This is a genomic window from Alphaproteobacteria bacterium (assembly GCA_018063245.1).
Classification (GTDB): Bacteria; Pseudomonadota; Alphaproteobacteria; order JAGPBS01; family JAGPBS01; genus JAGPBS01.
Window position 1 is genome coordinate 1 of the sequence record JAGPBS010000007.1, and the last position, 50275, is coordinate 50275.

The window sequence follows — 50275 nt, forward strand, 5'->3', positions numbered from 1 at the left end:
GGATCAAAAGCAGAATGCAGAAACCATTATGGCGCATAGATGCCGAATATATGACAGCTTCAATTCTCCTTATACACATCGCTTTCGATTTTTTTCTTGTATTATCATCGGCGTCCATATATGACGAGAACTACTCCAGATTTCGTTTTTGTAGCAGTCCTATTGTACACGCGACGATGTTTTTCTTTTTCAGACGTATGTTGTGTCCTCGCCTCGAAATTCTCTTGAGTCGGTCAAGTTACAAGTTTAAAATAGAGGAATCTTTGTTAATGCGCATTCCAAAAGGAGCTCTTACAATGCCTAAATCCTCTCCATATCAAGTCTCATCAAAACAAATCATCATCGGCGTTGCCTTTATCATTGGGCTTATTGCAGTTTCCATCATTGTGACCAATTCGCCTCCTGCAAACACGCCTGAATCAGCGGCATCCGCTGAGCTCCAAACAATCTCAAATTCTATTCTTGAAAATCTCTCAAAAGAAACAAATCTCTCAATCAAAGACCTACAAAAGAACCTCTCACGTGATCAATTCAAATCAACGGAAGAATTTAACAAACATGTTCGTCGCTTCAACAAAGAAGTAAATCGTGTTAACCAAATCCTTGAAGACAGTAAAAAAATCACACTCAGTGACGCTTATAAAGCTTACGCAGCCGCACGTGAATTGATTTTGAAAGAAGATGCAACAACAGAATCATTTGAGCTCAAAGAAAATTTAATCATGCTCCCTCCTGAAATGGACCGTTTTACAAACATAAAAACACTGCGCCTCTCCGGAAACCACTTCATTGCTTTTCCAAAACCAATCACAAGCCTTAAAAGTCTAACTCATCTTGAAATCAATGCCAATCATCTGACAAGCCTTCCTGATGAAATAGGCGAGCTCTATGCTTTAGAATATCTAGATCTAACGGATAATCTGCTCACAACTTTACCTACAAGTTTTTGCCAGCTTTCAAGCTTAAACATCTTGATGCTCGCCAATAACCAATTAGCATCTCTACCAGATGAATTCGGAAACCTTAATGCACTCAGTGAATTAACTCTGTCAAACAATAGCCTGATAGCCCTTCCGGATAGTGTCTCTCAACTTAAAAACTTGACATCATTGAACGTAACTAAAAATCAGATTGATAATTTACCTTCAGGTATTGGCGATTTGACAAATTTGGCCCAATTGAACTTGTCATTGAATTCTTTTCGATCTTTACCTATGCAGATCAAAAACCTCACAAACCTCACTAGTCTTGAAATGTCTGATAACCCTTTCACAATGCTTGATACTGAACTAGAAGATCTTTTTCCACGTGTGAGATTGCTTCAAAGACTAGACTTGGCCAATACAAATTTGACGCTTGTTCCGGAGCAAATCACAATGCTGGAAAATATCGAATACTTAGATCTATCCCGCAATCAAAATCTGGAACTTTATCTGTCAACACTTCTGCCCCTCAAAAAGTTGCAATATGTCAATTTGACTGACACATCAGTCTATGCTGATGATGCTCTCCCGATTCTCAGACAGAATGGCACCGAGATTGATATCAATATGACTGCAACCGATATGATAGAGCAGCTCATCCCTGATGCAGAATTAGACACAGAGTAAGCCACTCAAGGCTCAATAAAGGAAATAAATAATGCCGCTATATGAACTCAATATCATTGCAGACAGTAACGATGCCATCCCTATTCACATCGTCAATACCGACAATTTTCAAACGGCACCATTAAGCAAAAAAGAAAGACAATGGTGTAAAACGCAGAATTTTGAAGCCAAACCGGGCCAGATGATTATAATCCCTGATGAAGATGGCTCTTTATCACAAGTACTCCTTGGAATTGAGACAGACCCAAAATTAGCTCAATCCTATGAGGCGATTTGGTCAATGGGAGATCTGCCCCTCCGTTTACCGGCTGGCACCTATAGGCTTGAATCTGACTTACCAACCGAATACCAAAAATTGCTCTGTCTCTCTTGGATCCTGGGCAGCTATCAGTTCACCAATTTCAAAACAAAAGAGCCTCTGAAAACTCAATTAACTTGCCCGAAAGCCGTCTCTATTGACTCTTTAAAAACAATGGCATCTGCTATTTATAAAGTCAGAGATCTCATCAACAGACCCGCTAATGACCTGACTCCTGAGAAAATTTGGATAGAAGCAGAAAAATTAGCAAAACACCATAAAGCCAAAGCAAAATCGATTAAAGGCAAAGATCTTCTTGCGAAAAATTTCCCAGCCATTTATGAAGTTGGCAAAGCTGCCGAGGCTGACCCTTATTTTATCGAATTAACATGGGGAGATAAATCGCACCCTCATCTCATTCTGGTTGGTAAGGGCGTCACCTTTGATTCAGGAGGCCTTGATATCAAGCCATCTTCAAACATGCGTCTTATGAAAAAAGATATGGGTGGCGCTGCCCATGTTTTAGGCCTTGCACATCTCATCATGGCAAACAAAATGCCTGTAAACCTAACCGTTTTGATTCCATCGGTTGAAAATGCGATTTCAGGCAATGCTTACCGCCCCTCGGACATCATTCCATCACGCAAGGGACTTTCCATTGAAATCGGCAATACGGATGCTGAAGGCAGAGTCATCCTTGCAGATGCCCTTTCTTATGCTGATGATATGAAACCGGATCTGATCATTGATTTTGCAACGCTCACTGGTGCTGCACGCGTGGCTCTAGGGACAGAAGTGCCGGTTCTCTTCTGCAACAAAGATGCCGATGCACAGGCTTTAGCAGAAGCCTCTTTTGCTGTCAAAGATCCTCTCTGGCGCCTTCCCCTCTGGACTGGATACAATAATGAGTTAGATACACCTTTTGCTGATATAACCAACAGCGGAAATGGGGGATATGGGGGCGCTATCACGGCAGCTCTCTTCTTAGAACGTTTTATTTCAACAGAAAGCGTTCCTTGGATCCATTTTGATCTCATGGCCTGGAATTTGAGAAAAAAACCTGGACGTCCAGAAGGCGGAGAAGCCATGGCGATCAGAGCCATCTATCACTTTTTAGAAAAACGATATCAAGCCTAAAAGAGATATTACCATTTTAAATCGTAGCTTTTTGATTTGAAATATGGTAATTTTTTGTAAATTTCTCTGGTGTAAAAGGATAAAACCAATGCTGAGCTACTTAGATTTTGAAAAACCAATTGCAGAACTAGAAGGCAAACTCCGTGAGCTACGCCACCTCTCTGGCTCTAATGGTGCACTTGATATTGTTGAAGAGCTTTCAACCCTTGAACAAAAGCTTGAAAAACTTCTAAAAGCAACTTACGAAAAGCTCACACCGGCTCAAAAAGTTCAAGTTGCAAGACATCCTCAGCGTCCACATGCAAAAGACTATATTCAAAATCTTATCACTGATTTTCAGCCTCTTGCTGGCGATCGTTATTATGGCGAAGATTATGCTCTTATTGCTGGCCTTGGTCGTTTCGAAGGTCAATCTGTTGCTATTCTTGCTCAAGAAAAAGGATCAGACACTGAATCCAGAATGCATCACAATTTTGGTATGGCTCGCCCAGAAGGCTATCGAAAAGCAAATCGCATCATGGATTTAGCTGAAAAATTCAATATTCCAGTTCTTAGCTTTGTGGATACATCTGGCGCCTATCCTGGTATTGATGCAGAAGAACGTGGCCAAGCTGAAGCGATTGCACGCGGCATTGAAAAATGCCTCACAATCCAAACACCATTTATCAGTGTTGTGATTGGCGAAGGTGGATCTGGCGGGGCAATCGCGATTGCGGCAGCTGATCGTGTTTATATGCTTGAACATGCAATTTACTCTGTCATTTCACCAGAAGGCTGTGCTTCTATTCTATGGCGTGACGGCACAAAATCAAAAGAAGCAGCTGCAGCTTTAAACATCACAGCGCAAGATCTTCTGAAACTCAGAATTATTGATTCTATCATTTCTGAACCTTTAGGCGGTGCTCATCGTGACCACGCAGCAACAATGAGTAGTACAGCTGACTGCATTCGCAAAGGATTTTCAGGTCTTTCTCAGATCGATTCCAAAACACTCACCAATCATCGATTTGAAAAATATGTCGCCATGGGACGTCAATTTTAAGGAAACGAAACGATCATACTAACGTAAGTTGCTTTTAGCACATATTTTTACTTCATATTTTGTTTACTGACTTTTTATTGAAAGGAAACAACCATGTCATTGGTTAAATTTTTACTACCCCCTCAATCAACAGAAAAACCTGAAGAAAAAAAGCCTCTTGATCTCAAGATGGAAAGACCTGAATCTAAATTGCATCTTGCTCTCCTCAGCCAATATGCAGCTGAATTTAGGGAAAAACCTCTTGCTGAAAGAACAGTATACCTCAAAGCTTTTGCAGATGCCTCCTCTCCTACTTTAATAGAAGCACTCTCCCGTGCACTCGATATGGAATTGAGATTAATGCAACATGAAGATACAGTTTTAGACATTTTTACTGAAATGAGCGCCCTCTGTTCAGCTGACAATACCGTTGCAATTGAAATCTTTAATTCAATTTTTAAGCCAATCATCCAAAGCGCAGCAGCTCTCAATAAAACAACGATATTTTTTCAATCCTTTCAACAAATAATAAATCTTTGTGCTGGAGACCCAGTACTCTGTGAAATGATAGGACTTTGGTATGAATGCAAAATACAAAATCCTGCAGTACTCGGAGCTACATTACAAATACCTTCTTACATCAAACATATAGATATTTGCACATTAAATGACGAGGAGTTCATGAACTTCATTGAAGCTCTTAAAAAGAACACAACCCTCAAAAGTTTAACTCTTCAAGGTATTGACACTGATAGAGTCATCGCTCTCGCTGAAATTCTTAAAGAAAATAAAACTCTCATAAGTCTTAATCTATCACATGTTAATGTGAGTGATTTTGGTATTGAATCACTCGGTGAATCACTTAAAATGAACAAGACGTTAAAGGAACTTCATCTTAATTCTACCACTATTGAATATGGAATAAGATGGATTGCTCAAGCCCTTATACTCAATCAAACACTCTCAAGCCTCGACCTTAAGTCTTGCAAGATACCTGATGTCGGCATCAAATGTATCGCATCTGCTCTTACCAAAAACACATCTCTTCAAAAACTGAACCTCTCCAGCACAAATCTGAACAATGAAGGATTAAATGCTCTCGCTGAAGCTCTCAAAGTAAATAATGTGCTCGAGAGTCTTGATCTTAGTCATAACAATATTGATTCCGCAAACGCAACATTCATCGCTGAATCTCTGAAAGTCAATAAATCGCTAAGGTCCCTCAATCTGTCTGGCAATAGGATCACTGATGCTGGGGCATTTGCACTTGCTGAAGCGATCACACTTAATCCATCTCTTACGCGTCTTGAGATAAGGGGCAACAGTATGAGTGACATCTCTAAAAGAGCGCTTGAAGAAGCCTTCGCCCAAAACCCATCAATCGCAAGTATAGATACTTAACTTATCAAAGCATTGTGAGACTGCTGCGAAAGTCAAACACCATCACTCAGAGGCTCCTATAGAAGTCCGCCTGTCAGGCAGAAGATCTCATCGTAGTTTCAGCGAAGACGGATGGGCGTAGGCTGATGGCTATCCCCTCTTCAAAAACAATAAGATTGCCGCGTCAGCCTTCGGCTTCCTCGCAATGACGTTTTTATTGCACTATTATAGGCACCCAGATATGGCGGAAAGAGACCCTTGTTCTGCTTTCATTATGACTTTTGTAGCAGTCTCAACACCTAAACATTCAGCAACACATCGCCTGCGTGAATGGTCATAATGTGCTTTGCTTCATTCAATGACCGAATCTGCAAAGCACCGCTCTCTGTAAGCGTTTCAAATGTGCCCACAATCTTTTTATCTGATTGAATGGTTATTTTTGAACCCAATTCGTGTGCTGAATGAGCAAGCCAATCTGCTCTCAACCTTTCAAAACCATTTTCTAACCACTGATTATATCGCGCTGTGAAATAAGATAGAAACTTAGATAAAAGAACATCCAGATCATGTTCCTTTTTTGTAATTTTGGCAATATAAGTTGCAGGATAAGGTAAGTTATCTGGTGCATGAAATACATTCAAACCAACACCTAACAGAATCCACTTCACATGAGCTGCTGAGTCAGCATCACTTTCCATCAAAATGCCTGATACTTTTTGGCCTTGAACCAACACGTCATTCGGCCATTTCAGCTTCGGCTTTAGATGATATTCTTCAAGCAAATCCACAAGGGCAAGCGAGGCTACAAAATTAATCTGTGTTGCTTGACTGAGCAAGCAGTTTGGCCTCAAGTAGATTGAAAAATATAAATTCCCTTCATCTGAAACCCAAACCTTACCACGACGGCCACGACCGTTCTGCTGTGTTTTCGCAAGAATAACTGTAAACTCAGGCGTCTCAGGCAATTTCACAATTAAGCGTTTCAACTCATCCATCGTACTATCTACAACGGCAAAACGATGAATATGATATTTTTCATTCATTGCAATATTGATATCAGATCCCATCTTTATGCCTTTCTTCGCAAATTGAATTTAACCTACCACAAAAAGTGCCTTTGCACCATGCATAGCAAAGTTTAACACAGGATTTGCAAACAAAAAGAAAAAAACCACAACAAAAATGCTAATCAGCAAAATTGGTCTTAATTCTGGGTCAGAATACAAGACTGAATCTTCTGGAGGCCTATCAAAATAAATCACCTTGATAATCCATAGATAATAGTAAGCCGCTACTACTGAAGCGAGAACACCCAAAATCGCAACCGTATATAACTCAGCATGAATAACTGACATAAAGACGTAAAATTTTGCAAAAAACCCAGCCAATGGCGGAATCCCTGCCATCGAGAACATCAATACAGTCATCACAAAAGCTAGCATCGGGTTTGTTTTTGAAAGCCCCGCGAGTTCGTCAATCCGCGTGATATATTTCCCATCACGACGCAATGAGAGAATCACACCAAAAACACCTGCATTCATAAAGAGATAGATGACTAAATATAAAAGTAAGTTTCTCACGCCTTCTTCTGTACCTGCAACCAAACCCAAAAGAGCAAAGCCCACGTGCCCAATTGAGCTATAGGCCAAAAAGCGTTTGATATTTTGCTGACGCAATGCGCCTAGTGAACCAACAAACATAGATAAAACAGATCCCCATATCAGCAAGACCTGCGTTTCAGAAAAAGCTTCAGCAAAAGGTTCCATAAAAACACGAACAAACATGCCCATCGCTGCAATCTTAGGCGCCATGGAAAACAAAGCTGTTACAGGCGTTGGCGCACCTTCATAAACATCAGGCGTCCACATATGGAAGGGAACCACAGAAATTTTAAACACCAAGCCAGCCAAGACAAAGACAACACCTAAATAAACACCCTGCCCCATTTCATTGGCAACAAAAAAATGGTTCAAATCTGTAAAGTTTGTTGTACCTGTAAAACCATAAATCAACGATGCACCGTACAGAAAGAGCCCTGAAGACAATGATCCCAAAATAAAGTACTTAAGACCCGCTTCACTTGATTGAACATCATCACGCATAAAAGCAGCAATCACATACAATGAAAGACTTTGCAGCTCTAGCCCTACGTAAAGAGACATCATATCATGGGCTGAGACCATCATCATCATTCCAATTGTTGCAAAAAGAAGCAATACCGGATATTCAAACCGATTCATCCCCGCATATTCATTGAAGTTCAAGGATAGATAAAGCGAAATTGAAACAGCAGCGACAATCAAGATCTTAAAAAAGTAAGAAAAGTGATCCATCACAAAATACTGCTTAAACAGAAAATGCTTATGACTCATATCAAGCCCAACCAATATCGCCATAAAAGCAACCAGAGCAATCACAGTAAGCCAACTGATCATCCGCACAGATTGATTCCCTCTAAAGACCCCAAGGATCAAAAAGAACATTCCCATAAAGGAGAGACCAATTTCTGGCAAAGCCGGTAATAATAACGCAAAAGACATATCCTAGTTCCTTACATTCATTTCATGACAGTATCTTGTTGTAAACAGTGACACCAATTTATTAACCCAAAACCGTACTTTTAATTTCCTTGAAGACCTGGGAATCTCACAATACAAGATTGATTGCATTTCAAAAGCACGCATCTGACGCTCAACCTCTAGCCTCAGATTCACTGCATTTTTAAAAACTGAACAATCAATATGTCTCATGACTATCTCCCCAAAAACCCAATCTGAATGCCGTGAGACGTATCCAAAGCAAATTCATACGATTGAATCAAATGACCAACTGATACATCCATAATGTGCAAAAAGGGCTTAGGGTAAAATCCCATCCAGAAAACCATGAGGATCAAAGGTGCAAAAATAGCCATCTCTCTCCATGATAAATCTTCAAAGGCTGCAACAGCTTTATTATGAATTGTTCCGAAGATCACACGGCGATAGAGCCAGAGCATATAGGCCGCACCCAAAATCAGCCCAGTTGCCGCAACAAAGGCCACCGTATTATTGACTCTAAAAGCACCCACCAGAACCAAGAACTCACCAATAAATCCACTCGTTCCAGGTAAGCCAACTGACCCAAGCATCATAACCATAAAGACAAAGGCATAGCGAGGCATGACTTTGACAACACCTCCATAATCACCAATCTCACGGCTATGAAGACGATCATAAACAACGCCCACACACAGGAATAAAGCTGCTGACACAATTCCATGTGACAACATTTGGAAAATGGCGCCTTGAATCCCCTGTTGAGTCATGGTGAAAATACCAATCGTCACAAAGCCCATATGGGCAATCGATGAATAGGCAATCAATTTTTTCATATCTGATTGAGCAAGTGCCACAAGCGACGTGTAAACAATCGCAATCATACTAAGTCCATAAATGATCGGTGCAAAAAATTCAGAAGCATCCGGGAAGAGCGGAATGGAAAATCTCAAAAATCCGTACCCACCCATCTTCAAGAGTACACCCGCCAAGATCACCGATCCAGCTGTAGGCGCTTCGACGTGCGCATCAGGCAACCATGTATGAACTGGCCACATTGGAACCTTCACCGCAAAAGACGCAAAGAAAGCCAAAAAGAGCCAAAATTGAACCGCAGGATCAATCTTGAAGTTCATCAGAACAGACATATCAGTTGTCTCGGCCATCACATAAAGGCTGATCACGGCAACCAACATCAAGACAGATCCCAAAAGCGTATAAAGGAAAAATTTAAAAGAAGCATAAACCCGTCTCGGCCCTCCCCATACACCAATGATCAAGAACATCGGCAGCAATACCCCCTCAAAGAAAATGTAGAATACCAAAAGATCCAAAGCACAGAACATTCCAACCATCATGGTTTCTAAAATCAAAAAGGCGATCATATATTCACGCACACGATCCTTAATGGATGCCCAGCTTGCCAAAATACACAATGGGGTCAAAAAGGTTGAAAGCAACACAAACAAAACCGAAATACCATCCACACCCATTACATAATTGATGTTGAATCCTTTGAGCCAAGTCACATTCTCAACCAACTGAAAATCTGTAAGACCTGCATCAAAAGAACGCATCATCACAAGAGACACAGCAAAAGTCACAAGCGATGTCCATAAAGCAATTTGCTTTGACAGTCTTGATGTTAACTCTTGTTTTCCTGGCAAAAGTAAGATTCCCAATGCACCAACAAGCGGGAGGAAAGTTATGATCGATAATATTGGCCAGTCACTCATGTCGTCTTCCTTTTTTTGTCACCAAATCAACAGGTTAGTATTGATAGAATTTAATTGTTACATAGATCATCAAAGCCAAAAGGCCTAGAATCATCGCAAAAGCATAATGATAGACATATCCAGTCTGCAAGCGGACCATATTTTTCGCAAAGTTACGCACGAATGATGAAGTCCCATCTGGCCCCACACCATCGATAATCGCCTTATCACCACCAAGCCAAAACATCTTACCCAAAAACTTTGATTGCTGAACAAAGACATAATCATAGAGCTCATCAAAATACCATTTGCGATAAAAGAGTCTGTACAAAGGCGAGAAAAGTTTCGATATCATTTGAGGGCCTGTTGCAAAAGGTCCATAGAACAAAATTGCCATTACAATACCCAAAAGCGAAATCCCCAAAGGTGCATATTTCACAAGCATAGAAACATGATGTGCAGCCTCAACTGTATCGTGACCTTGCGCTACAAAAATCGCACTTCCCCAGAAAGCAGCTCTGCCTTCACCAACAAAATATTCATATCCCCACATGCCCGCAAAGACAGATCCCAAACCTAACACAATCAATGGAATCATCATCACTAACGGAGACTCATGAACATGAGCCATCACTTTTTTATCCGCCCTCGGCTTGCCATGGAAGGTCAACATAATCAAACGCCATGAATAAAATGCCGTCATAAAAGCAGCAATCAGACCAAGACAATAGGCAAAAAATCCATAATCTGTGCCTGAGGCATAGCTCACCTCTAAAATCATATCCTTAGAGTAAAAGCCTGAAAAGATTGGAATCCCCGCAAGAGCCAATGAACCGATCCACATTAACGCATAGGTCGCTGGTATTTTTTTCCAGATTCCACCCATTTTACGCATATCTTGCTCGTGCGAGAGTGCATGAATCACAGATCCTGCACCTAAAAACAAAAGCGCCTTAAAGAAAGCATGTGTAAATAAATGGAAAATCGATGCACTATAGGCAGAAACACCTGCCGCAAAGAACATATATCCAAGCTGACTCATTGTTGAATAAGCAATCACACGTTTAATATCAAATTGAGTAAGACCAATACTCGCAGCCACAATTGCTGTTAAAGCCCCCACAATCGTTACAACCAACAGAGCCGCTGGTGCATATTCAAAAAGAGGAGAAAGACGCGCAACCATAAAAACACCCGCAGTCACCATTGTTGCCGCATGGATCAATGCAGACACAGGTGTTGGCCCTTCCATCGCATCAGGAAGCCAGGTATGTAGACCAAGCTGGGCTGATTTACCCATAGCGCCAATAAACAGAAGCATACAAGCAAAAGTCAATCCATGGAAACTATGGCCTAAAAACAAGATTTCAAAATCCTTCACATTCACAACTTGCGAAAAAACTGTTTTGAAGTCAACAGCGCCAAACAGATAGAAAATTGTACAGATACCAAGCGCAAATCCAAAATCCCCACACCGATTTACAAGGAAAGCTTTAATCGCTGCTGCATTCGCGCTATCTTTTTCATACCAGAAATTAATCAGCAAATAGGACGCAAGCCCAACCCCTTCCCAGCCAAAGAACATTTGGATGAAGTTATTCGCGGTTACCAGCATCAGCATCGCAAAAGTAAAAAGGCTCAAATAAGACATGAACCTTGGCTTATGCGGATCATCTGACATATAACCAACTGAATAAATATGAACAGCTGTTGACACATAGGTCACAACAACAAGCATCACCGCAGATAGCGTATCAATTTTAATCGCCCAATCAACATGGAAATGACCACTTTCAATCCAAGGGAGTAGAATATATTCAACAGGCTGACCACCCAGCGCGACTTCCTTAAACATAATTGTTGAAAGCACAGCAGAAACAATCAAGCCTAAGCAAGTCACAAATTGCGAGCCTCTGTCTTTTAAGATTGTACCACCAAAGCCTGCGAGCGATGCACCCAAAAGCGGGGCCAATAGGATCCATAAAGCCATCGTCATTGTATCACCTCATGCGCATGTACTATGTCAAATACTCCAATCATCCGTTACCCCTTCATCGCCTGCATATCATCCACAGCAATCGATCCCCTGTTTCTGAAATATGTCACCAAAATCGCAAGTCCAATCGACGCTTCTGCCGCCGCAACTGTTAAAATAAACATCGCAAAAGCTTGCCCCGTTAGATCATGTAAAAAGGCTGAAAATGTTACCAAATTGATATTCACTGACAAAAGAATCAACTCGAGTGACATCAATAGAACAATCACGTTTTTCCGATTCAAGAAAATGCCCAAAATACCTAAGCAAAATAAAATCGCCGCAACTGTGAGAAAATGATAGATTCCAATTTCCATCTTACATATCTCCTTTTAAAAGATTCATTCTGTAATCCCCGCACCAATTTCTACTTTTTTCACACTGAGAATGTCCTCAGCTCTTGCATTCACTTGAGCTGAAATATTCTGACGCTTTGCTTGTTTTTTATCACGGAGCGTCAAAACAATCGCCCCAATCATCGCAACCAACAAGATTAATCCTGAAACCCAGAACAAATAGATAAGATCTGTATAGAGAATCATACCAAGCGCTTCTGTATTGGTCACCTGCTCTAAAACTGGCATTTGGAACTGCGCCTTAACCATGGCAGGATCAATCTTCCAAGCTGAAAAGACCATGAAAAATTCAGCCAGAATAATACCTGATACCAAAAGCCCAAAAGGTAAATAGCGGATGACACCGCGCTTGACAGTACTCATATCAACATCAAGCATCATCACAACAAAAAGAAATAAAACCGCAACGGCTCCAACATAGACGACAACCAAAATCATCGCTAAAAATTCAGCACCTAAAAGCACAAAGAGACCTGCAGCATTAAAGAAAGCAAGGATCAAATAAAGAACGGAATAGACCTGATTTTTAGCCGTGATCACCATGAGTCCAGAGACAACCAAAAGCGTTGCAAATAAATAAAAAATAAGTGCTTGGATCACCATTGAATCACCTCATTTTGTCTTTTTCTTTTTTGAACAGTATACATTTTATTTGCGTCTTATCTTTCTTTTTGTTTCTCGAATATCAATTTAAGCCCAAGCTGTCAACCAATATTTTTTATTTTTATCTGTAAGGAGCATCCTTTACAAGATTTGCAGCAATCAGACCTTCCCAGCGATCACCATTGTCAATTAGTTTTGCTTTCGAATAAAACAATTCTTCACGCGTTTCGGTTGAAAATTCGAAATTTGGCCCCTCAACAATAGCATCCACAGGACAAGCCTCTTGGCATAGCCCACAATAAATGCACTTTGTCATATCGATATCATAACGCGTTGTACGCCGTGATCCATCATCTCTCGGCTCTGCTTCAATCGTAATCGCAAGGGCAGGACAAACAGCCTCACATAATTTACAAGCGATGCAACGCTCCTCGCCATTCATATAACGACGTAAAGCATGTTCACCGCGAAAACGAGCACTGAGCGGCCCCTTCTCATTCGGATAATTAAGTGTCACAGCTGGCCGAAACATATAAGAGAAAGTAAGCCTCATCCCTTTGAGAATCTCTATCAAGAAAAAAGATCTGAAAAAATCTGTAATGCTTCTCATATTACGCCCCCATATTCGGCAAAAGATCAAAGTAAAGCAACGCACCTGCTGTCAATACAACCCACAATAAAGAAAATGGTAAAAAAACTTTCCATCCAAGACGCATCAATTGATCATAACGATACCTTGGCACAGTCGCTCTCACCCATATAAATAAGAACAACATGAATGAAATCTTCATCCCAAACCAGACAATCCCGGGAATCCAATTGAATGGTGCAATATCTAAAGGAGGCAACCATCCGCCCAAAAATAAAACAGATGTCATGCCGCTCATTAAAATCATATTGGCATATTCACCCAAGAAAAAGAGCGCAAAGGTCATGGCAGAATATTCAACGTTATAACCACCAACCAACTCAGATTCACCCTCAGGCAGATCGAACGGTGTTCTGTTTGTTTCCGCCAAGGCAGAAATAAAGAAAATCACAAACATTGGAAAGAGTGGAATGCAAAACCAAATCTTTTTTTGCGCCAAAACAACATCGGTTAAATTCAAGGACCCCACACAAAGAAGCACAGACACAATCACAAATCCCATGGAGACTTCATATGAAATCATCTGAGCTGCCGACCGAAGACCACCCAGAAATGCGTATTTTGAATTGGAGGCCCAACCCGCCATGATAATGCCATAGACACCCATTGATGAAATGGCGAAAAGATACAAAACACCAACGTTAATATTGGCCAGAACCATTCCTTCACCGAAGGGAATCACAGCCCAAGCAACGAGTGAAAGCATAAAGGTCAACATTGGCGCCATTACAAAAACAAATGTATTAGCCCCTGTTGGAATAATTGTCTCTTTCGAAAATAGCTTTAAGCCATCCGCAAAAGGCTGTAACAAGCCGAAGGGCCCCACCAAATTAGGCCCTTGACGCAATTGCATCGCTGCCATCACTTTGCGTTCAGCGTAAGTCACATAAGCAACGGCTACCAATAAAGGAACGACAATCGCCAGAATCTTGATCAAAATAAAAAGAAAAGGCCATCCAAACTGATTCCAAAACTCAAGCATAGAAATCTCCTTTTTTCGTTACAAGATGAAGTAATTTACTGAAATCAATATCAAAATTTAAAGAGCCGTCACTCAGAGCCCTCCTTCTAGGAGGGCGTGGAGTCTCCTGAAAACAAGAAATCAGTGCAGCATTAGTTGATGCTTTGCAGAGATTCCACGTCGCCCCTTGTGGGGGCGACTCTGAATGACGATTTTCGAATAGGTTAAGCTGCTTTGTCATTTGCATCCTCCATCAGAAAGGATTTCACACAATCTGCCATTGTTTTTGACGCTCTGCAAATGACGTTGGTCATGTAATAATTCTGAATCGGTAAGGTAAATGGCTTTTTCAACATTTTCCCCTCAGCACCGAAATCCTTCATTGGCCGCTTTTTCAATCGATTCATCTCTGCAAACAACGGATAGCTCTTTGTAAGCGCAGCCCATAATTCATGCTCATCATCATAAGCAAGCGGCATGTCTAATGCTTGCGAAAGAGCTCTGATAATCCGCCAATCTTCTTTTGCCTCACCCACAGGAAAGACAGCACGTCTTGTCTGTTGAACGCGGCCTTCACAATTCACGTAGGTTCCACGCTTTTCAGAATAAGCACAGCCCGGGAAAATAACATCTGCAATCATTGCACCTGCATCTCCATGATGGCCTTGATATATCACAAAACAATCCTTGAGTTTAGACATATCAACTTCATCCGCTCCCAACAAGTACACGGCTTTAATTTTACCTGATGCGCAGTCACTCAACAGATCCTCAAGCGATCTTGTTTTTTGCTTCGGAACAAAGCCAATTTCTAAAGCCCCAACCCTGCTTGCAGCTGTCTGCAACACATTGAAGCCATTAAAATCGTCTTTGATCATTTTGTATTTCTGTGCAATCTCAGCACATTTATATTGAATGGCTTTTGCATCATCACGTTGCAAAGCGCCCATGCCAACAATGATCATTGGATTCTGTGCATCTTTTAGCACTTTTGAGAAAGCGTTTTTACCAGATAAAACCTCATCCAGAATCTGAACATCACCTCCTAAGTGATTGACTGGATAAGTTAAATCAACTTCTTCACCAATCAGAGCCACTTTGAGATCAGTCTGTAAATATCTTTTGCGAATACGCGCATTGATCAGCGTCGCTTCATGTCTTGGATCAGTGCCAACAAGTAGAATTGCATCAGCTTTTTCAATGCCTGCGATCGATGTATTGAACAGATAACCAGACGGTTCTGACACATCAAATTGTGCCCCATCAACGCGGCATTCCAAATGAGTTGAGCCCAATTCAGTCATTAAATCCTTCAAGGCAAACATCGATTCAACATCAGCCAGATCCCCAGCGAGAGCTGCGATTTCTTTCCCATCAAAGGCCTTTAACTTTTTTGCAGCAAAAGCAAGCGCCTCTTCCCAACTCACAGGCTCAAGCTTGCCCTTTTTGCGAACATAAGGTTGATCCAAGCGTTGATTTTTAAGTCCATCATAAACAAAGCGTGTTTTATCTGAGATCCATTCTTCATTGATATCTTCATTCAAGGTCGGCAAAATACGCATGACTTCACCACCACGGACATCCATCCGAATGTTCGAACCCACCGCATCCATTACATCTACAGTCTCACATTTACGAAGTTCCCAAGAGCGAGCTCTAAAAGCATAAGGTTTCGATGTCAAAGCACCAACTGGACAGATATCAATCATATTCCCTGATAATTCAGATGAAATGGCCTTTTCAACATAGGTTCCAATTTCCATATGTTCACCACGATAGGTCGCACCCAGCTCATTGGTTCCGGCGATTTCTTCAGAAAATCGCACACATCTTGTACAGTGAATGCAGCGAGTCATAAAGGTTTTGATCAAAGGACCAAAGTCTTTTTCTTCCACCGCACGTTTTGGTTCAGAATAACGGCTCTCATCATACCCATAGGCCATGGCTTGATCTTGCAAATCACACTCACCACCCTGATCACAAATAGGACAATCAAGCGGATGGTTGATCAATAAAAATTCCATCACACCTTTACGCGCTTTTTTCGCCCGCTCACTTTTGGTGTGAATAATCATCCCCTCACCACAAGGCATTGCACAGCTTGCAACCGGCTTTGGTGAGTTTTCCATATCAACCAAACACATGCGGCAATTGGCGGGAACAGAGAGGCGATCGTGATAGCAAAAACGTGGCACTTCAATTCCAAGCTGTTCGCAAGCCTGCAAAATTGACATCCCTTGTTCAACTTCAATTTCCATCCCATCTATTTTTAACTTTGGCATTTTGTGTCCTATTCTTTCAAACTTCTTTTCTTACGCAGCCTTAGCCGTTTTCCGATAAGTCATAATGCGATCTTCCATCTCATCCCTAAAGTGACGAATCAGTCCTTGAATTGGCCAAGCAGCCGCATCACCAAGAGCGCAAATTGTATGGCCTTCAATCTGTTTTGTGACATCGAGCAATTGATCAATCTCATCAATCCGAGCCTGACCTCTCACCATGCGTTGCATCACGCGCCACATCCAACCTGTTCCTTCTCGGCAAGGCGTACATTGTCCACAACTCTCATGCATATAGAAATGCGATAAGCGTGCAATCGCTTCAATCACATCTGTTGACTTATCCATCACGATAACGCCCGCTGTTCCAAGACCTGTTCCAACTTCTTTGAGACCATCAAAATCCATCAAGACAGATTCACAAATATGCTTTGGAAGCATCGGCGTTGAAGATCCACCAGGAATCACTGCTTTGAGATTATCCCATCCACCACGGATACCACCTGCATGCTTTTCAAGAAGCTCACGCAGCGGAATACTCATTGATTCTTCAACATTACAAGGCGTATTGACATGACCAGAAATACAAAAAAGCTTTGTCCCTGAATTTTTAGGACGACCAAATTGTAAAAACCAATCAGCTGACCGACGTAAAATTGTCGGAACAACAGCAATACTCTCAACATTATTCACTGTTGTTGGGCATGAATAAAGGCCCGCATTCGCTGGGAAAGGAGGTTTATTTCGGGGCTGCCCCTTCTTGCCTTCTAGGCTTTCAAGCAAAGCAGATTCTTCACCACAAATGTAGGCTCCTGCGCCTCTGTGAAGATAGACATCAAAATCCCAACCACTTCCTGCAGCATTTTTACCCAAGAATCCAGCATCGTAGGCCTCATCAATTGCCTTTTGAACCGCCAAAGCTTCATGATAAAACTCGCCACGAATATAGATGTAAGCTGTATGTGCATTGATAGCAACGCCAGCAAAAAGACAGCCTTCAACCAATTTATGAGGATCATAACGTAGAATATCTCTATCTTTGCATGTCCCTGGTTCACTCTCATCCGCATTCACAACAAGGTAATGTGGCTTCGCTGATGGTGGTGGCATAAAGGACCATTTCAACCCTGTTGGGAAACCTGCGCCTCCTCTACCACGTAAGCTTGATTTTTTAATCTCTTCAATAATCCACTCACGGCCTTTTTTAACCAATTGACCTGTTTGATCCCAATCGCCTCGGCGCTGCGCTGCTTTTAAATCAGCACTTTCAAAGCCGTAGAGATTTGTAAATATCCGATCCTGATCTTGTAGCATCTATCTATCCCCTACCTGAACGTCGTACATGTCATGTCCAACGCCGCACATGTCATGCTGAACATCGAAAATATCATCCTGAACTTGTTTCAGCATCCCTCTACTTTTCCTCATAGATCCTGAAATAAATTCAGGATGACAAGATTGATCATATTGAAAATTCATTCCGTTCACCCATTCGCCTTTGAAACTTTAGCTCTTTTAGAAGAAGGGATACTCGTTTGCCCTTGCTGCACGTGATCCTTCAAGGATGTTGGCCCAGTCACAGCGCATGAACCTGAACGACTCAATTGTGAACCCATCTGAACCTTTTTACCTGCTTTGAGATCTGCAAGAATCGCCTCAAGGCGCTCTTCATTGAGATCTTCAAAAAAGTCATCATTGATCTGAACCATCGGTGCATTCACACAAGCGCCCAAGCATTCAACTTTGGTCAATGTAAAAAGACCGTCCTCTGTTGTTTCACCGGCTGAAATACCTAACTTACGTTCTATTAAATCAACCAATTTGTCCGATCCGCAAAGCCAGCATGGCGTTGTTTGACAGAGCTGAATATGAAACTCACCAACAGGCTCTTTGTTGAACATTGTATAAAAAGTTGCAACTTCATAGACACGCACTTTCGGCATTTCCAAAATCTCAGCAATTCTATCCATAGCAGCTGTACTGACCCAATTGCCATTTTGTCTTTGCGCCAAATCCAACAAGGGCAAAACAGCACTTTGCTTCTGAGCCTCTGGATATTTTTTCAAGATCTGAGCAATTTTTTTCTGATTCTCAGCATTAAAGTCAAAGCTGTCATCCTTGCTTGACATCTTTTTCGCACCGCCACTCTCTGTCTTTTTTATGGCACTTTTAGGTGCTTTAACTGAAATCTTCTTTGTCTTTTCCATCTTTTTATCCGCTTCTAATCCAGTCATCGATCAACCTCCCCGAACACAATGTCAATCGACCCAATAATCGCAACGACGTCCGCAAGCATGTGCTTTTTAGACATCATATCCATAGCTTGCAAATGCGCAAAACCTGGGGCTCTAATCTTACAGCGATAAGGCTTGTTTGTCCCATCTGAAACCAAATAAACACCGAATTCACCTTTCGGTGCTTCTACAGCCGTGTATGTCTCACCCTCTGGCACGTGATAGCCTTCTGTATATAATTTGAAGTGATGAATCAAAGCCTCCATTGACTGCTTCATCTCATCACGCGGTGGCGGTGTGATTTTATGATCTTGAACCTTGACAGGCCCTTCTTTTGGCATTTCACGTAAACATTGACGGATAATGCGATTTGACTGACGCATCTCTTCAACACGTACCAAGTACCGTGCATAACAGTCACCCGTTGTCGCAACAGGCACATCAAAATCGATCTTGTCATAGACATCATATGGCTGAGATTTTCGTAAATCCCAAGCAACGTTCGAGGCTCTGAGCATCGGACCTGAAAAGCCCCAGTTGATTGCTTCTTCTTTTGTGACAACGCCAATACCGACCGTTCTTTGTTTAAAGATTCTGTTCTCAGTCAGCAGCCCTTCAAGCTCATCTACAAATTTGGGGAAAGTTTCTGTATAGGCCCAAATATCTTCAGCAAGTCCAGCTGGCCAATCTTGCGATACACCGCCAGGTCTAAAATAGTTAGCATGAAGCCTTGCACCACAAACACGCTCATAAAATTCCATCAACTTTTCACGCTCTTCAAATCCCCAAAGGGCTGGCGTAATCGCACCTACATCAAGCGCATAAGTTGTTAAATTCAGAATATGATTCAAAATTCGCCCAATTTCTGCAAAAACAACACGAATATATTGCCCTCTCGGCGGGGGAGCAATGCCTAATAGTTTTTCAGTTGCAAGCGCAAAAGCATGCTCTTGGTTCATCGGCGCAACATAATCAAGGCGATCAAAATAGGGCAAAGCTTGCATATAGGTCTTATATTCAATCAATTTCTCAGTACCACGATGCAAAAGACCAATATGAGGATCCGCTCTTTCAACAACCTCACCATCAAGCTCTAAGACAAGACGCAACACACCGTGAGCCGCAGGATGCTGTGGTCCAAAATTGATCGTGTAAGGTTTAATATGCTTATCTTCTGACATTCTTTTTCCTAATGTTTCTCTTGAGTCTCATACCTTTACGTTACTGATTCTGCGCATAGGCTTTTTCATCACCTGGCAGCAAGTAGTCTTGCTGAATCCGATCCGTCATGCCTTCCCATGGGCTTAAGAAATCAAAATTCCTAAAGTCCTGCTTCAATTGAACAGGCTCATAAGCAACACGCTTTTGCTCACCATCGTATCGTAATTCCACATAACCTGTCAGCGGGAAATCTTTCCGCAGAGGAAAGCCTTCAAAACCATAATCTGTGAGGATGCGGCGCAAGTCTGGATGATCATCAAACAAAATACCAAACATGTCGAATACTTCACGCTCGAACCATCCTGCTGTTGCATAGAGTTTTGTGGCCGTTGGCAAAGAAACAGTTTCTGACACAGCAACTTTCAAACGAACACGACGATTAAAAGACATGCTCAGAAGGTGATAAACAACTTCAAAACGCGCAATCCTGTCAGGGAAATCAACACCGCAAATATCCATCAATTGCGTAAACTTGCACCGAGAATCATTCTTCAGAAAAGTCAATAAAGGCAAAAGATGTTGTGCTGGAACCATTAGCGTCAGCTCATCTTGAGCAAAATAATGCTCATCAATAAAAGAACCAACCTTTGAGAGCAAATAAGCATCAAGCTCTTCCATCTCAGCTTTTTTCTTTTCTCGCAATTCATTAACCATCTGTCTATTCCTTCACTGACATCAATTACAAAGAAAGGCTTTTCGCACGTTCAGAACGATCAATTGTCTTACGACCCTTAATCTTTTTTTGCAATTGCATAATCCCATAGACCAAAGCCTCAGCCGTTGGCGGACAACCCGGCACATAAATATCGACAGGAATAATACGATCACATCCCCTTACAACCGAATAAGAATAATGGTAATAGCCTCCACCATTCGCACAAGAACCCATTGAAATCACCCACTTTGGATCAGCCATCTGGTCATAAACCTTGCGCAAAGCTGGTGCCATTTTATTTGTTAAAGTCCCTGCAACAATCAATACATCGGCTTGACGTGGACTTGGACGCGGAATCACACCGAATCGATCCAAATCATAGCGGCTCATATAGGCATGAATCATTTCAACCGCACAGCAGGCAAGGCCAAAAGTTAATGGCCAAAGTGATCCTGTTCTGGCCCAATTGAGCAGATCTTCAAACTTCGCTGCAACATAGCCCTTGTCTTGAATCTCATCATTCACAGACTTCATATAGGCTTCTTTGAGAGCTTCTATCCCAGGTGCTTGACCGTTCTCTATTTCTGTCTTGGGCAAAATCACTCCCATTCTAAAGCTCCTTTTTTCCACTCATAAATGAATCCAACTGTCAGAATGACCAAAAAGCCAAACATCGACCAAAAACCAAAGCCCCCAATTTTACCAAGACTCACAGCCCAAGGAAATAGGAAAGCCACTTCAAGATCAAAAATAATAAAAAGGATAGCAACCAGATAAAAGCGAACATCAAAACGACGTCTCGCATCACCGAATGCTGGAAAACCACATTCAAAAGCAGAGAGCTTTTCGCTATCAGGATTTTGCTTACCAACAAGCAGTGAGGCACCAACCATTACGATCGAAAGGCCTGCTGCAATGCCCAGAAATATTAAGATAGGGAGATATGGAGATAGAAAAAATTCTTGTGCCATTTGTTGTTCTCTACTTCTTTTTTCTTATATTATTTTTCACTTGAATCAGACAATTTGACTTTACACTTTCTAAAAGCATTGTCAACAAGTTCTATTGAAAAATAATTAAGGCAAAGCATTTTTTTCCATCAATCCCGCGCCATCCTTTTTGCTCTCAAATGCTTCTCAAACAAGTCACTGAATGTATTCTCTTTTTTGCCCCTCAATCCTGGATCATTTCCCGTGATCATTTTATCGAGCATTCTGCCGAAAAGACTTAGGACATCTACCTGATCATCATGTTTTCCTTGTGGAAATGAAATAATTTCAGCAATCAAATCATGGCACCAAAGAGCATTTTTTGGCACATAAATCTTCCCCATTGCCATGCGCGCTTGAATCGCGCGTGCTCTACTCGCCTTATCAATTGCCGATACAAATTGTTCCCGGTATCCGTAGATTCTTTTTTCCTGCTGGCGTTTTTGAATAAAAGGCCCCAAAGACTTTGAGATTTGTCCTGCTTCTTCTGCCCACATAATAGGCTTATATTGATTCATCAAATCAAGAAACACCTCGACCCAAACATCTGTATTGGTTTGCCCACGCCACCAATCCAGCAGAAAAATGTCATCATTGGCATTTACACCAATGACACCGTGCACTGTATAGTCACCGCCATTCGAGCTAATCGCATAGTCACTCGCACCATAAATCTTCATGCTTGAAAGATCAGGCATCTCATCATAATACCGAATCCAATCTTCTTTAAAATAGGCACCTTCATCTGGCATTGGATTTTGCTGATAAAGGGCAGACCAATTCCGCGTTGATTGAATTTTTTTCTCAACCAATAATTGATCGATCGACATCCACTCTGGCCACAAAGCCTCTCCCGCAGCCCGGCCCAATGGATCATTCTCTTCCGCAATCGCTTTTAAACAGACGACATCCCACTTCTCATCTTGATGATATTTCAGAATCCGTCCTGCCAAATCATCTTCATGCCAGCGTGTTTGAATCAGAACAATGCCTGCATCTGGCTTAAGCCTTGTTCGCAAATCAGCCAGATACCACTCCCAAATGCGATCTCTCATCAATTGCGAATCCGCCTCAACTCGCCCTTTAAGCGGATCATCAATCACAACAAAATCAGCACGTCGTCCGGTCACTGATCCCCCAACACCAACGGCAAAATACTCACCCCCTTTTTCCGTATCAAAACGCCCAGAGGCACGACTGCTTTGCGACGATGAAAAGCCAAACAGATTTTTAAAAGTTGGACTTTCGATCATACTCCGAGCTCTGCGCCCGAATCTCTCAGAAAATTCCTGCGTATGACTCGCTGAAATCACTGAATGGGTTGGATGACACCCCATGTAAAAAGGCACAAAAAGTAAATTTCCGTACGTACTTTTTGCATGTCCTGGCGGCATAAAAACCATGAGACGCTTCAGCTTTCGATCAGCCATCAATTGTAATTTTTGAATCAAATACAGGTGATGCCGAGCTGGTTTTAGCTCACCTGCATACTCACAAAAATAACGAAAGCCCTTACGGGCTCGACGTCTTTGATAAAGCTCTGTCAGAATTTTCTTAGCACTCATTCTGCACCCTGCTCCTCAATCAATCCCAAAAGCTCCTGATCACTCAAGGCTTCTAACTTATTCATCGTTGTTTCTTCAGATACCTTTGTAGTCCCTGATCCTTTTTTATCGCTCTTGCCCCAAAGGCGATCTAAAAGAGAATTGGCTGCTTGCAGGCGAATATTTCCAGTCAACTCAGAATCAAGGGTAAGCTCATAGAGAATGCGTAATGCTGTTTTGGCATATTCGGCCTTTTCACGCTCTTGTACAATCAGTCCCTTTTTGCGTGACTTTAGCACAGTCTTTTGTTTTCCAGTCTTCTCCATTTTCTCCTCCCCCTCTATTTAATATAACAGATAATTTATTTTGAATGTTAATTTTTATTCATAAAATATTGACACTTCTATTTTGGAATGGAAAGAAACCCTCAAAATCACTTCTTCCTTATGGAGAGTCATATGTCTTCTATACAGCCCATCACTCTTTATACCTATAGAAAAACAGCTCAATCTCAGCCTTGCGTTGTTTTAAAGCACACAATTCTGCGCAATCAATTTACATTCTTTTTAAGCATCAAAAATAAGAATCTTCTGGAAAGACACATCATCTATTGTCCCAATCCCTTACCTGCTGACATTTCACCTCTTTGGCGAAGATATATTGAAGCCTGTGCTTATGCGCTCAACTCATCACATCTGAATCAATATGTTGATCCTGAACATCAAAAAGCTGAACCAATGAGTCTTGCAAAAGCACATGAACGCTTGACTGAGCTGCACACAGATCTTTTCATCAGATATGGTCGATACGGCAGCAAACCCAATGATCATTTTTTAGAAACGCTCACAACGCACATGATTGGCATGCTCACGATGAATTCAACTGACTCATCAGGGGACCGGGCATTTGCATTCTTTAAATTAGCCTCTAGATGCGGACATAGCGATGCTCAATATCATGTGGCTGAGTATTATGGCATAGGCCTCAGGCGCGAACAAAATTTTGAAAGAGCTTTTCATTATTTTAATCGCGCTGCGGATCAAGGTCATCCTGAGGCACTTATCAATTTGGGGTGTTTTTATTTTAATGGATTCAGAACCCAAAGAGATCTCGAAAGAGCAAAACATTACTTTCATCTGGCTGCCGCGCAAAATCACCCCCTGGCCATTCAGAATCTCAGCCTCTGTTATACAGAAAAGATAAATGTTCCAGAAAGTTTAGAAGAATCCCTTGCGCCCTATCAAAACCTGATTGTAATCTCAGGCCCAGATCATGATCGAAACGGCATATTACAATTTTGCGAATTGCTAGCAAATGCAATGCTTAAAGGTATAAATGGGCAGAAAAACATAAGATGCGCTATCGGTCTTTTAAATATTGTCATTGCACATAATGCACAGTCAGAAACGCCAGGTAATATTTATCACTCAGCTTGTTTATCTTTAGCAAAACTTTATCAAAGAGGATTTCAAAACCGCTATTTCTTTTTAAAGCCGCAGCGCGATAAGGCTTACCAACTCTTCTTAAAAGCCTTCCCACTTCCAGAGGCTTTTTACCGATGCGCTCACCTCTCAAGAGCACTGATGAGAGATCATGAAAATCTCATCATCCCTATCAATCCCCGGAACTTTCTTACATATCTAATTAAAGCAGCAGACTTAGGCTACAAAAAGGCGCAATTTGAACTTGGAGAGATTTATGCACCACAAGATATAAAGAATTCACTGCATTATTATTCTCTGGCTGCTGCACAAAATCATCCTGAATCTATAAACATTCTAGGATGCGTCTATTATTATGGCACTGGTAAAAAAGTCAATTATAAAAAAGCCTTTTCTCACTTTGTCAGAGCTGCAGAATTGGGGCACGATTACGCATTTGCAAGTCTAGCGATATGCTATGAGCATGGTCATGGAGTCCCTAAAAATCTTGAAACAGCTCTCCATTACTTTAGGTGTTTTGCTCAAATCTCACCCAGAAATGCACGGCATGAACAGCTTGATGTAAACTGTAAAATTTCTCTTGCTAGAGCCTATCAAACGGGTGATGCTGGTCAAATTCATTTTCAAAAAGCTCTCCAACTTTTAACAGAAGTCACTCAGATCAACACTCCCATCAACAAAAATTACAGTGCTTTGGCAGAAGCGCACGCAGCTCTTGCAGATATTTACACCAACGGTCATTTTGATCATACCTTTACGCTCCCAATTGATCAAAAAAAGGCTGTGTCTCACATTCAAAAAGCTGTTGAATTTTATCAAGATATCCAACCTTCTGACCCAGAAGTCCAAAGGAAAAAGTCTTCTTTTCAGTTCAGGCTTGCCCTTTTATACTTAACAGGTGTGGGCACAGAGGGAGATATCTTGCCACGTGACCTTGATCAATATATCCACTATCTGGAACAAGCGGCAATCAATGGAAATTCAAGTGCTCAATATCAGCTCGCTTTTCATTACGAAAATGGACTTCCAGAAATTATTGAATCAAATCAGTTAGTTGCTACAATTTATTATTTATCTGCTGCAACTCAAAATCATGATGAGGCCTTCGCCTGGATCGATCAAGTCATGCCAAAAAAAGAACAGAATTCCTGAACCATCAGAGATTAACAATTCACCTCTTATTCTAAATTTGATATCATTATACAAAACACGAGGAGATTCAAGATGACAAACCTGGCCATACAAAAAAATAATCATATTCAATCAAACAATGAAACTGATCCAATTTACCTGTTCCAGTCTTATACTGTGAGATCATGGTCACCTCTTAAGCTCAATAAATCAGTTGAAACACTGCAACTACGAGCATCAGAGATAAAACCTTATTTTGGCGCCAATCATAAAACGATTTTCGATTATGTCATTCTTGCACCTGATCAAGATCAAAGTGAGAAGCTTGGTTATTGTTGGAACATCTATTCCATAGCCTGCAAGACACTCACAAAACGAAAGCACGTAAAAAAAGAGGACCAGGACACTTTTTTCACACTCCTTGAAGTGATTCATGAATATAGTAAAACAAGTAAATTTTCATCTCCGCTTGATCATTTTCTTTTAGGCCTTGTCCACTATCACCTTGCTTATTGTAATGCCAATGGCATTGGGACACAGAAAAACAAAACCAAAGCGCTTAAAAACTTTATATCCGCATCTAAATGTGGTATTTCCCAAGCAACAGAGTTTCTGACTTTTGCTGAACAACTTGGATTAGTGAGCCCTCCTACTAAAAAAAAGCACCACGTCCGAGCAATTTGCACCGACACAAAGTAAAGTAAATGTACTCTATCGCCTAGGACTCTGATATCTCAGAAAAGCCATTTATGACTACACAAGGCAGGGAATCAATTGGATGCTGATCGCTGCTTTTCCATGATGATGTCTATTTAACCCGATCGATGCGATTAACGAACTCTCTATTCATTCCTCAGCAAATATGGTAGGCTTAGGCTTTCTCACATTTCTATAAAAGAACATCCAATGACATCTTTTGACACTATCAACCAAAACCCCTTTGACTGGTTTCGCACCTGGTTCAGTGAGGCTGAACTCAAAGAGCCACGGGACCATAATGCCATGGCTCTTGCGACATCGAATGCAAAAAATGAACCCTCTGTGCGCATGGTCTTGCTCAAAGAATGGGGACCTAATGGTTTTGTCTTTTATACCAATACAGATTCACACAAAGGCCAAGACCTTTCCGAGAACAAACGCGCATCTATTTGTTTTTACTGGAAATCTTTATCAAGACAAATCAGAATCGATGGAGATGTTTCTCTTGTAACGCCTCATCAAAGCGATGCTTACTTTGCCTCAAGACCAAGAGATGCACAGGTTGGCGCTTGGGCTTCTCAGCAGTCTAGGCCCATGGAACATATGGATGATTTACAAAAAGCGATTGCAAAAATAGAGACTCAATATGCGGGCAAACCAATTCCGAGACCTCCTTATTGGCAAGGCTATTGCATTGTCCCGAGCCATATTGAATTTTGGGAAGAAGGTCTTTTTCGGCTTCACCAACGTGTTTTATACCAGATGACAAAGTCAGCTAAAGGTGACTGGTCATGGACAAGCACACGACTTTATCCATAGGACATAAAATGAGCTTCACACACACCGATGATCATCAAAAATTGCGCATATATGCAAGCATTGCAAGCGTGACGATTGCAACCATTTTGGTCCTGATGAAACTCTATGCCTATGTGGAAACAGGATCGATGACTGTTCTTTCTGCACTGATTGATTCAAGTGTTGATCTCATGACCTCAAGCATTATTTTTATCGGCATTCGGAAAGCACTCAAACCAGCAGATCAATATCATCGTTATGGACATGGGAAAGCGGAATCTCTTGTTGCTCTTGTCCAAGCCTCATTTATTGTTGGCTCTTGTGTCATTTTGCTCTATGAAGTTGTGAATAATCTTTTGCATCCCAAAGAAATGCAAGCACCCGAAGTTGGAATCATTGTCATGGTCATTGCCGTTATTTTAACTCTTTGTCTGCTTCTTTTTCAAAATTATGTTATTAAGCACACCAATTCCGTTGCGATTAAAGCCGATCGCTTGCATTATCGCGGTGATTTATTCATGAACTTTTCGGTGGTTATTGTATTGATTATTTCTGGGGAATCTGGCATTTGGTACTTGGATCCGCTTTTTGCGATTGGCGTTGCAACATTCCTGATTATCGGAACAAAATCTTTGGTGAAAGATGCCTTAAACATCTTGATGGATCACGAACTCTCGCCCGATGAGCGGACGCAAATAAAAAATATTGTCATGAGTCATCCTTCCGCCAAGGGACTTCACGATTTACGATCCCGGTATGATGGCATGTATCGATTCATCGAATTTCATTTAGAGCTCTCACCCGATCTAACTTTGTGGCAGGCCCATGAAATCACAGATGAAATTGAACAGAGACTCAGAGCTCATTTTGTCCATGCAGAAATTTTAATTCACCAAGAGCCTGAGGGCCTTGATGATGATAGATTGGATCATAAATTGGGGTGAGATCCACTTTTGAGATTCAAACAATCGTCATTCAGAGCCACCTCCTTAAGAGGTGGCGTGGAATCTCTGCAATGTAATAATATAAACTGCACATATGTTATGCCCTAGAGACTCCACGCCCTCCTAAAGGGATGGCTCTGAGTGACGATACTAAATGATCTATTACGATCGTGAACTCAGCTGCTCCCTCTCAACCGACTTAAACAAGGCGGTAATGTTTCCTTCACCAAGGCCTTTTGCGCCTCTACGCTCAATCAATTCAAAGAAAATGGGGCCGAGCAATTCTTTGGTAAAAATCTGAAGCAAATAATGACGCGCACTATCATCCCCATCCAAAAGCAAATTATGTTTTTGCAAATAAGCAATGTCTTCGCCATGATTCATCAGTCTTTCCTTGAGATCTTGGTAATAGCTCTCAGGCGTTGGCTGAAAAGCAACGCCCTTCTGCTGAAATTCCGTCACAGCATGAACAATATTCTTTGTTTCAAAAGCTACATGCTGAAGCCCCTCGCCTTGAAAGCGATCTAGAAAAGAATTGATCTGCGAGGAAGCATCACGACTGCGAGACAAAACAAACTGTAAATCTGAATCCCCAAGCCTGAAAGAAGTTGTTTCAAAAGATGTTTTTGCCCCGAATATCTCAAAATCTTGCTGGGCTGTAAAACCCATCACTTTTTCAAGAAAATCCTTATGCTTTTCAAAATGATCTTTGAAGATATTAAAAGCCAAATGATCAATGCTGCACAGATTCCCAAGTCTAAAGTCATAAGATTTATGGAAACAAGATTCAATCTGTTTCTGATGCCTCTCATCCAGAAAATAAAAAATAACATCTCCAATACCAACAATGCCATCAAGTGAAAACAATTCTCCGATACGATGAGCTGGCGCAGCTACAGCTCCTTTCTTGAGGGCTTCGGCATAAGCATTGATTGCATTATCAACCTTAAGGCCAATTGCACAAATACCTGCTTGATGCGTTGACTCAAAAGCAGTTTTAAAATGATCTTCTTCATTCACATGAAAACAAAGAACATCATTAGCTTGATAGGCCTTTACATTACCTTGACTTAAAAAATCAACCGGATTTAAAGATATTTTAGAAAAGAGAGACTCAAGATTTTCGCAGCTACCTGCGAACTCCAGAAAAAAAACTGACTGAATAGAAAGTGGATTTAACATTTTATGATGACTTTATTTTTATAATAGGGATAATAGCAGATATAGCACCTTTGTATTGTAAATGGAATCCTCAACATGTCTAGTCAAATTTCAACCCTTATTGAAAAAGCAACAAATCTGAAAGATGCTTTTGAACCCATTGGTTGCGCTCAGAGTTTTGGCGCAAAATATCTGGAAACACAATTTGGCCCTGCTGCGATTTTACCCCAAAATTTGATTATCAATTGTGAGTGTGATCCGGAGATCTCTCTTGCAGAACGCCTTACAAATTCAACTGAACGAGACATCTTATTTTCTTATTTTCAAGAAGTTGGCGATAAGGTTGAGACAATTTTGAGTCAGCAAAAAAGACCTCTGGTGATTGGCGGCGATCATTCTTTATCAATCGCCACAGTCTCTGGTTTCAAAAAACATCACCCCTCCTCAGATATTGCTCTTGTTTGGGTTGATGCTCATCTTGATTCACATACGCCAGAAACAAGTCCGTCTCAGAATTTACATGGAATGCCACTGGCTGTTTTAATGGGACATGGCCATAAGGACCTTTGTAATCTCTATGAGCTTGGGACAAAATTAAAGCCTGAGAACCTATTCATTATTGGCGCACGCTCATACGAGCAAGGAGAGTTTGACCTTCTTAAAAAATTAAATGTACGCGTTTATTTTAAAGAAGAAGTTGATAGCCGCGGCTTTGAGAATTGCTTTGCAGAAATTCTCTCTATTCTCTCTCAGAAAGCGCTGCCATTTGCTGTAAGTCTTGATTTAGATGTTATGGATCCTTCATTTGGATCAGGCTTTGGATCGCCAGAAGCAGGTGGAATCTCTCCTGATGAGTTATATTCAATTATGGAGAAGCTTTCTCTTGAGACTTTGTGTAAAATGGTAGAAATTGTAGAATATAATCCGACACTCGACGAAGAAGGAAAAACAAAAAATGTCATCACCAACCTCATCAACCATCTCACACATGCACGATCATCTCTCTAAGTCACTCGAGATTATTGAAGCAGAATCACATTATTGCGCCCATAACTACCACCCTCTTCCCGTTGTGATTGACCACGGACAAGGTGTTTGGCTTTATGATGTTGAAGGTCGCAAATATCTTGATATGATGTCAGCTTATTCTGCCGTGAGTCATGGGCATAGTCATCCTGAGCTTGTCAAAGTTGCGCAAGATCAAATTGCCAAACTTTGCATCACCTCAAGAGCCTTTTACACAAGTAAACTTGGTCCTTTCTTAGCCAAAATCTGCACCCTATCAGGATTGGATATGGCATTGCCGATGAACACAGGCGCAGAAGCTGTTGAAACAGCTATCAAAGCCTCACGACTCTGGGGATATGAAGTTAAAAAAATACCGGAAGGCAAGGCTGAGATTATTGTTGCTACAAACAATTTCCATGGCAGAACAACCACGATTGTTGGATTTGCTTCTGAAGAAATTTCAAGACACCATTTTGGCCCTTTCACACCTGGTTTTATCCAGGTTCCTTTTGGTGATATTGATGCGATTAAAAAAGCAATCACGCCTCATACATGCGCTGTTCTTTTTGAACCAATGCAAGGTGAAGCCGGCATTATGATTCCGGATGCAAACTTTCTCAAAGAACTCAGAGCCATCTGCGATCAAAACCGTGTTTTGATGATTCTTGATGAGGTTCAAACAGGCCTTGGGCGCACAGGCAAACTCTTTGCTTTTGAGCATGCGAATATCCGCCCAGATGGATTGATTCTTGGCAAAGCCTTAGGTGGCGGGATTTTGCCTGTTTCTGTTTTTGTTGGGAAGAAGGAAATCCTCTCTCTTTTCACTGCAGGATCGCATGGATCTACTTTTGGTGGGAATCCTCTTGCAGCAACAATTGGTCTTAAAGCGCTTGAACTCATCGAAGAATTGAAACTTGTTGAAAACTCTGCTAAAATGGGACATTACTTTAAAGAACAGATTTTGGCACTAGACTCTCCAGTCATCACCGAAATCAGAGCAGCAGGTCTTTGGATTGGTGTTGATCTTGATCCGGCTAAGATTACAGGGCGTCAATTTGCAGAAAGGCTTCTAAAGAAGGGCATTCTGACCAAAGATACACGCAAGCAGACACTCCGTTTTGCACCGCCGCTCATTATCACAAAAGCTGAAATCGATCTTGCCATCACAGCTATGGCTGAGGTATTGAAAGACATTTAACCCATGATCACGCCTGAAGAACTCGTTTCCCGTATCAAAGCCTATGATGAACAAGCCGATGCTGAAGTTCTGTTAAAAGCTTACGACTATGCTCAGGAAAAACATTCTAAGCAAATTCGCTCATCCGGTGAACCATACTTTTCACATCCGCTTGCTGTTGCTGGCATTTTAGCGGAAATGCGCTTAGACACCGCATCAATCATCACAGCTCTTTTACATGATGTTGTTGAAGATACAGAAGCCAGCATTGAAGAAGTTGAGAAGCTCTTTGGCCCTTCAATCGCAAAGCTTGTTGATGGTGTTACAAAACTCACAAAGCTAGAGCACCAGAGCGATGATACAAGCCAAGCTGAAAATTTCCGGAAACTTGTTCTGGCTATGTCAAAGGACATTCGTGTTCTGCTGGTGAAACTGGCTGATCGCCTGCACAATATGCGGACACTTCACTTCATTAAAAATCCACTCAAGCGCGCGCGGATTGCCCGTGAAACACTTGAGATCTACGCTCCCCTTGCAGAGCGTATTGGTATCCAAAAAATGAAGGACGAATTACAGGATCTCGCTTTTGATGTTTTGAATCCTGAAGCACGCGAATCAATTTTAAACCGCCTCTCTTTTCTCAACAAAGAGCGAGGCGATCTCATTGAAAAGATTATCAAAGAGATTGAAGAAACCTTTAAAGACAATGGTCTTCATAACTTTGTGGTTCAGGGCAGACAGAAATCAGCCTACTCCATGTGGGAAAAGATGCAAAAAAAGAACGTCACTTTTGAGCAAATCTCTGACATCATGGCCTTTCGTGTTATTGTTGAAAAAATTGAAGATTGCTATCAAGCTTTAGGAATTGCGCATAGTTCATACTCCGTTGTGCCTGGTCGCTTTAAAGATTACATTTCAACACCAAAGAAAAATGGCTACCGCTCTATTCATACAGCCGTCATTGGTCCATTCCAGCACAAGATTGAAATGCAGATCCGGACCTTTGAAATGCATGAGATCGCTGAGCTTGGTGTTGCCGCTCACTGGGGATATAAACAATCTCACGAACCTGGTAAGCACAAAGACTATGAGTGGATCCGTGAAATTTTGGACATCATGGAAAATGCTCAAAAGCCTGAAGAATTTTTGGAACACACAAAACTTGAACTGTTCCAAGATCAAGTTTTTTGCTTCACCCCCAAAGGCGTTCTGATTTCATTACCCGTTGGAGCAACGCCAGTTGACTTTGCTTACGCCGTTCACTCTCAGCTTGGGGATAGATGCGTTGGCGTCAAAATCAATGGACGCATGATGCCTCTAAGGACTCTTCTTGAAAATGGGGATCAGGTTGAGATTCTCACCTCAAAAACACAAATGCCTTCTCCTGCTTGGGAACGCTTTGTGGTTACAGGAAAAGCAAAAGCGCGTATCCGCAAATTTATCAGAACACAGCAAAAAGATCAATATATCAGCCTCGGTAAAGCAATGATTCAAAAGCTTTTCCGTGAAGAGGGATATGATTTTACAGAAAAAGCCATCGATGGTGTTTTAACGAAATTAAAACTCCCTAAAGCTGAAGATGTCTATGCCAATATTGGATCCGGTATTCTGTCTGCCCGTGAAGTTTTTCATGCCATTTTCCCTGGACATAAAACAAAAGTTAAAGATCTTGAACAGCTCAAAGATGATATTCATATGGGCTCTGAGCCTGACAAGGACTCGCAAAAATCTGGCACAAGAAAAAGGCATGCTTTACCCCTGAAGGGGCTCATTCCTGATATGGCTTACCATTTTGCCAAATGCTGCCACCCCCTACCCGGCGATCGGATTGTTGGCATTATCACAACAGGCAAAGGCGTGACGATCCACACGATTGATTGCGATACACTCGAAAATTACACAAATGTTCCTGAAAGATGGATCGATGTCGAATGGGACAAAAAACAAATTGAAAACATTGGATTTGTTGGTAGAATTGTCATTTCTGTTGCAAACCAAGTTGGGAATCTGGGTACTTTATCAACAATCATCGGCAAGAATGGCGGGAATATCACGAACATCAAAATCGTCAATAGAAGTGTTGATTTCTTTGACATTCTCATTGATGTCGTCGTGCCAGATAACAGGGTTCTTTCTAATATCATGGCGGCCTTACGCGCCACACCCATTATTACGTCAGTTGAGAGAATGAGAGGCAAATAATGATTCTCGGCATTGGCACAGATTTGGTTCATATTGACCGTATCCGAAAAATTCAGGAGCGCAAACCTGGGCTTTTTTCTAAGAAAATCTTCACCAAAACAGAGCGCGATTATTGCGATGGAAAATTTGACCCGGCCATTAGTTATGCCTCACGCTATGCCGCAAAAGAAGCTGTTCTGAAAGCTTTAGGATATGGTATGAGAGAGGGTGTTTCTTGGCAAGACATTGAGATTGTAAACGATGACTTAGGAAAACCAGAACTCACTTTATCAAAAAATATCTTGGCAATTGCTGAAAAGAGATTTAATCTTTCTAATAAATTAATCAAGATCGACTTATCTTTAACAAACGAACGAGAATATGCACTTGCATTTGTCGTTATATCCTGTATGAATATGACATCAGATTAACAGAAATAAGATTAGGAAAACATATGAAAGCCTTAAGTGAAACCGTTAAAACAATTATTATTGCCCTCTTTTTAGCACTCCTTTTCAGAAGCTTTGCGTTTGAACCATACACTGTTCCAACTGGCTCGATGATTCCAGAAATTGATATTGGAGATCACCTCTTCGTTTCAAAATATGCTTATGGCTACAGCCGTTACTCATTCCCTTTCAGCTTACCAATCATTGAAGGCAGAGCCTTTCATAAATTACCATCTATTGGTGATGTGGTTGTCTTTAAGCTGCCGAAAGATACTGAATCAAATTACATCAAAAGAATTGTGGGTCTTCCTGGTGATAAAATTCAAGTTCAACGGGGTGTTCTCTACATCAATGGCAATCCTGCAAAACTTGAAAAAGTTGAAGATTATCAGTTTGATGATGGCTCAGGACAAAAGAAAACAATGTATCTTGAAACATTACCAAATGGCGTGAAACATCATATTTTACAAGATGATATCTATAGCCCACAACAAAACACAGGAATTTACGAAGTGCCGTTAGGGCATGTGTTCGGTATGGGTGATAATCGTGATAATTCCAAAGACTCTCGTTTTCTTGATGATGTCGGTTATATACCAGAAGAAAACCTCATTGGTAGAGCAGAGCTTTTCTTTTTCTCTATCAAACCGGGCGATAGTTACTGGCCACAAGATTTGAAAGAGCGTATTCGCTTCGATAGAATCCTGAAAAAAGTCGACTAAGAGACATTTCAAACAAGGTTCCTCTTATAACGGAGGAACCCTTTGTATTTTTAAACAAAGGACCTTTTTAACATGACACAAACGAATCAAACAATTATTGGCCTTTCTTGGGGCGATGAAGGCAAAGGCAAGATTGTCGATGTTTTGGCTGAAAAAGTGGATTACGTTGTTCGCTTCCAAGGCGGACACAATGCAGGCCATACACTTGTCATTGGTGATCAAGTTTTAAAATTAAGTCTTGTTCCTTCTGGGATTGCCCGCAAGGGAGTTCGATCCGTTATCGGAAATGGCGTTGTGCTAGACCCATGGTACTTCAAAGAAGAAGTAACGCGTCTGAAACAAGCGGGGATCGATGTTTCACCTGAAAGACTCCATTTATCAGACACTTTGCCTTTTATTCTTCCATTCCATAAAACTCTCGATCAGCTTAAAGAACGCAAAGCTGGCGATCAGAAAATTGGCACAACAGGCAGAGGTATTGGTCCTGCTTACGAAGATAAAGTTGGGCGTCGCTCTATTTATTTGATGGATCTTAAAGATGAAAAACGCCTTGAAGCCAAGCTTGAGAGTCTTGCTTTTCAGCACAACCCATTCTTATTATCCTGCGGTGAAAAAGCAATTGATGTCCCTGCGCTCATGGCTGACTTAAAATCAATCGCAGACTTTATCCTACCTTATGAAACATGTGTTTGGAAACTCCTTGAAAAAGCTGAGAAAGAGAATAAACGTGTTCTATTTGAAGGCGCTCAAGGAATCTTGCTTGATAATGATTTTGGCACACTCCCTTATGTAACCTCATCCAACACATTGCCAGCGCAAATTCCTCTTGGCACAGGTGCTTCAATCAAACAAATTGGTCACGTAATGGGTGTTTTAAAAGCCTATGTAACGCGTGTTGGTGAAGGCCCATTCCCAACCGAACTCTTCAATGAAGAAGGCTCTTACATTGCAAAGCAAGGTCATGAATTTGGCACAGTGACAGGCCGGCCTCGCCGATGCGGATGGTTTGATGCTGTTCTTGCGCGTCAAGCGATTCGAGTCTCCTCTGTTGATTCCATCATTATCACAAAACTTGATGTACTTGATGGTATGAAAGACGTTAAAATCTGCACACACTATATGGTTGGCAATCAAAAATTTGACCATTTCTCTTATGATCCATCACTCTGGTCTCGCCTTGAACCTATTTATGAAACACTCCCAGGCTGGAGCGAACCAACAGCTCACGTGAAAAGTTTCGACCAACTCCCTGAAAATGCGAAGACATTCGTGAATCGGATAGGCACTCTGTGCGGCGTTCCGATTCAGATGATCTCAACTGGCCCTGATCGCGATGATGTGATTGCTCTGTGATGAAACACAAGACCAAGTTACAATTAAAGCATTCACCTTCATCATTCCAAACCTAATTAACAGGTACCGTCATTCAGAGCCACCTCCATAAGAGGTGGCACCTGTCCCGCCGAAGCTTTAGCGTAGGAGGATGGAATCTCATCAATGTAAATACTAAGAACATTCTTATTGATATATCGCAGAGACTCCACGGGCCTTTCGGCCCTCTGAGTTACGCACTTGGCGAGTAACTGTTTTAAACAAACTCTCATCTTTGCACTTGTGGCAATACTAAGAAGAGATTATACTGCTGTCATTACCATGTGTTCTGCCTAATAAATAAAAGATAAGTGAGGTCTCTCGTGTTAAATTATCCCCGTTGGAAAATGATCTTTGTCATGATTTTGTGTGTGATGGGTGTTATCTACTCAATCCCAAATTTTGTCTCTAAAGAGGCTCAACAAAGCATGAGCAATTGGTCAACTCTTTTACCAGGGAAAACCATTAACTTTGGCCTTGATTTACAAGGAGGCTCGCAACTTCTACTTGAAGTTGATATCAATGCTGTCATGAAAGAACGCATGGAAGCAACAATGGACACTTTGCGAAAAGAATTCCGTCGCAATGCTGTTGGCTATGTGAACATGCGCATTTTATTGCGTGACAATGCGAAGGCTATTTCATTTGGCATTAGAGCTGGCGATGACTGGACAAAGGTTTCAAAATTAATCAAACAGGTCGATGGCGATCTCAGTGTTTCAATGAGTGAAGGTGTTGCGTATCTCTCTTACCCTGATACCTTTTTGAAACATCATGAAGATTTAGTGATGGATCAGTCCATTGAAATTGTTCGCCGCCGTGTTGATGAAACCGGGACAAAAGAACCTTCTATTCAACGTCAAGGAAAAGATCGTATCCTTCTTCAATTGCCTGGCCTTGAAAACCCTGATGAACTCAAAAAGCTTTTGGGTAAAACAGCAAAATTAAAATTCCAATTGGTTGACTTAGAAGCAAGCAATGAAGTTATGTCTACCGGTAAAGTCCCATTGGGCAAAACAGCTCTTCCTCTTCAAGAAGATCCAAATCAGAACATTGTTGTTGAGGCACCTGTTATCATCACAGGTGATATGCTTGTGGATGCTCAGCCAAACTTAAATGAAGGCAGGCCCGTTGTTTCATTTCGCTTTGATTCAATTGGAGCAAAGCGCTTTGGTGAAGCAACCACTGCCAATGTTGGACGCCCTTTTGCCATTATCCTTGATGATGAAGTTATAAGCTATCCGCGTATTTCACAACCCATTCTATCTGGTAGTGGTATTATTACAGGCAGCTTCACTGTTCAAGAAGCACATGACCTCGCCCTGCTCTTACGCTCCGGTTCCCTTCCAGCGCCAATTACCGTGATTGAAGAACGCACTGTTGGTCCAGGATTAGGCGCTGACTCTGTGAAAGCTGGTACACTTTCTGGCCTTGTTGGGTGCGGTCTTGTGATTGCCTTTATGTTAATTTCTTACGGCTTTTTTGGGATTTTGGCCAATCTTGCACTTATATTCAATATCTTTTTCATCATCGCTCTTTTATCTGCGTTTCAGGTCACCCTCACCTTACCTGGGATTGCTGGGATCATCCTCACAATCGGGATGGCCGTTGATGCAAACGTGCTTATTTATGAGCGCATTCGGGAAGAGTTAAAACTAGGAGCAAAACCAATCGCCTCGATTGAGGCAGGCTTTAGCAGAGCACTCAGCGCAATTATTGATGGAAACCTGACCACATTGATTGCAGCCTTTTTGCTTGCTTACTTTGGATCAGGTCCTGTTCGAGGATTTGCTGTGAACTTATCCGTTGGTATTATCACCTCAATGTTCTCAGCCATCATGATCACAAGACTTTTGATTGTTCTCTGGTTCTCATATAGAAGACCAAAGACAATTCATCTATAGAGAAAAACTTCAGATTCCTCTCATTTTTTTATTGCGTAAAGATGAGAGGAATGGTATCTCTAATGCAGACTGAATATCTCGCAAAATTTAGTCTTGAAAAATAAAAGGGCGCGTAGCTCAGCGGGAGAGCACTACGTTGACATCGTAGGGGTCACTGGTTCGATCCCAGTCGCGCCCACCATTTTCAAGCTTCATCAAAAGTGCCACACAATTGGCAACACATCAAATAAATCATGATTCATTAATAAAAATCGCCTATTCTATGTACATGTCAATAATTTTATAGAGTGCAGATAAACATATGAATACTCTCGTCGATCAAAATCCAGATAAAATCAAATGGGGACTGATGATTGGTGCTATCGGCGTTGTTTATGGCGACATCGGTACAAGCCCTTTATATGCGCTTAAAAGTACATTCATCATGGGCGGCCTCAATGTAACAAATATGAACGTACTCGGCCTCTTAAGTGTTTTCATCTGGACGCTCATCATGATTGTCTCCGTCAAATATGTGAGCCTTGTTTTAAAAGTTGACAACCATGGTGAAGGCGGAATTCTTGTTTTATCTTCTCTCTTTGAAAGACTTAAAATCAAACGCGTTGGTCATTTCCCAATGGTTCTTGGCATTATTGGCGCGGCTCTTTTCTTTGGAGATGGAAGCATAACACCAGCGATTTCTGTTCTATCGGCTCTTGAGGGATTGCATTTAATCTCCCCTACGCTCTCAAACAACGTCGTTTTCTTATCAATTGTGATCTTGACTCTCCTTTTTGCTATCCAAAAAACAGGCAGCGGTAAATTAGGTAATTATTTTGGCCCCATCATTTCACTCTGGTTTATTGTCATCGCCCTGTTAGGTGTCATACAGATATACCAAAATCCACATGTGCTACTGGCGCTAAATCCTTATTATGCCCTTCATTTTCTGACACATCATGGACTTGCTGGATTTGTGATTCTCGGCGGAACAATTCTTGTGGTCACAGGGGCTGAAGCGCTTTATGCTGACATGGGACATTTTGGACGCAAACAAATTGAACTCTCATGGACTTTTTTTGTTTTGCCTTCATTGGTCCTCAATTATCTAGGACAAGGTGCACTCCTTCTCTCTCAACCTGAAGCAATTTCTAATCCATTTTATAATTTAGTACCTCCAGTTTTTCTTTATCCAATGATCATCCTTGCAACGCTTGCAACGATTATCGCCTCTCAAGCTGTGATATCTGGTGTTTTTTCAGTCGCTTGGCAGGCAATCATGCTTCATTATTTACCACGCATGCAAGTCATGATGACATCAAACGATCAAATGGGCCAAGTCTATGTTCCTGTTGTGAATTATATTCTGTACTTTATGACAATTGGCGCTGTGTTGCTTTTTAAAACATCTGATAATTTAGCTGTGGCTTATGGACTGACTGTTGCAGGACTCATGCTCATTACAAGTGTTTTAATTTATTTGCTTGCTCATCATGAATGGCACTGGAGTAAATTAAAACTTTGTCTCGTTTTTATACCTTTAATCGCAATTGATGCAATCTTTGTTTTATCTAATATGATCAAAATTGTTGAAGGCGCCTGGTACTCTTTCTTAATCGCGCTTGCAGGCTCTTATGTCGTATGGGTTTGGGTTCAAGGCAATCGAGCCAGGAATGATCAGCGTCTTCCGATGCAACGCAATCTAAAAGCTTTTCTGCATCATCACGCACAGCTTCATCATGAAAGAATACCCAATACAGCCATTTTCATGTGTCGTTCTCCTAAAATTGTGCCTGACTCTTTAACAGTACATCTCACGCACAATAAGTTTTTGCATGAAAAAATGATCTTTATTTCAATTCTAACAAAATCAGTTCCCTACATCCCAAAACGTGAAAAGTTTTCTTATGAACATATTGAAAAGAATGCCTACCAAATCGTTGCAAACTTCGGGTTTAAAGAAGTACCTGATCTGCACAAAATTGTTTTCTGGGCACGAGAGAAAGGCATTTTGTCTCCTGATGAAGAGGTCTCGTTCTTCTTGAGCAAATATATCCCGATTGCCTGTCATCATTATAGGCTCAGCGGCTTTAATGAAAAATTCTTTATGTTTCTTTCCAAAAACTCTGTTCCGAACTATGACTTCTTTGAAATCCCGCATGAAAAAGCTTTAGAGCTTGGAATCAGGTACCGCATATAAGCATATTACTTTGCAGCGAATTTCATTCCGATAGTCTGGCAACGATTTACAATCCAGCCCTTCACTTGATCTAAAACAACATGAATAATCGGCAGAAAAATGAGAGCCCCTAACATATTTGCAAAAAACATAAAGCTAAGCAGACGCCCCATATCTGATTGAAACTTCAATGGTGAAAAATTCCAGATTAAGGTTGAAAGAGACAAAGTAACACCCGTGAAAAAGATCGCAGCCCCTGTTGTTTGAACGGCTTTACGATAGGCAGATGGGAAAGGATCTCCTTCTTTCAAAAAGCGTTGTAATTGAGCATATAAATATATGCCATAATCCACACCAATACCAACACCAAGCGCTGCAATCGGCAAGGTCGAAATTTTAAGCCCAATATCCATCATCCCCATTAAAGCATTCGTCATCAATGAGACCAAAACCAACGGCAGCAGAATTGATATAACACCAATGATCGATCTAAATGAATAATAACAAATAACAAAAACAGCCAGATAAATGCCAAACACGATACTAAATTGTGCATCACGCACTACATCATTCGCACTTTTCAAAACAGTAAGGTTGCCGCCTCCCACTTCAAAGTGAACCAAATCGCTCTGATGATTTTTTAAATAAGAATCGATATAGGCGTAAATGTTTTCAATTGTTTCGTATTTATGATCCTTTGCATAAAGCGTAATCGGCATAACAGAGCAATCTTCATTAAGCAGTCCTGAGGATGTCTCAATTGATGAAATCGAGCGAACCAAAACGTATTTATTGCGCACAAGAGAGTTCCATTTTACAAAACCCTCATTCCACCCCATTGTTGATCTCTTCATAATATTTGGCAATGAATAAGAATTTGTCACAAGGGGATGTCCACGCAAAAACCACTCAAACCTATCAATTTCTTTAACAATCGGATATTGAATACAACCATTCGCTTCTGTTTTTGCATAGATCTGAACCGTGTCAATACCAATATTAAATTTTTCATTAATGAAAAAAACATCTTGATTATAAATGCTATTCTTGTGGAACTCTGGCGTTCCAATACCCTGATCCCCAATTTTAACTTCGCCAGCCTTATAGTATGAAACACCCAACAAAACGATAAAAAGCAGAAAAATAATATAGCGAGAAGAATGATTCAATAATTTTTCCATCCATGATAATGGGTAGTTAATAAAAAGATCTTCTAGATGAATCCCTGATTTAACAGGACAAAAACTCAAAATCAACGGCAATAGAAATAGGTTAGCAACAAGAATGCACGCAATACCAAGAGTGGCTGTATAAGCAAGGTTTTGCAAAATAGGAATCGGGATGAGATCAATGGCCAAAAAGCCAATACCATCTGTTAAAAGCGCCATTGAGCCTGGGAAAAAAAGCTCTTTAAAGCTTTGTTGCGCTGCCTCTATTTGACTCAGCCCATCTTCACGTACTTTATGAACATACTTATTAACCATTTGCAACCCATGGCTAACAGCAATAGCAAAAATAAGAAATGGCAACAAGATTGAAAAAGGGTCGAACCAAAAATTAAAAAAACACATAAGGCCAAACTGCCAAACCAATGCTATCATTCCAATAAAAACAAGCACTAAAGGGAGCACGAACGACCTTATGTAAAAATAGAGAAGCCCAATTGTCATCACAACAGAAAGAGCAAAAAAGATAAAAATACTTGTCTTTGCATTCGACAAGCTCCCTAATATTTTTGTAAAGCCGATCATATGCATTGAAATAGTAGGCCCCGTATATTTAACTCTCAGCTGATCCAATTTTGATGATAAATCAACATAGTCAATATTTTTTGATTCACCCAAATCGATTGAGATCATCGCTGATGTAAAATCTTTGGACACCAGAAACCCAAGATACTGAGATTTCATAATATTGCTTTTGACAATCTCAAAATAATCAGATGTGGGCTGAAAATCAGCAGGTATCAAGTTGCCTCCAGCAAAACCATCTTCAATCACTTCAATAAATCGAGCATTCGGTGTAAAGAGTGATAGAATACGGTCTCTCTCAACATAGGGCAGATAATACATTTCGTCCGTTAGACTCTTAAGGACATTCATAAAGTTCGGCGTAAAAATTGTTCCTTCTTTCGAATGGAGTGCAATCAGTATTTTATTAGCCCCGCCAAAATCAGCGCGATATTTTTTAAAAACATCAATCATCGGATGGTTTTTTGGCAACTGTTGATCGAACCCCTGATTGACAGTTAAATGTAGACTTTCATAAAAGCAAAAAAGAGTGAAAACAAGAAACAGACCTATAATTATAGACCTAAATTTTAACAAAAGCGCAGCAATTGCATTCAAGGAGATTCGTTTCATTCTATCACATCCCTCACCATCGGAAGGGATGAGAGATGAACTTTTTCAATACCACCATCTCCACAAACAAGTGCTAAATCCGGGCTCAGCAAAAAAACATCTGAGAGATTTTGACTTGATGCTAATTGATGAGCTGAAAAACTTTCATCATCAACTGATCCCATATATAAATGGCCTGAGGCACCTACCAAGATTTTTCTGCCCTTCATCTGATCATAACCAAACAAAGAAGAAGCAGGCTCTAATGTCTGAGATTGAAACGCATTTGTTGTGAGATCATAAAAAGATAAATTTCCTTGTAGCCCCAACAAAACAAATCGTCCCTCACGCTCAGGATAGATCCCAAAAATTGATTTTTTATCAAGGGCATGGATTTCTGTAAAAGTAAACTCACCCTCTGGAGACAAAACTGCTTTTCTGATCGAGCCCATTTCACCAACCAACAAAAATTCATCATTTCCAAGTGGTGTCATATCATACAAATGAGCATTATCAAAAGGTAGCTTAATTCTTGACCAAGACTCACCTTCATCATGCGAAACTAAGAACAGGCCATAGGCCCCAATCGCAATCACGTACTTCTCAAATGGATAGATTTTAAAAATGGGCTGTTCCCAGTCTGGAGCTTGATGAACAAGGCTCCAATTTTTGCCACCATCTTCTGTTTTTAAAATTTGACTATCATAACCTGCTGCAAAACCCACTAAAGGAGTCTTAAAACAAATTGTTGTCAAAGTTTGTTCTGTTGGTGTTGATTGACTATGAATCCAGGTTTCACCGAGATCTTCTGTTGATAAAATCGTTCCGAACTCACCTACTGCCCAAATTTTTTGAGTTGTTTCATCTTGCAAGGCAAAAGATAGGATCATTGAATGTTCAGGATTTCTCTCATCATGTTTGGCTTGATCAGAATGATTGAAAACACCTGAGACGTGCGCAAAAGACTGAATTGGAGTTACGACCAAAAACAAACCCAAAACCAAAAAATAGGTTTTCAGATGCTTTATTCTTAATCCATATCCTCTATAAAATCGATTCAATCCACACTCCAAACAATATCTGACACATATTACCTTAGTCCGGCACGACGTAAAGTCTCTGGCTTAAAGTCTGCCGCTGTTACATTTGTGCTATAATTATAAACAGGCTCTTGGTTATCAAATCCATTGGCTGTGTATCGACCTGATCTTAGGTCATACACGACTTCAAGTGTTGTCCAAAAAACCGGGACTTCATAATAATTGATACAATGAGCCTCCGCAACGCGCCAAATCGTGCCCCTACTATCATAATGATCTGCGACGAGTATCGACCAGCTGTCTTCATCAATTAAAAAAGTTCTTTTTGAATAAATGTGGCTTGTTCCAGACTTTAAAGTTCCTTCCACAACCCAAACACGATGCAATTCATACCGCATATGCTCTGGGTTTAAATGACCGGGCTTGATAATGTCATCATACTTTAATTTGTCTGAATGAACCTTATATGCATTATAAGGAACAAACATTTCTTTACGTCCTAAAAGCTTCCATTCGTAACGATCTGGTGCCCCATTAAACATATCCAATTGATCATTGGTCCTAAGACCATCTGATGCTGTGCCTGGGTTATCATAAGCAATATTTGGCGCTCTACGAACGCGTCGTTGGCCCGGGTTGTATGTCCAAGAATGGCGAGGCTCTTTAACTTGATTGATTGTTTCATGAATCAGCAAAATCTCACCTGAAAGCCTTGCAGGTTCAACAATTCTCTGCGTAAAGAAAGCAAAGATATTATCCCCTTCTTGATAGCTATCTAGGGCATAATTCATGAGCAAATCGTCTTCAAACATGATCATTGTATATGAACCGCTTGGCGTTGGGTTGGCTTGCCCTGAACGTCTTTTTACTTTTTCACCGCGATATCGAAGCAAATGGTTCCAAACTGCCTCTAATCCATCTTTTGGATTTGGAAAAGGCGATGTGATTCTAGCGCCTGAAACACCATTGCCATCTTCAATCAGCTTTGCCTTTTGCGCGTTCACTGCAACGGCCTCATAAACCTTTTGTGGATAGGCTGTACTCCGATGCGTTGGATAGATATTCATATAGTAAGTAGGGTATTTTTTGAACATTTCAATTTGCCCAGGCGACAACTTATCTTGATATTGATCAACCGTGGCACCAGTGATTTTAAACAAAGGTTTTTCGCCATCAAAAGGATCTGGATGGTGATCACCTTTTTTATACCCTGGAATTGGCTTTTGAATGCCGCCATCCCATACAGGAATCGTTCCTTCTGCATTTGCATTTTTGATTGCCCCAAGTGCATTTTCAACAATAGGCTCAACCTCAGCGACTTGCTCTTCTTCTACAACAGGCATTTCTTCTTCAATACGTGCTTCTGTTGTTGCTGTTAAAGGCTGATCCTCAGCAAAAACAACAGCAGAAAATGAGCATGATACAATACCCAATAGCAAAGCTAATAATACAGGCTGTTTACAAGTTTTGAGATCTTGATTCTTCTCTATTGTCATGTCAGTTCCTATAATTTCGTCCCTAATTCAATTGATTAAAAAGAATATTTCACTTCTGCAGAAATGTGATCCCTGTCACGTAAAAGATGGTAGCGTCCCGCTCCAAAATAATTTGTGTACTGTACATTAAACTGCCAACTATTTTGCCATGTTGAATCAAAACCAATCGAAATCGCTTTTTGCCTTTCCCTAAAAGTAGCCAAAGGATTTGGCGTTATTCCAGAAACGTCATGCCGAAAAGAAAGCTTCGGATAAACATTTATATCACTGAAAAGATTAAGATATTCTAACTTTGTCGCAAGAACATATCCCCAAGAAAAGGCTGTTGGAAATGCGCTTGATCTTTCAACACCTTCAGCGCCTGCTAAAACTGGGTTTCCGCCTCTGAATGTTCCTAATGCATCAAGACGTAACTTTGATTTACTTGGCATATCATTGATATAGTTAAAGCCGACCTCACCCACAAGAGTCACTTGATCTGCCTTTAAATTAGGCCCCAAAACTTTCGAGAGGGTTGTTTGCCCTGTGACAACGTCATATCGCTTATAACCATGCATTGTTGTATTTTGTAAAGCATTAATACCACCCAATGTGTTAATTCCTCTATCGCGCAAGACTTGATTGGTTGCAAGAGCGGCAACAGGCACACCCATAAATGCACTCAGTGGACTCAATCCAGCTTGAATCAATTCAATCGAATGGATTTGCAGCGGTTGATCTTGACGATAATTCACCTCGCCTTGCCAAGCAAGTCCTAATGAGCCAATCTCTGTATTAAAACTCCCGCCATAGGTTTTGATATCTTCTGGATATTCTAGAAAATAACGTGAGCTTGAAATAATTGTGGCTGGAACACCAGATCCTATTCTCGCTCCAATCACTGGAAAACGACTGTGATAGCGAGTATGATAAAAGGCGAATTCAGTATTATTAATCTCTGGAGAAAAATATCGAAGGGCAATCCCATATTGCCCAAAATCAGATGGATTATCTGGTCTTCCTTTTCTCAAAAAGAGATTGTTACTTGTTCCAAAACCCAAATATATTCTCTCACCGCCAGGACTTGCAAAGTTGTTTGTACTGAAAAGTGTCCCTCGTGCTTCAAGCTCTGATTTTTCCCACTGAAATTGATAGAATCCTTCGACGCTCAGATTCTCAGTAAGCCCTGCATTCACATTCAGTACCGGAAAGGGCAAAAGAGCATCCCTCACTTCCGAACCAGGTGTTCTGATTTTTGTTGCATCAACTGGATTAAAGTTATTAATCCCGTTTCGTATAAAGGTACTTTCTCCCCAATTGATCGCCTGATTCCCGAATTTAAAAGCGAGCTTATGCGTCTCAGCAACTTCCGTATTCAAATAAACAAAATGATCCAGTAAATCGATATTGTGCGCAATTCGTTCCTTGGCCTCGTCTACGAGTTGCGATTTTTCATTATTATATGGATCGAATAAGTAAGTAAACCGTGCAAAAGCACCAAATTTCTCTCTCGTTTCAATATTTAATTCATGCGTTGCTTTAAATACAGTTGCGGCAATGCCTCGGTGATAATTTAGGTCCCCCTCATCTGAATTGAGAGAAGGTGCTGTCCCACCATTTGCAATCCCAATAAGATCTTTATCTCTTTTGGCGACTCTGGCAATTGAGCCGAATGAAACAGTTGAATCAAATGTTACTTTTGTATTTTCATCTGTCCAAGTTGCAGCATTTGCAATAAAAGGAGAGACCGCCGATAAAAGAAAAGTAAAACCAGATATAATGTTAATTTTTTTAGACATACTTGAGAACCTTACTTTATGTTTATTTCTTTTTACTTTTTTCACATTTTTAACCATGAATCAAGTAAGATTCAACTATGCAAACAAAGAAAAGGAAGAATCCAAATGTTTAAAAACAAAACGATCATTATCACTGGAGCCGCAACTGGTATTGGATATGCCTGCGCAGAGATATTTGCTGAGGCTCACGCAGTCGTTTACCTACTCGATATTGACACTGAAAAAGGTTCACAAGCAGCAAAAAAACTCTCCGAGCTTTATTCAACATCTGTTCACTTTAAACAGGTCGATGTCTCTCAAGAAACACAAATCAATGACTTTGTAAACTCGCTTTCAGACATTCATGTTTTAGTGAATAATGCAGGCACCATTTTTTCAGCTGATTTTTTAACACTAAGCTCCCAAGATTTTGACAGAGTCCTCTCCGTTAACCTAAGAGGAGCCTTTCTGATGGGACAAGCAGTTGCTAAAAAAATGGTTGCAAATGACATTAAAGGATCGATTGTCAACATGTCATCAGTCAATGGCGTCATGGCGATTCCAAACCAAGTCCCTTATGTTGTCTCAAAGGGTGGCCTCAATCAGCTTACAAAAGTCATGGCCTTATCCCTTGCACCACATGGTATCAGAGTCAATGGTGTTGGGCCTGGTTCTATTCTCACAGAGCTTCTGAAGGTTGTTATGACTGATGAAGCCGCCCAAAAAAGAATCCTTTCGCGAACCCCAATGGGTCGATGTGGTGAGCCTTCAGAAATTGCAAAAGTTGTGAGATTCTTGGCAAGCGAGGATGCCTCTTACATGACAGGCCAAACAATTTATGCAGATGGTGGGCGACTTGCTCTTAACTATGTTGTTTGACACAAACTCTCTTTACAGATGAATGGAAGAGATTTATTTTCAAATGACAGTTAAATAAAAAAAGGACTTATAAATGATTACGATTGGCGTTCCAAAAGAGATTAAAAACCATGAATATCGCGTTGCCCTTACACCTGATTCAGCACAAGAACTCACTCAAGCAGGTCATAAAGTCATCATCGAAACAAAAGCAGGCGATGCAATTGGTCTAACGGATGAAATGTACAAGAAGGCCGGCGCAACAATTATGCCTGATGCAAAAAGCATCTTTAGCGCAGCAGATATGATCATCAAAGTGAAAGAACCTCAACCTCAAGAATGTAAAATGCTAAGAGAAGGCCAAGTTCTCTTTACATACCTTCATCTCGCTCCAGATCCAGAGCAAGCGAAACTCCTCAAAGAATCGAAATGTATTGCCATTGCCTATGAAACAGTCACTGACCAAAATGGACAACTCCCTCTGCTAGCACCCATGAGCGAAGTTGCAGGACGCATGTCTATTCAAGCTGGCGCTCATTGCCTTGAAAAAGCACAGGGAGGACGTGGTGTTCTCTTGGGCGGCGTACCTGGTGTTGCACCGGGGAATATTCTCATCATTGGTGGCGGTGTTGTTGGAACACATGCAGCTCAAATTGCAATTGGTATTGGAGCCAACGTAACAATTCTTGATCGCTCACTCAAAAGACTAAAGGAACTTGACCAAATTTTTGGTGGCAGAGCCAAAACACTCTACTCAAACTCTGGAACCATCGATGCGTGCCTTAAAGAAGCTGATCTTGTTGTTGGCGCTGTTCTTATTCCTGGCGCGAACGCCCCGCGCCTCATTAAAAAAGCACATCTCAAAACAATGAAGCCTGGTTCTGTTATTGTTGATGTGGCAATCGATCAAGGTGGCTGTGCTGAAACATCAAGAGCGACAACGCATCAAGATCCAACCTATGTGGTGGATGGGATTATCCATTATTGTGTTGCCAATATGCCTGGCGGCGTTGCCTCAACATCAACTTTTGCTCTTAATAATGCAACCTTGCCTTTCAGCCTTGCCCTTGCAAATAAAGGATACAAACGCGCATTGTTAGAAGATCCACACTTGATGAATGGCCTCAATGTCTATCGCGGACAAATCACTCATGCCGCTGTGGCTGAAGCCTTGGGTGAAAAATTCAGAGATCCATACAAACTTCTGGATGAAACCTTAACAAAATGCGCTTAAGTCCAATGCGAAAAGAGCCCCTTATAGCGACTGTTCAATACATTATGGATAAAGCACCTGAACAGGGTGTTCCTTTTGAACTTCGAGATTGGCTTTACTGGACACGCCTTCCCCTTCCCTTTGCACTCAATCATGTCAATATTTGGGCGCTAAAGGGATCGAAAGGCTGGTGTTTTATCGACTTTGGCATCAACCGACCTGTTGTTCAAGAGATGTGGAGCACATTACGAAAAGGAATTTTCGAAGGCCCTATTGAGGCGATGATTGCAACCCATTTCCACCCTGATCACGTCGGAAACGCAGGTTGGCTCTATGATCAGCTTTCTGAAAAGCCTCCCTTTTACATGAGTCAGATCGAATTTTTGTTCACGCGCATGATTTCACTTGATTCTGATGAGATCTATCGTGAGCGCTTCGAAAAATATTACGGCGCTATGGGTCTTGCACCTGACATTATCGCTGAGCAAATGGAGATGGGCAATGCCTACGCACGGAATATAACACCTGCTCCCATGCCATTCAACCGTCTAAGTGCAGGAGAAATCATCCGCTTTGCTGATCGCGACTGGCGTATTATGATTGGTGAAGGACATGCGCCTGAGCATGTGTCTCTATATTGCGCAGCTGAAAATATCCTGATAGTGGGTGATCAAATTCTACCAAAAATCACGCCCAATATTTCGATCTGGCCTCATGAAACCTCAGCAAATAATTTAAAAGCATTTTTCAAGACGCTACCTCAATTTAAAGAGCTCCCTGAAAATGTGCTTGTATTGCCTTCACACGGCATTCCATTCACGGGACTTCATCAGCGCATCAATGAACTCTATCATCATCACAATGAAAGATTGCAGCATATCCTCGATTTTTGTGATCATCCTGTTAATGGCGCTGAGGTGATGGCTTCACTCTTCCCTATCACGCTTGATAAGCATCAAATTTTCTTTGCTGCGGGCGAGACGATTGCTCATTTAAACTATCTCACGGACAAAAGAGATCTTTACCGTCATGAAAATGCGCAAGGTGTATTCCTATATTGTCGAGAAAATTGTTTCTAAGGAAACCCTTTTGCTCTATAACATAAAAAACAATAGGGCTCTATATGTCTCATCTTCTCTCAACAATGCCACCGCATATTTTTTCAGATAAAGACTGCTTCCCGATGGGGGTGACTTATCC

At 41.1% G+C, this 50275-nt stretch carries 42 protein-coding genes and 1 tRNA gene; 20 read left to right on the forward strand and 23 right to left on the reverse strand.

Annotated features, from left to right (window positions below):
* The first annotated feature begins 296 nt into the window (after positions 1 to 296).
* The 4 genes from KBF71_01530 to KBF71_01545 all read left to right on the forward strand — a co-directional run bounded on the left by KBF71_01530 (position 297) and on the right by KBF71_01545 (position 5467).
* Complete coding sequence (locus tag KBF71_01530) at positions 297 to 1610, forward strand: hypothetical protein (GenBank protein ID MBP9877001.1); 1314 nt, start codon at positions 297 to 299, stop codon at positions 1608 to 1610.
* Positions 1611 to 1641: 31 nt separating this feature from the next.
* Positions 1642 to 3045, forward strand: coding sequence for a leucyl aminopeptidase family protein (locus KBF71_01535; GenBank protein ID MBP9877002.1), 1404 nt, complete (start codon positions 1642 to 1644; stop codon positions 3043 to 3045).
* An 88-nt stretch (positions 3046 to 3133) separates the two neighbouring features.
* Entirely contained in the window at positions 3134 to 4087 is a 954-nt protein-coding gene (locus KBF71_01540) for an acetyl-CoA carboxylase carboxyltransferase subunit alpha (GenBank protein ID MBP9877003.1), read from the forward strand.
* Between the two features lie 93 nt (positions 4088 to 4180).
* Positions 4181 to 5467, forward strand: a complete 1287-nt coding sequence (locus tag KBF71_01545) for a hypothetical protein (GenBank protein MBP9877004.1) — start codon at positions 4181 to 4183, stop codon at positions 5465 to 5467.
* 278 nt (positions 5468 to 5745) lie between these two features.
* Here KBF71_01545 and KBF71_01550 read toward each other — a convergent pair whose 3' ends face one another.
* The 18 genes from KBF71_01550 to KBF71_01635 form a co-directional block, all read right to left on the reverse strand.
* Positions 5746 to 6513 (reverse strand): biotin--[acetyl-CoA-carboxylase] ligase, encoded by a 768-nt coding sequence (locus KBF71_01550; GenBank protein MBP9877005.1) that lies wholly within the window; start codon positions 6511 to 6513, stop codon positions 5746 to 5748.
* A gap of 27 nt (positions 6514 to 6540) precedes the next feature.
* Positions 6541 to 7986, reverse strand: coding sequence for an NADH-quinone oxidoreductase subunit NuoN (nuoN, locus tag KBF71_01555; GenBank protein MBP9877006.1), 1446 nt, complete (start codon positions 7984 to 7986; stop codon positions 6541 to 6543).
* A gap of 212 nt (positions 7987 to 8198) precedes the next feature.
* Positions 8199 to 9719, reverse strand: a complete 1521-nt coding sequence (locus KBF71_01560) for an NADH-quinone oxidoreductase subunit M (GenBank protein ID MBP9877007.1) — start codon at positions 9717 to 9719, stop codon at positions 8199 to 8201.
* Between the two features lie 34 nt (positions 9720 to 9753).
* Positions 9754 to 11688 (reverse strand): NADH-quinone oxidoreductase subunit L, encoded by a 1935-nt coding sequence (nuoL, locus tag KBF71_01565; protein MBP9877008.1) that lies wholly within the window; start codon positions 11686 to 11688, stop codon positions 9754 to 9756.
* A 53-nt stretch (positions 11689 to 11741) separates the two neighbouring features.
* Positions 11742 to 12050, reverse strand: coding sequence for an NADH-quinone oxidoreductase subunit NuoK (gene nuoK / locus KBF71_01570; protein MBP9877009.1), 309 nt, complete (start codon positions 12048 to 12050; stop codon positions 11742 to 11744).
* Between the two features lie 24 nt (positions 12051 to 12074).
* Entirely contained in the window at positions 12075 to 12692 is a 618-nt protein-coding gene (locus KBF71_01575) for an NADH-quinone oxidoreductase subunit J (GenBank protein ID MBP9877010.1), read from the reverse strand.
* A 121-nt stretch (positions 12693 to 12813) separates the two neighbouring features.
* Positions 12814 to 13302 (reverse strand): NADH-quinone oxidoreductase subunit NuoI, encoded by a 489-nt coding sequence (gene nuoI / locus KBF71_01580; GenBank protein MBP9877011.1) that lies wholly within the window; start codon positions 13300 to 13302, stop codon positions 12814 to 12816.
* 1 nt (position 13303) lies between these two features.
* Positions 13304 to 14323 (reverse strand): NADH-quinone oxidoreductase subunit NuoH, encoded by a 1020-nt coding sequence (gene nuoH / locus KBF71_01585; GenBank protein ID MBP9877012.1) that lies wholly within the window; start codon positions 14321 to 14323, stop codon positions 13304 to 13306.
* Between the two features lie 203 nt (positions 14324 to 14526).
* Positions 14527 to 16584 (reverse strand): NADH-quinone oxidoreductase subunit G, encoded by a 2058-nt coding sequence (locus tag KBF71_01590; GenBank protein MBP9877013.1) that lies wholly within the window; start codon positions 16582 to 16584, stop codon positions 14527 to 14529.
* 30 nt (positions 16585 to 16614) lie between these two features.
* A complete protein-coding gene (nuoF, locus tag KBF71_01595; protein MBP9877014.1) occupies positions 16615 to 17895 on the reverse strand; it encodes an NADH-quinone oxidoreductase subunit NuoF in 1281 nt (426 codons plus the stop codon).
* A complete protein-coding gene (locus tag KBF71_01600) occupies positions 17896 to 18060 on the reverse strand; it encodes a hypothetical protein (GenBank protein ID MBP9877015.1) in 165 nt (54 codons plus the stop codon).
* Between the two features lie 5 nt (positions 18061 to 18065).
* Entirely contained in the window at positions 18066 to 18710 is a 645-nt protein-coding gene (gene nuoE / locus KBF71_01605; protein ID MBP9877016.1) for an NADH-quinone oxidoreductase subunit NuoE, read from the reverse strand.
* A gap of 101 nt (positions 18711 to 18811) precedes the next feature.
* Positions 18812 to 19996 (reverse strand): NADH-quinone oxidoreductase subunit D, encoded by a 1185-nt coding sequence (locus KBF71_01610; protein ID MBP9877017.1) that lies wholly within the window; start codon positions 19994 to 19996, stop codon positions 18812 to 18814.
* Between the two features lie 40 nt (positions 19997 to 20036).
* Entirely contained in the window at positions 20037 to 20654 is a 618-nt protein-coding gene (locus tag KBF71_01615) for an NADH-quinone oxidoreductase subunit C (protein MBP9877018.1), read from the reverse strand.
* A gap of 61 nt (positions 20655 to 20715) precedes the next feature.
* Positions 20716 to 21300, reverse strand: coding sequence for an NADH-quinone oxidoreductase subunit B (locus tag KBF71_01620; protein MBP9877019.1), 585 nt, complete (start codon positions 21298 to 21300; stop codon positions 20716 to 20718).
* Positions 21291 to 21662, reverse strand: coding sequence for an NADH-quinone oxidoreductase subunit A (locus KBF71_01625; GenBank protein ID MBP9877020.1), 372 nt, complete (start codon positions 21660 to 21662; stop codon positions 21291 to 21293). Before KBF71_01625 ends, KBF71_01620 begins: the two co-directional genes overlap by 10 nt.
* A gap of 128 nt (positions 21663 to 21790) precedes the next feature.
* Positions 21791 to 23245, reverse strand: a complete 1455-nt coding sequence (gene terL / locus KBF71_01630) for a phage terminase large subunit (GenBank protein ID MBP9877021.1) — start codon at positions 23243 to 23245, stop codon at positions 21791 to 21793.
* The gene (locus KBF71_01635; protein ID MBP9877022.1) at positions 23242 to 23550 is read right to left on the reverse strand and encodes a hypothetical protein; all 309 of its coding nucleotides are present in this window, start codon (positions 23548 to 23550) and stop codon (positions 23242 to 23244) included. The genes terL and KBF71_01635 overlap by 4 nt, the downstream gene beginning before the upstream one ends.
* Before the next feature lie 132 nt (positions 23551 to 23682).
* Between KBF71_01635 and KBF71_01640 the strand changes: the two genes are divergently transcribed.
* The 4 genes from KBF71_01640 (at position 23683) to KBF71_01655 (ending at position 28238) form a co-directional block, all read left to right on the forward strand.
* Positions 23683 to 25818, forward strand: a complete 2136-nt coding sequence (locus KBF71_01640; GenBank protein ID MBP9877023.1) for a sel1 repeat family protein — start codon at positions 23683 to 23685, stop codon at positions 25816 to 25818.
* A 72-nt stretch (positions 25819 to 25890) separates the two neighbouring features.
* Positions 25891 to 26496, forward strand: coding sequence for an SEL1-like repeat protein (locus KBF71_01645; GenBank protein MBP9877024.1), 606 nt, complete (start codon positions 25891 to 25893; stop codon positions 26494 to 26496).
* Positions 26497 to 26703: 207 nt separating this feature from the next.
* Positions 26704 to 27315, forward strand: coding sequence for a pyridoxamine 5'-phosphate oxidase (gene pdxH / locus KBF71_01650; protein MBP9877025.1), 612 nt, complete (start codon positions 26704 to 26706; stop codon positions 27313 to 27315).
* A gap of 8 nt (positions 27316 to 27323) precedes the next feature.
* Positions 27324 to 28238, forward strand: a complete 915-nt coding sequence (locus KBF71_01655; GenBank protein MBP9877026.1) for a cation diffusion facilitator family transporter — start codon at positions 27324 to 27326, stop codon at positions 28236 to 28238.
* A gap of 162 nt (positions 28239 to 28400) precedes the next feature.
* On the opposite strand, the gene KBF71_01660 is transcribed toward KBF71_01655, so the two are convergent.
* Complete coding sequence (locus KBF71_01660) at positions 28401 to 29420, reverse strand: VOC family protein (GenBank protein ID MBP9877027.1); 1020 nt, start codon at positions 29418 to 29420, stop codon at positions 28401 to 28403.
* Positions 29421 to 29495: 75 nt separating this feature from the next.
* Between KBF71_01660 and KBF71_01665 the strand changes: the two genes are divergently transcribed.
* The 9 genes from KBF71_01665 to KBF71_01705 all read left to right on the forward strand — a co-directional run bounded on the left by KBF71_01665 (position 29496) and on the right by KBF71_01705 (position 40390).
* Positions 29496 to 30407, forward strand: coding sequence for an arginase (locus KBF71_01665; GenBank protein MBP9877028.1), 912 nt, complete (start codon positions 29496 to 29498; stop codon positions 30405 to 30407).
* On the forward strand, positions 30388 to 31605 hold the full coding sequence (gene rocD, locus KBF71_01670; GenBank protein ID MBP9877029.1) for an ornithine--oxo-acid transaminase: 1218 nt from the start codon (positions 30388 to 30390) through the stop codon (positions 31603 to 31605). Before KBF71_01665 ends, rocD begins: the two co-directional genes overlap by 20 nt.
* Positions 31606 to 31608: 3 nt before the next feature.
* Positions 31609 to 33786: a bifunctional (p)ppGpp synthetase/guanosine-3',5'-bis(diphosphate) 3'-pyrophosphohydrolase gene (locus KBF71_01675; protein ID MBP9877030.1), complete on the forward strand. Its 2178-nt coding sequence runs from the start codon at positions 31609 to 31611 to the stop codon at positions 33784 to 33786.
* A complete protein-coding gene (gene acpS, locus KBF71_01680) occupies positions 33786 to 34196 on the forward strand; it encodes a holo-ACP synthase (GenBank protein MBP9877031.1) in 411 nt (136 codons plus the stop codon). The genes KBF71_01675 and acpS overlap by 1 nt, the downstream gene beginning before the upstream one ends.
* Positions 34197 to 34219: 23 nt before the next feature.
* Positions 34220 to 34936 (forward strand): signal peptidase I, encoded by a 717-nt coding sequence (lepB, locus tag KBF71_01685; GenBank protein ID MBP9877032.1) that lies wholly within the window; start codon positions 34220 to 34222, stop codon positions 34934 to 34936.
* Positions 34937 to 35008: 72 nt separating this feature from the next.
* Complete coding sequence (locus KBF71_01690) at positions 35009 to 36289, forward strand: adenylosuccinate synthase (protein ID MBP9877033.1); 1281 nt, start codon at positions 35009 to 35011, stop codon at positions 36287 to 36289.
* Positions 36290 to 36630: 341 nt separating this feature from the next.
* The gene (gene secD / locus KBF71_01695) at positions 36631 to 38211 is read left to right on the forward strand and encodes a protein translocase subunit SecD (GenBank protein ID MBP9877034.1); all 1581 of its coding nucleotides are present in this window, start codon (positions 36631 to 36633) and stop codon (positions 38209 to 38211) included.
* A gap of 106 nt (positions 38212 to 38317) precedes the next feature.
* Positions 38318 to 38392: transfer RNA gene (locus KBF71_01700), tRNA-Val, on the forward strand.
* A gap of 120 nt (positions 38393 to 38512) precedes the next feature.
* Positions 38513 to 40390 (forward strand): KUP/HAK/KT family potassium transporter, encoded by a 1878-nt coding sequence (locus KBF71_01705; GenBank protein ID MBP9877035.1) that lies wholly within the window; start codon positions 38513 to 38515, stop codon positions 40388 to 40390.
* A gap of 5 nt (positions 40391 to 40395) precedes the next feature.
* On the opposite strand, the gene KBF71_01710 is transcribed toward KBF71_01705, so the two are convergent.
* The 4 genes from KBF71_01710 to KBF71_01725 form a co-directional block, all read right to left on the reverse strand.
* The gene (locus KBF71_01710; protein ID MBP9877036.1) at positions 40396 to 42732 is read right to left on the reverse strand and encodes an MMPL family transporter; all 2337 of its coding nucleotides are present in this window, start codon (positions 42730 to 42732) and stop codon (positions 40396 to 40398) included.
* Positions 42729 to 43772, reverse strand: a complete 1044-nt coding sequence (locus tag KBF71_01715; GenBank protein MBP9877037.1) for a hypothetical protein — start codon at positions 43770 to 43772, stop codon at positions 42729 to 42731. The genes KBF71_01710 and KBF71_01715 overlap by 4 nt, the downstream gene beginning before the upstream one ends.
* Before the next feature lie 29 nt (positions 43773 to 43801).
* Positions 43802 to 45094, reverse strand: coding sequence for a DUF1329 domain-containing protein (locus KBF71_01720; protein MBP9877038.1), 1293 nt, complete (start codon positions 45092 to 45094; stop codon positions 43802 to 43804).
* 188 nt (positions 45095 to 45282) lie between these two features.
* Positions 45283 to 47025 (reverse strand): DUF1302 domain-containing protein, encoded by a 1743-nt coding sequence (locus KBF71_01725; GenBank protein ID MBP9877039.1) that lies wholly within the window; start codon positions 47023 to 47025, stop codon positions 45283 to 45285.
* Between the two features lie 105 nt (positions 47026 to 47130).
* Here KBF71_01725 and KBF71_01730 point away from each other — a divergent pair, with 105 nt between their 5' ends.
* From KBF71_01730 to KBF71_01740, 3 genes are all read left to right on the forward strand, one after another.
* Positions 47131 to 47883 (forward strand): SDR family oxidoreductase, encoded by a 753-nt coding sequence (locus KBF71_01730; GenBank protein MBP9877040.1) that lies wholly within the window; start codon positions 47131 to 47133, stop codon positions 47881 to 47883.
* 76 nt (positions 47884 to 47959) lie between these two features.
* Positions 47960 to 49096: an alanine dehydrogenase gene (gene ald, locus KBF71_01735; GenBank protein ID MBP9877041.1), complete on the forward strand. Its 1137-nt coding sequence runs from the start codon at positions 47960 to 47962 to the stop codon at positions 49094 to 49096.
* Between the two features lie 5 nt (positions 49097 to 49101).
* On the forward strand, positions 49102 to 50154 hold the full coding sequence (locus KBF71_01740) for an MBL fold metallo-hydrolase (GenBank protein MBP9877042.1): 1053 nt from the start codon (positions 49102 to 49104) through the stop codon (positions 50152 to 50154).
* Positions 50155 to 50275 lie beyond the last annotated feature (121 nt).

Coding starts and splice junctions, on each gene's coding strand:
- KBF71_01530 (MBP9877001.1), top strand. CDS start 297: ATGCCTAAATCCTCTCCATATCAAGTCTCATCAAAACAAATCATCATC.
- KBF71_01535 (MBP9877002.1), top strand. CDS start 1,642: ATGCCGCTATATGAACTCAATATCATTGCAGACAGTAACGATGCCATC.
- KBF71_01540 (MBP9877003.1), top strand. CDS start 3,134: ATGCTGAGCTACTTAGATTTTGAAAAACCAATTGCAGAACTAGAAGGC.
- KBF71_01545 (MBP9877004.1), top strand. CDS start 4,181: ATGTCATTGGTTAAATTTTTACTACCCCCTCAATCAACAGAAAAACCT.
- KBF71_01550 (MBP9877005.1), bottom strand. CDS start 6,513: ATGGGATCTGATATCAATATTGCAATGAATGAAAAATATCATATTCAT.
- nuoN (MBP9877006.1), bottom strand. CDS start 7,986: ATGTCTTTTGCGTTATTATTACCGGCTTTGCCAGAAATTGGTCTCTCC.
- KBF71_01560 (MBP9877007.1), bottom strand. CDS start 9,719: ATGAGTGACTGGCCAATATTATCGATCATAACTTTCCTCCCGCTTGTT.
- nuoL (MBP9877008.1), bottom strand. CDS start 11,688: ATGGCTTTATGGATCCTATTGGCCCCGCTTTTGGGTGCATCGCTCGCA.
- nuoK (MBP9877009.1), bottom strand. CDS start 12,050: ATGGAAATTGGAATCTATCATTTTCTCACAGTTGCGGCGATTTTATTT.
- KBF71_01575 (MBP9877010.1), bottom strand. CDS start 12,692: ATGGTGATCCAAGCACTTATTTTTTATTTATTTGCAACGCTTTTGGTT.
- nuoI (MBP9877011.1), bottom strand. CDS start 13,302: ATGAGAAGCATTACAGATTTTTTCAGATCTTTTTTCTTGATAGAGATT.
- nuoH (MBP9877012.1), bottom strand. CDS start 14,323: ATGCTTGAGTTTTGGAATCAGTTTGGATGGCCTTTTCTTTTTATTTTG.
- KBF71_01590 (MBP9877013.1), bottom strand. CDS start 16,584: ATGCCAAAGTTAAAAATAGATGGGATGGAAATTGAAGTTGAACAAGGG.
- nuoF (MBP9877014.1), bottom strand. CDS start 17,895: ATGCTACAAGATCAGGATCGGATATTTACAAATCTCTACGGCTTTGAA.
- KBF71_01600 (MBP9877015.1), bottom strand. CDS start 18,060: ATGAATTTTCAATATGATCAATCTTGTCATCCTGAATTTATTTCAGGA.
- nuoE (MBP9877016.1), bottom strand. CDS start 18,710: ATGTCAAGCAAGGATGACAGCTTTGACTTTAATGCTGAGAATCAGAAA.
- KBF71_01610 (MBP9877017.1), bottom strand. CDS start 19,996: ATGTCAGAAGATAAGCATATTAAACCTTACACGATCAATTTTGGACCA.
- KBF71_01615 (MBP9877018.1), bottom strand. CDS start 20,654: ATGGAAGAGCTTGATGCTTATTTGCTCTCAAAGGTTGGTTCTTTTATT.
- KBF71_01620 (MBP9877019.1), bottom strand. CDS start 21,300: ATGGGAGTGATTTTGCCCAAGACAGAAATAGAGAACGGTCAAGCACCT.
- KBF71_01625 (MBP9877020.1), bottom strand. CDS start 21,662: ATGGCACAAGAATTTTTTCTATCTCCATATCTCCCTATCTTAATATTT.
- terL (MBP9877021.1), bottom strand. CDS start 23,245: ATGAGTGCTAAGAAAATTCTGACAGAGCTTTATCAAAGACGTCGAGCC.
- KBF71_01635 (MBP9877022.1), bottom strand. CDS start 23,550: ATGGAGAAGACTGGAAAACAAAAGACTGTGCTAAAGTCACGCAAAAAG.
- KBF71_01640 (MBP9877023.1), top strand. CDS start 23,683: ATGTCTTCTATACAGCCCATCACTCTTTATACCTATAGAAAAACAGCT.
- KBF71_01645 (MBP9877024.1), top strand. CDS start 25,891: ATGACAAACCTGGCCATACAAAAAAATAATCATATTCAATCAAACAAT.
- pdxH (MBP9877025.1), top strand. CDS start 26,704: ATGACATCTTTTGACACTATCAACCAAAACCCCTTTGACTGGTTTCGC.
- KBF71_01655 (MBP9877026.1), top strand. CDS start 27,324: ATGAGCTTCACACACACCGATGATCATCAAAAATTGCGCATATATGCA.
- KBF71_01660 (MBP9877027.1), bottom strand. CDS start 29,420: ATGTTAAATCCACTTTCTATTCAGTCAGTTTTTTTTCTGGAGTTCGCA.
- KBF71_01665 (MBP9877028.1), top strand. CDS start 29,496: ATGTCTAGTCAAATTTCAACCCTTATTGAAAAAGCAACAAATCTGAAA.
- rocD (MBP9877029.1), top strand. CDS start 30,388: ATGCACGATCATCTCTCTAAGTCACTCGAGATTATTGAAGCAGAATCA.
- KBF71_01675 (MBP9877030.1), top strand. CDS start 31,609: ATGATCACGCCTGAAGAACTCGTTTCCCGTATCAAAGCCTATGATGAA.
- acpS (MBP9877031.1), top strand. CDS start 33,786: ATGATTCTCGGCATTGGCACAGATTTGGTTCATATTGACCGTATCCGA.
- lepB (MBP9877032.1), top strand. CDS start 34,220: ATGAAAGCCTTAAGTGAAACCGTTAAAACAATTATTATTGCCCTCTTT.
- KBF71_01690 (MBP9877033.1), top strand. CDS start 35,009: ATGACACAAACGAATCAAACAATTATTGGCCTTTCTTGGGGCGATGAA.
- KBF71_01705 (MBP9877035.1), top strand. CDS start 38,513: ATGAATACTCTCGTCGATCAAAATCCAGATAAAATCAAATGGGGACTG.
- KBF71_01710 (MBP9877036.1), bottom strand. CDS start 42,732: ATGAAACGAATCTCCTTGAATGCAATTGCTGCGCTTTTGTTAAAATTT.
- KBF71_01720 (MBP9877038.1), bottom strand. CDS start 45,094: ATGCCTGTTGTAGAAGAAGAGCAAGTCGCTGAGGTTGAGCCTATTGTT.
- KBF71_01725 (MBP9877039.1), bottom strand. CDS start 47,025: ATGTCTAAAAAAATTAACATTATATCTGGTTTTACTTTTCTTTTATCG.
- KBF71_01730 (MBP9877040.1), top strand. CDS start 47,131: ATGTTTAAAAACAAAACGATCATTATCACTGGAGCCGCAACTGGTATT.
- KBF71_01740 (MBP9877042.1), top strand. CDS start 49,102: ATGCGAAAAGAGCCCCTTATAGCGACTGTTCAATACATTATGGATAAA.